45 protein-coding genes and 1 pseudogene are annotated in these 45932 nt (G+C 70.8%); 24 read left to right on the top strand and 22 right to left on the bottom strand.

Annotated elements, in window-relative coordinates; all coding sequences use genetic code 11:
• Window positions 1–31: 31 nt before the first annotated feature.
• A complete protein-coding gene (eccD, locus tag ACWDX9_RS23170; RefSeq protein WP_449957200.1) occupies window positions 32–1513 on the bottom strand; it encodes a type VII secretion integral membrane protein EccD in 1482 nt (493 codons plus the stop codon).
• 101 nt (window positions 1514–1614) lie between these two features.
• Between eccD and eccCa the strand changes: the two genes are divergently transcribed.
• Genes eccCa through ACWDX9_RS23155 form a run of 3 tightly spaced genes read left to right on the top strand, consistent with a single transcriptional unit; the run spans window position 1615 to window position 7027 of the window.
• On the top strand, window positions 1615–5604 hold the full coding sequence (gene eccCa / locus ACWDX9_RS23165) for a type VII secretion protein EccCa (RefSeq protein WP_449957198.1): 3990 nt from the start codon (window positions 1615–1617) through the stop codon (window positions 5602–5604).
• Complete coding sequence (locus tag ACWDX9_RS23160; RefSeq protein ID WP_449957196.1) at window positions 5601–5936, top strand: hypothetical protein; 336 nt, start codon at window positions 5601–5603, stop codon at window positions 5934–5936. The genes eccCa and ACWDX9_RS23160 overlap by 4 nt, the downstream gene beginning before the upstream one ends.
• Window positions 5933–7027: a transglycosylase SLT domain-containing protein gene (locus tag ACWDX9_RS23155; RefSeq protein ID WP_449957194.1), complete on the top strand. Its 1095-nt coding sequence runs from the start codon at window positions 5933–5935 to the stop codon at window positions 7025–7027. Before ACWDX9_RS23160 ends, ACWDX9_RS23155 begins: the two co-directional genes overlap by 4 nt.
• 57 nt (window positions 7028–7084) lie before the next feature.
• Here the strand turns inward: ACWDX9_RS23155 and ACWDX9_RS23150 are convergent, their stop codons facing one another.
• From ACWDX9_RS23150 to ACWDX9_RS23140, 3 genes are all read right to left on the bottom strand, one after another.
• A complete protein-coding gene (locus ACWDX9_RS23150) occupies window positions 7085–9244 on the bottom strand; it encodes a protein kinase domain-containing protein (protein WP_449957192.1) in 2160 nt (719 codons plus the stop codon).
• Between the two features lie 118 nt (window positions 9245–9362).
• The gene (locus ACWDX9_RS23145; RefSeq protein ID WP_449957190.1) at window positions 9363–10502 is read right to left on the bottom strand and encodes a S8 family serine peptidase; all 1140 of its coding nucleotides are present in this window, start codon (window positions 10500–10502) and stop codon (window positions 9363–9365) included.
• Between the two features lie 127 nt (window positions 10503–10629).
• Window positions 10630–10902 carry a WXG100 family type VII secretion target gene (locus ACWDX9_RS23140; RefSeq protein WP_026214895.1) on the bottom strand — a complete coding sequence of 91 codons (273 nt, stop codon included), beginning with the start codon at window positions 10900–10902 and terminating at the stop codon, window positions 10630–10632.
• Window positions 10903–11032: 130 nt separating this feature from the next.
• Between ACWDX9_RS23140 and ACWDX9_RS23135 the strand changes: the two genes are divergently transcribed.
• The 3 genes from ACWDX9_RS23135 to ACWDX9_RS23125 all read left to right on the top strand — a co-directional run bounded on the left by ACWDX9_RS23135 (window position 11033) and on the right by ACWDX9_RS23125 (window position 15031).
• Entirely contained in the window at window positions 11033–11752 is a 720-nt protein-coding gene (locus ACWDX9_RS23135; RefSeq protein ID WP_449957188.1) for an SDR family NAD(P)-dependent oxidoreductase, read from the top strand.
• A 24-nt stretch (window positions 11753–11776) separates the two neighbouring features.
• Window positions 11777–13528, top strand: a complete 1752-nt coding sequence (locus ACWDX9_RS23130; protein WP_449957186.1) for an acetyl/propionyl/methylcrotonyl-CoA carboxylase subunit alpha — start codon at window positions 11777–11779, stop codon at window positions 13526–13528.
• 120 nt (window positions 13529–13648) lie between these two features.
• Window positions 13649–15031 carry a hypothetical protein gene (locus tag ACWDX9_RS23125; protein WP_449957184.1) on the top strand — a complete coding sequence of 461 codons (1383 nt, stop codon included), beginning with the start codon at window positions 13649–13651 and terminating at the stop codon, window positions 15029–15031.
• A gap of 78 nt (window positions 15032–15109) precedes the next feature.
• Here ACWDX9_RS23125 and ACWDX9_RS23120 read toward each other — a convergent pair whose 3' ends face one another.
• The 3 genes from ACWDX9_RS23120 to ACWDX9_RS23110 all read right to left on the bottom strand — a co-directional run bounded on the left by ACWDX9_RS23120 (window position 15110) and on the right by ACWDX9_RS23110 (window position 16862).
• Window positions 15110–15676: a TOPRIM nucleotidyl transferase/hydrolase domain-containing protein gene (locus ACWDX9_RS23120; RefSeq protein ID WP_449957182.1), complete on the bottom strand. Its 567-nt coding sequence runs from the start codon at window positions 15674–15676 to the stop codon at window positions 15110–15112.
• 79 nt (window positions 15677–15755) lie between these two features.
• A complete protein-coding gene (locus ACWDX9_RS23115; RefSeq protein WP_364243235.1) occupies window positions 15756–16163 on the bottom strand; it encodes a RidA family protein in 408 nt (135 codons plus the stop codon).
• A 141-nt stretch (window positions 16164–16304) separates the two neighbouring features.
• Window positions 16305–16862 carry a DUF6939 family protein gene (locus ACWDX9_RS23110; RefSeq protein ID WP_449957180.1) on the bottom strand — a complete coding sequence of 186 codons (558 nt, stop codon included), beginning with the start codon at window positions 16860–16862 and terminating at the stop codon, window positions 16305–16307.
• 95 nt (window positions 16863–16957) lie between these two features.
• Between ACWDX9_RS23110 and ACWDX9_RS23105 the strand changes: the two genes are divergently transcribed.
• Genes ACWDX9_RS23105 through ACWDX9_RS23090 form a run of 4 tightly spaced genes read left to right on the top strand, consistent with a single transcriptional unit; the run spans window position 16958 to window position 18504 of the window.
• The gene (locus tag ACWDX9_RS23105) at window positions 16958–17476 is read left to right on the top strand and encodes an AAA family ATPase (protein WP_449957178.1); all 519 of its coding nucleotides are present in this window, start codon (window positions 16958–16960) and stop codon (window positions 17474–17476) included.
• Window positions 17477–17486: 10 nt separating this feature from the next.
• A complete protein-coding gene (locus ACWDX9_RS23100) occupies window positions 17487–17813 on the top strand; it encodes a histidine phosphatase family protein (RefSeq protein ID WP_449957176.1) in 327 nt (108 codons plus the stop codon).
• Window positions 17806–17961, top strand: a complete 156-nt coding sequence (locus tag ACWDX9_RS23095) for a hypothetical protein (RefSeq protein ID WP_449957174.1) — start codon at window positions 17806–17808, stop codon at window positions 17959–17961. Before ACWDX9_RS23100 ends, ACWDX9_RS23095 begins: the two co-directional genes overlap by 8 nt.
• Window positions 17962–18504 (top strand): GNAT family N-acetyltransferase, encoded by a 543-nt coding sequence (locus ACWDX9_RS23090; RefSeq protein WP_449957172.1) that lies wholly within the window; start codon window positions 17962–17964, stop codon window positions 18502–18504.
• On the opposite strand, the gene ACWDX9_RS23085 is transcribed toward ACWDX9_RS23090, so the two are convergent.
• From ACWDX9_RS23085 to ACWDX9_RS23060, 6 genes are all read right to left on the bottom strand, one after another.
• Window positions 18473–19591: an NAD(P)/FAD-dependent oxidoreductase gene (locus ACWDX9_RS23085; RefSeq protein ID WP_449957170.1), complete on the bottom strand. Its 1119-nt coding sequence runs from the start codon at window positions 19589–19591 to the stop codon at window positions 18473–18475. The two genes, ACWDX9_RS23090 and ACWDX9_RS23085, sit on opposite strands and share 32 nt — an antisense overlap.
• Before the next feature lie 66 nt (window positions 19592–19657).
• Entirely contained in the window at window positions 19658–20542 is an 885-nt protein-coding gene (gene sigJ, locus ACWDX9_RS23080; RefSeq protein ID WP_449957168.1) for an RNA polymerase sigma factor SigJ, read from the bottom strand.
• Window positions 20543–20557: 15 nt separating this feature from the next.
• On the bottom strand, window positions 20558–20875 hold the full coding sequence (gene gvpO / locus ACWDX9_RS23075; protein ID WP_449957166.1) for a gas vesicle protein GvpO: 318 nt from the start codon (window positions 20873–20875) through the stop codon (window positions 20558–20560).
• Window positions 20876–20969: 94 nt separating this feature from the next.
• The gene (locus tag ACWDX9_RS23070; protein ID WP_364243256.1) at window positions 20970–21974 is read right to left on the bottom strand and encodes a LacI family DNA-binding transcriptional regulator; all 1005 of its coding nucleotides are present in this window, start codon (window positions 21972–21974) and stop codon (window positions 20970–20972) included.
• Window positions 21971–24730, bottom strand: coding sequence for a glycoside hydrolase family 3 C-terminal domain-containing protein (locus tag ACWDX9_RS23065; protein WP_449957204.1), 2760 nt, complete (start codon window positions 24728–24730; stop codon window positions 21971–21973). Before ACWDX9_RS23065 ends, ACWDX9_RS23070 begins: the two co-directional genes overlap by 4 nt.
• Before the next feature lie 104 nt (window positions 24731–24834).
• Complete coding sequence (locus ACWDX9_RS23060; protein WP_449957164.1) at window positions 24835–26034, bottom strand: ROK family protein; 1200 nt, start codon at window positions 26032–26034, stop codon at window positions 24835–24837.
• Window positions 26035–26244: 210 nt separating this feature from the next.
• On the opposite strand from ACWDX9_RS23060, the gene ACWDX9_RS23055 reads away from it, so the two are divergent.
• From ACWDX9_RS23055 to ACWDX9_RS23040, 4 genes are read left to right on the top strand one after another with little or no spacing between them, the layout of a single operon-like run.
• Entirely contained in the window at window positions 26245–27882 is a 1638-nt protein-coding gene (locus ACWDX9_RS23055; RefSeq protein ID WP_449957162.1) for an extracellular solute-binding protein, read from the top strand.
• Window positions 27883–27919: 37 nt separating this feature from the next.
• Window positions 27920–28891: an ABC transporter permease gene (locus ACWDX9_RS23050; RefSeq protein ID WP_449957160.1), complete on the top strand. Its 972-nt coding sequence runs from the start codon at window positions 27920–27922 to the stop codon at window positions 28889–28891.
• Window positions 28888–29799 carry a carbohydrate ABC transporter permease gene (locus ACWDX9_RS23045; RefSeq protein WP_449957158.1) on the top strand — a complete coding sequence of 304 codons (912 nt, stop codon included), beginning with the start codon at window positions 28888–28890 and terminating at the stop codon, window positions 29797–29799. Before ACWDX9_RS23050 ends, ACWDX9_RS23045 begins: the two co-directional genes overlap by 4 nt.
• Window positions 29800–29839: 40 nt before the next feature.
• A complete protein-coding gene (locus ACWDX9_RS23040; protein WP_449957156.1) occupies window positions 29840–30520 on the top strand; it encodes an NAD(P)H-binding protein in 681 nt (226 codons plus the stop codon).
• A gap of 40 nt (window positions 30521–30560) precedes the next feature.
• Here the strand turns inward: ACWDX9_RS23040 and ACWDX9_RS23035 are convergent.
• Window positions 30561–30673: pseudogene (locus ACWDX9_RS23035) on the bottom strand (transposase); the annotation flags it as partial.
• 22 nt (window positions 30674–30695) lie between these two features.
• Between ACWDX9_RS23035 and ACWDX9_RS23030 the strand changes: the two are divergent.
• A complete protein-coding gene (locus tag ACWDX9_RS23030) occupies window positions 30696–31214 on the top strand; it encodes a DUF402 domain-containing protein (protein WP_449957154.1) in 519 nt (172 codons plus the stop codon).
• 18 nt (window positions 31215–31232) lie between these two features.
• Here ACWDX9_RS23030 and ACWDX9_RS23025 read toward each other — a convergent pair whose 3' ends face one another.
• The 4 genes from ACWDX9_RS23025 to ACWDX9_RS23010 form a co-directional block, all read right to left on the bottom strand.
• Entirely contained in the window at window positions 31233–32195 is a 963-nt protein-coding gene (locus ACWDX9_RS23025) for a quinone oxidoreductase family protein (RefSeq protein WP_449957152.1), read from the bottom strand.
• Between the two features lie 44 nt (window positions 32196–32239).
• Window positions 32240–33070: a helix-turn-helix transcriptional regulator gene (locus ACWDX9_RS23020; protein WP_449957150.1), complete on the bottom strand. Its 831-nt coding sequence runs from the start codon at window positions 33068–33070 to the stop codon at window positions 32240–32242.
• Window positions 33071–33106: 36 nt separating this feature from the next.
• The gene (locus tag ACWDX9_RS23015) at window positions 33107–33439 is read right to left on the bottom strand and encodes a YciI family protein (protein WP_449957148.1); all 333 of its coding nucleotides are present in this window, start codon (window positions 33437–33439) and stop codon (window positions 33107–33109) included.
• A 71-nt stretch (window positions 33440–33510) separates the two neighbouring features.
• Complete coding sequence (locus tag ACWDX9_RS23010; RefSeq protein WP_449957146.1) at window positions 33511–34224, bottom strand: helix-turn-helix domain-containing protein; 714 nt, start codon at window positions 34222–34224, stop codon at window positions 33511–33513.
• Between the two features lie 219 nt (window positions 34225–34443).
• Between ACWDX9_RS23010 and ACWDX9_RS23005 the strand changes: the two genes are divergently transcribed.
• The 3 genes from ACWDX9_RS23005 (at window position 34444) to ACWDX9_RS22995 (ending at window position 37853) form a co-directional block, all read left to right on the top strand.
• The gene (locus ACWDX9_RS23005) at window positions 34444–34593 is read left to right on the top strand and encodes a hypothetical protein (RefSeq protein ID WP_449957144.1); all 150 of its coding nucleotides are present in this window, start codon (window positions 34444–34446) and stop codon (window positions 34591–34593) included.
• Complete coding sequence (locus ACWDX9_RS23000) at window positions 34590–34790, top strand: hypothetical protein (RefSeq protein ID WP_449957142.1); 201 nt, start codon at window positions 34590–34592, stop codon at window positions 34788–34790. The genes ACWDX9_RS23005 and ACWDX9_RS23000 overlap by 4 nt, the downstream gene beginning before the upstream one ends.
• A 252-nt stretch (window positions 34791–35042) precedes the next feature.
• Window positions 35043–37853 carry a BTAD domain-containing putative transcriptional regulator gene (locus ACWDX9_RS22995; protein ID WP_449957140.1) on the top strand — a complete coding sequence of 937 codons (2811 nt, stop codon included), beginning with the start codon at window positions 35043–35045 and terminating at the stop codon, window positions 37851–37853.
• Between the two features lie 16 nt (window positions 37854–37869).
• Here ACWDX9_RS22995 and ACWDX9_RS22990 read toward each other — a convergent pair whose 3' ends face one another.
• Window positions 37870–38718, bottom strand: coding sequence for an ABC transporter permease (locus ACWDX9_RS22990; RefSeq protein ID WP_449957138.1), 849 nt, complete (start codon window positions 38716–38718; stop codon window positions 37870–37872).
• Window positions 38715–39722 (bottom strand): ATP-binding cassette domain-containing protein, encoded by a 1008-nt coding sequence (locus ACWDX9_RS22985; RefSeq protein WP_449957136.1) that lies wholly within the window; start codon window positions 39720–39722, stop codon window positions 38715–38717. The genes ACWDX9_RS22990 and ACWDX9_RS22985 overlap by 4 nt, the downstream gene beginning before the upstream one ends.
• A gap of 64 nt (window positions 39723–39786) precedes the next feature.
• On the opposite strand from ACWDX9_RS22985, the gene ACWDX9_RS22980 reads away from it, so the two are divergent.
• From ACWDX9_RS22980 to ACWDX9_RS22970, 3 genes are all read left to right on the top strand, one after another.
• The gene (locus ACWDX9_RS22980; protein WP_449957134.1) at window positions 39787–40395 is read left to right on the top strand and encodes a TetR/AcrR family transcriptional regulator; all 609 of its coding nucleotides are present in this window, start codon (window positions 39787–39789) and stop codon (window positions 40393–40395) included.
• 133 nt (window positions 40396–40528) lie between these two features.
• Window positions 40529–40984: an RNA polymerase sigma factor gene (locus tag ACWDX9_RS22975; RefSeq protein WP_449957202.1), complete on the top strand. Its 456-nt coding sequence runs from the start codon at window positions 40529–40531 to the stop codon at window positions 40982–40984.
• An 11-nt stretch (window positions 40985–40995) separates the two neighbouring features.
• Window positions 40996–41919 (top strand): hypothetical protein, encoded by a 924-nt coding sequence (locus ACWDX9_RS22970; protein ID WP_449957132.1) that lies wholly within the window; start codon window positions 40996–40998, stop codon window positions 41917–41919.
• A 116-nt stretch (window positions 41920–42035) separates the two neighbouring features.
• Here ACWDX9_RS22970 and ACWDX9_RS22965 read toward each other — a convergent pair whose 3' ends face one another.
• Together ACWDX9_RS22965 and ACWDX9_RS22960 are read right to left on the bottom strand one after the other, a co-directional pair.
• On the bottom strand, window positions 42036–43298 hold the full coding sequence (locus ACWDX9_RS22965; protein WP_449957131.1) for a hypothetical protein: 1263 nt from the start codon (window positions 43296–43298) through the stop codon (window positions 42036–42038).
• Between the two features lie 26 nt (window positions 43299–43324).
• On the bottom strand, window positions 43325–43795 hold the full coding sequence (locus tag ACWDX9_RS22960; RefSeq protein ID WP_449957129.1) for a SigE family RNA polymerase sigma factor: 471 nt from the start codon (window positions 43793–43795) through the stop codon (window positions 43325–43327).
• Window positions 43796–44134: 339 nt separating this feature from the next.
• Between ACWDX9_RS22960 and ACWDX9_RS22955 the strand changes: the two genes are divergently transcribed.
• The 3 genes from ACWDX9_RS22955 to ACWDX9_RS22945 all read left to right on the top strand — a co-directional run bounded on the left by ACWDX9_RS22955 (window position 44135) and on the right by ACWDX9_RS22945 (window position 45743).
• Window positions 44135–44548 (top strand): hypothetical protein, encoded by a 414-nt coding sequence (locus tag ACWDX9_RS22955; protein ID WP_449957127.1) that lies wholly within the window; start codon window positions 44135–44137, stop codon window positions 44546–44548.
• Between the two features lie 147 nt (window positions 44549–44695).
• Window positions 44696–45169 carry a nuclear transport factor 2 family protein gene (locus ACWDX9_RS22950; RefSeq protein WP_449957125.1) on the top strand — a complete coding sequence of 158 codons (474 nt, stop codon included), beginning with the start codon at window positions 44696–44698 and terminating at the stop codon, window positions 45167–45169.
• Window positions 45170–45194: 25 nt separating this feature from the next.
• The gene (locus ACWDX9_RS22945; RefSeq protein ID WP_449957123.1) at window positions 45195–45743 is read left to right on the top strand and encodes a TetR/AcrR family transcriptional regulator; all 549 of its coding nucleotides are present in this window, start codon (window positions 45195–45197) and stop codon (window positions 45741–45743) included.
• Window positions 45744–45932 lie beyond the last annotated feature (189 nt).

Raw genomic sequence — 45932 nt, 5'->3', positions numbered from 1 at the left:
GCCCGCGGCGGCCCGCGGCGGCCCGCGGCGGTCAGCCCGCCAGGCCGCGGATCCACGTGTAGACGTCGAGGACGCCGAGCGCCAGCGGGAAGAGCGCGATCAGCAGGATGACGTCCACGATCTCGCCCGCGCGCCCCCAGAACGGCGAGAGCCGCCCGGACGGCAGCCACAGGCCGAGCCCGACGACCAGCATCGCCAGCCAGAGCACGCCCATCACGACGGCCGCGGCGGCCACCGTGCCCGCGCCCGCGCTCAGCTCGATCCCCACCGCGATCAGCCCGGCCAGGCCGGTGCCCAGCAGCCAGAGCCGCTGGCCGAGGCCGTGGAAGACGCGCGCGCGCAGCAGCAGCACCAGCGAGAGCACGACGGTCATCGAGACCGCCATCCAGGTCGGCGTGGTGACCAGGAAGGCGATCGCGCCGATGGCGGTGAGCACGATGCCGACGACCATGCCGGTCGCGTACCGGCGGGCCTGCGCGGTGCGGGCCAGGACACCCTCGCTGTCCAGCCGCTGGTTGTCGGCCCGCAGCTCCTCGGCGTTGGTGGGCAGGGCCGGCAGCGGCACCCTGGCGATCCTGAACGACAGCGTGGGGATCAGCGGGCTGAACGCGATCAGGATCGTCACCGTCATCGCCGCCACGCCGGCCGCGGGCAGGGCGAACACCATGACCGTGGCGGCCGCCAGTGCCCCTGCCACGGTCGCGATGGCCGTACCGAGGAAACCCGCGACTCCGTCGGCCACCACGGTGCCGCCGACGGTGGCCACCAGTGCGGTGCAGGTCAGCGCGGCCAGCAGGTGCGGGGCGCCGAGCCCGGCCAGGGTGGAGCCGCTGACCAGGCCGTACAGGCCGGCCAGGAACGCGTACGGCAGCGCCGCGTAGCCGATCAGAGCGCCCGCGGAGGAGTCGCCGACGGCCCTGGACAGGGCCGCGCTGACGCCGATCAGCAGCAGCGCGAGCATGCCCGCGACCACCGTCACGCCCAGCGGCGCGCTCCCGGACAGCATCAGCGCGGGAGCGCCGAGCGCGAGCATGATGGCGGCGGCGCCCGCGCCCATGGCCCGGGTGTGGCGGGCCTCCCACTTGCCCGAGCTGTCCTTGACGCCCGTGGCGACCACGTCGGCCACGTCGTCGAAGAGCGCGGGCGGCAGCGTGAGCTCGCGCGGCCGCAGGTAGAGCAGTTCGCCGTCCAGCACGCCCAGGGACGCGAGCGTCTGCCCGAGGTCGAACGGCGCGCCTCCGAGCCGCTGGAGCACCCAGCCGGGCGGCCCGGCCGCGTCGCCGCCGACCTCGCCGACCGCGCGCAGCAGGCCGGGCAGCACGTGCGGGAGCGGGATGTCGGCAGGCAGCGCCAGATCGACGCGGCGGCGCGGGGCCACGATCGTGACGTGGCACAACGGCGCCACCGGCGCGCGCATCTGCGGCTGAGCGCCTGGGTGCGTCGGCGGCAGCCCGGGCGGCCCGGGCGGCATCGGCCGCATGGGCTGCATCGGCTGGTGGGCGAGCGAGGTCACGGCCACTCCAGGTCTGGCTGACGAAATCCGACATGCCGAACATATAGGGATGGCACGTCTGGTAAGAAAGTGTTCCATGTGACAGGAGGGTTGTCCCGTCAGTGAGCATTGTTGTTGTTCGGCGTCCCGAACGCCGTCCCAGCCCCCAGCCACCGCGTGGGGAGATCCTGCTGGAGTCCCCGCCGGAGATCCCCGAGGTGCAGCCCGCCGGTATGACCGGCGTCCTCATGTACGTCCCCATGCTGGCAGGCGGGGCGGCCATGGGGCTGATGTTCACCGCGGGCGGCAACGCCAACCCCATCATGTACGTGGCCAGCGGCCTGTTCGCGGTCTCGATGCTGGGCATGACGGTCGGCCAGTTCGGCCGCAACGCGGGCGAGCGCAAGAACCGCCTCAACGGCCTGCGCCGCGACTACTTCCGCTACCTCTCCCAGATCCGCAAGAGGGTCCGCAAGGCCGCCGTCCAGCAGCGCGAGGCACTGGAGTGGAGCGGCCCAGCCCCCGAAGCGCTCTGGTGGGTGGCCATGGGGCCGCGCCTGTGGGAGCGCAGGCCCCGCGACGACGACTTCGGCACGGTACGCCTCGGCACCGGCGTGCAGAAGCTGGCCGTGCAGCTCATCCCGCCCGACTCCAAGCCGGTCGAGGACCTCGACGCGCTGACGGCAGGCGCGCTGCGCAGGTTCGTACGGGCCCACTCCACGGTGTCCGAGCTGCCCGTGGCGGTGGCGCTCAACTCTTTCGCCCGGATCCACCTCAGCGGGGATCCGCGGGCCGTACGCGGCCTCGTACGGGCGATCATCGCCCAGCTCGTCACCTTCCACTCCCCCGACGACATGCGGGTCCTGGTGTGCGCCGGCAAGGAGTCGATGCCCCACTGGGACTGGGTCAAGTGGCTCCCGCACGCGCTGCACCCCGAGGAGATGGACGCGGCCGGTCAGGTGCGGCTGATGGGTGAGAACATGTCCCAGCTCGACCAGCTCGTGGGCGACGAGCTGAAGGAGCGGGCCAGGTTCCGTCCGGGCACGGCGTCGGACGCGCTGCCGTACCACGTGGTGATCGTGGACGGCGGGCACGTGCCGCACGACTCCCAGCTCGGCAGCGACGCCATCCAGGGCGTCACGGTGATCGACCTGTCGGAGGTGACGGGGCCGGTCGAGGAGGCCAGCATGTTGCGGCTGGAGATCCAGCCCGACGGGTTCCACATGGTGAAGATCGACCACGCGGGCAAGCGGTCCACGACCCGGCTGGGCGACCCCGACAAGCTGGACTACGCGCGCGCGGAGGGCCTGGCCAGGCAGCTCGCGCCGCTGCGGGCCTCGGCGGGCTCCGGCGGCGAGTCGCAGGACCTGCTCGGCACCAACACCACGCTGACCGAGCTGCTCGGCGTGGGCGACCCGGGCCGGCTCTCGCCCGCGGTCACCTGGCAGCCCAGGGCGGGCCGCAACCGGCTGCGCGTGCCCATCGGCATGGGCGGCGACGGCCGGGTGGTCGAGCTGGACATCAAGGAGTCCGCGCAGGGCGGGATGGGCCCGCACGGCCTGGTCATCGGCGCGACCGGCTCCGGCAAGTCGGAGCTGCTGCGCACGCTCGTACTGGGCCTGGCGATCACCCACTCCTCCGAGATCCTCAACTTCGTCCTGGTCGACTTCAAGGGTGGCGCGACGTTCCTCGGCCTGGAGGGGCTCTCGCACGTCTCCGCCGTCATCACCAACCTGGAGGACGAGCTCCCCCTGGTCGACCGCATGCACGACGCGCTGCACGGCGAGATGGTGCGCCGGCAGGAGCTGCTGCGCGCGGCGGGCAACTACGCCTCGCTGCGCGACTACGAGCGGGCCCGCGAGCAGGGCGCCGACCTGCGGCCGATGCCGACGCTGTTCATCGTGCTGGACGAGTTCAGCGAGCTGCTGTCGGCCAAGCCCGAGTTCATCGACCTGTTCGTGATGATCGGCCGGCTGGGCCGCTCGCTCGGCGTGCACCTGCTGCTGGCCTCCCAGCGGCTGGAGGAGGGGCGGCTGCGCGGTCTGGACACCCACCTGTCCTACCGGATCGGCCTGCGGACGTTCTCCGCCATGGAGAGCCGGGTCGTGCTGGGCGTGGCGGACGCGTACGAGCTGCCGTCGGCGCCGGGCAACGGCTACCTGAAGTTCGACACGACCGGTATGACCAGGTTCAAGGCCGCCTACGTCTCCGGCGCCCACCACGACGACCCGGCGCAGGCGGTCGCCCCCGACGGCACGGCGGCGATCCGCGAGGTCGTCGAGTACGGCCCCACCTACATGCCGCTGCCCGAGATCACCAGGCCCGTCCAGGTGGCGACGCAGCCGGAGCAGGAAGAGCCCGCGGGCGGCAACCAGCGCAGCCTGCTCGACGTCGTGGTCGGCCGGCTGGCCGGGCACGGCCCCGGCGCGCACCGCATCTGGCTGCCGCCGCTGGCCGAGCCGCCTACCCTGGCGCACCTGCTGCCCCCGCTCTCCGTCACCCCCGAGTTCGGCCTGACGACCGCGGGCTGGCAGGGCCGGGGACAGCTGCACGCCGTCATCGGCATCATCGACAAGCCGTTCGAGCAGCGCCGTGACCCGTTCTGGCTGGACGTCTCCGGCGCCGCCGGACATGTCGGGGTGGCGGGCGGCACCCAGAGCGGCAAGAGCACCGTCGTGCGTACGCTCGTGGCCAGCATGGCGCTCATGCACACGCCGCGCGAGGTCCAGTTCTACTGCCTCGACTTCGGCGGTGGCGCGCTCGCCTCGCTCGAAGGGCTCCCGCACGTCGGCGGCGTGGCCACCCGCCTCGACGGCGACCGGGTACGCCGTACGGTGGCCGAGATCGGCGCCATCCTGGAGCAGCGCGAGCGCGACTTCGGCGAGCACGGCATCGAGTCGATGGCCTCCTACCGGCAGCTGTGCGCGGAGGGCGCGATCGAGAGCGACGGCTGGGGCGACGTGTTCCTGGTCGTGGACGGCTGGCTGACGCTCAGGCAGGAGTTCGACTCGCTGGAGCCGACCATCACCGACATCGCGGCGCGCGGGCTCGGCTACGGCATCCACCTCGTCGCCGCGACCAACAAGTGGTCGGAGTTCCGGCCGAGCATCCGTGACCTGCTCGGCACCAAGATCGAGCTCAAGCTCGGCGACGCCTACGAGTCGGAGGTCAGCAGGAAGAAGGCGCTGGCCGTGCCGGAGGCGGCGCCGGGCCGGGGGTTGACCAAGGACGGGTTCCACTTCCTGACCGCGCTGCCCAGGATCGACGGGGTGCAGAACTCCACGGACCTGGCGGCCGGGGCCCGCTCGCTGGTGCAGGCCGTACGGGACTCCTGGCAGGGCACGCCCGCGCCGCGGGTCAGGCTGCTGCCCGCCGTCCTGCCCGTCTCCGCGCTGCCGGACGACCGGGAGCGGATCCCGATCGGCATCGACGAGGCGGCGCTGGCGCCCGTCTCCCTCGACTTCGACGCCGACCCGCACTTCGTGATCTTCGGCGAGAACGAGAGCGGCAAGTCGAACCTGCTGCGGCTCATCTCCGAGGGGCTGGTGGCACGCAAGCAGCCGAGCGAAGCCATGATGATCGTGATCGACTACCGCAGGGCGCTGCTCGACTCGGCGGTGACCCCGCACCGCATCGGCTACGCCGCCTCCAGCGCGGCCGCCGCCGACCTGATCAACGACGCCAAGAGCGCCCTGCTGAGCCGCCTGCCCCCGGCCAACCTGACGCCCGAGCAGCTGCGCGACCGCAGCTGGTGGCAGGGCTCCGACCTGTACATCGTCGTCGACGACTACGACCTGGTCGCGACCTCGTCCAACCCGCTGCACCCGCTGGTGGACCTGCTGCCGCAGGCCCGCGACATCGGCCTGCACGTCGTGCTGGCCCGCCAGATGGGCGGCGCTGGCCGTGCCATGTTCGACCCGGTCATCCAGCGCATGAAGGACATGGCCACACCGGCGCTGCTCATGTCCGGCAACAAGGACGAGGGCTACCTGTTCGGCAACGTACGGCCTCAGACACTGCCGCCGGGCCGCGGCTTCCTGGTCGACCGGCGGTACGGCGCGCGCCTGACGCAGACGGCATACCTGGACGCGGACAAGACACGGGGAGAATGATGGCCGATCTGGAGATCTACCTCTCGGCGCTGGACAAGTGCCGCACAGCCATCCACAAGGCCGCCGGCCAGTACGAGGAGACGCTGAACGAACGCAACCCCGGCAAACTCACCTACGACGACCGCGGTGAGCCGCACAACAACCGCACCGCCGTCGCCGCCACCGCCTTCGGCCATCTGGACGACTCCGGCACGCTGGCCACGGCCGCGAACGGCGTCTGGGCCGCCGTGATCGGCGAGATGGACCAGGCCCGCAGGAAGCTCGGCGGGGTCGAGCGGGGTCTGAGCAACGTGGAGGAGAACATCCGCAAGGCGCACAGGGCGACCTCATGAGCGTCGCCCACCTGCCCGGAGGCGACGCGCTCGACACCATGCTGAACAAGGTGACCGGCGACCCCGGCGCCATCGACAAGATCGCCACCGCCTGGCGCAGCGTGTCGGGCGACGTCAACGAGTTCGACGGCGCGCTGGGGGCCGCGGTCCAGGCGGTGGACGACGCCTGGAAGGGCCGCTCCTCCGACCAGTTCGCCACTTATATGCGCAAGTACGGCACCGCGGCCGAGGACCTGAAGCTGGCGCTGTCCAACTCCGCGTCCTCGCTCGAGGCCGCCGCCTCGGCGCTGCGTACCTCGCACACCGAGATCAGCTCCATCTGCCGGGACCTGACCACCAGCGCCGCCACCTACAAGACCACCTACTACCGCGAGCACCCCGACGCCAAGGAGGCGGACGTGGAGCCCGGGTTGAGGAAGCTGGTCGAGCAGGCCAAGACCGAGGCCCAGCCGTGGGTGGACTCGGCGAACAAGGCGGTCAGCAAGGCCAAGAAGGACATCAACGGGTTCCTGGACGATCGCTCGCTCACTTTCCACGCGATCCCGGATGTCTCCACGCAGGAGTTCACACCGGCGCCCGGGCGGAAGATCGAATGGGAGCCGGATCCCGAGTACCAGCCGCGCACCACCCTGCAAGGGGCCGGCGGGAACGGGCCCGGCGGCGGCGGCCCGTCCGGTTTCGGGGGCTACGGCCCCAGCGGCCCCCCGCCCGCCGGTGGCGGTCCCGCGCCGACGGGCAAGGTCAAGGAGTGGATCGAGCAGGCCATCGCGATCCTGGAGAAGAACGGCGTGCCGGCCTCGAAGATGAACGCCAGCGACATCTGGATGATCATCCAGCACGAGTCCGGCGGGAATCCCAACGCGATCAACAACTGGGACTCCAACGCGGCCAAGGGCACGCCGTCCAAGGGCCTCATGCAGACCATCGACCCGACGTTCAGCTCGTACTCGCTGGCCGGGCACAAGAACATCTACGACCCGGTCGACAACATCATCGCGGGCGTGCGGTACGCGATCTCGCGCTACGGCTCGGTGTCGAACGTGCCCGGCGTGGTCAACTCCAAGCGCGGCCTGGACTACGTCGGCTACTGAACGACAGATGGGCCCGGATCCCAGCGATCCGGGCCCATCTGTCTTCAGAACGGGCGCTCAGGCTCCGCAGCTGCCCCAGGCCGCGCTGGTGCTCGTGCCGCCGGCGCTGCCGGAGAAGCGCACGCACTTGCCCCTGGCGGGCAGCTTGACCGGGCCGGCGTAGTACTCGAAGCTGCCGGAGTCCGTCTGGCTGCCGCCACCCTGGACCTCCAGGGTCGCGCTGACCGGCGTCTTCTTTCCGATGTCAGTGGTCTTGATGGTGACCACGCAGTTCTGGCCGGTGCTGTTGTTCCAGAGCTGGTACGTCACCCCGCCGCCGAACGGGCTGGACCGCTGGACCGAGAAGCCGGAGCCGCACACCTGGGTGGGCGAGTACGGGTTCGTGGTCTTGGTCGGGGTCGGCGTCGGCTTGGCCGTCGTCTTCGTGGGGGTGGGCGTGGGCTTGGCCGTCGTCTTGGTGGGCGTCGGCGTCGGCTTGGCCGTGGTCTTGGTCGGCGTGGGCTTGGCCGTCGTCTTCGTCGGGGTCGGGGTGGGCTCCGGCTCCCTCGTCGGCTCCTTGGTCGGAGTCGGGGTGGGCTCCGGCTCCTTCGTGGGCTCCTCGGTCGGCGTGGGCGTCGGCGTGGGCGTCCTGTCCACCGTCTTCGTGACGGTCGCCGTCGGCTTCGCGTGCCGCGTCTTGCCGGCCGTCGGCGTCGACTCGGCCGTGTTGTTCACGGCCGGCTGCGTGGCGGTGGGAACCGGCTGCGTCGGGACCGGCTGGGTCGGGATCGCGGTCGGGGTCGTGGGCACGGTGGTCAGCTCGGGCACCTGGGGCGCGGTCGAGGTCGAGGACCACTCGGTGGGCAGCGTCAGCGGCCCGACGCCCGAGTCGTCCGGGGCGGCCGTGGCACCCCACGGCACGGTGGCCTCGGGCTGCGTCTGCTGCGGATCGGCGCCGCCGCCGAGGGGGTCCGTGCCCTGCGGGCCGGTGGTCGCCGGGGCGCTGGCGGGCACCGGGATCTCGTCCGCGTTGGCCTGCGCCATGGAGGCCGGGTTGACCTGCTGCAGCTTCACGTACCTGTTCGCGCCCCACAGGCCCAGGGCCGAGATGAGCGCGACCACGGCGACCCCGGCGACCAGCCCCAGCGGGAAGCCCCGGCGCGGCCGGGCGGCGGCACCGGAGGGCACGGCCTCGAGCCTGATGTGCTGCGGCTGCTGGTCCGGCTCCGGCGGGCCCCACATCGGCGTCTCGGACTGGTGCTGATGCGGCACCGGCAGGCCCTGCATGGGCGGACCCTGCATCGGGGGACCCTGCATGGGCGGGCCCGGCACGAACGGCGGACCCTGGACGGGCGGCGGGCCGTCCTGCAGCATCGGCGGGCCGGCGACCAGCGTGTCCTGCGGCGGCACGGGGCCGCCCTGGCCGGGCACGCCGGGGATCGGGATGCCCTGGATCGGCACGCCCTCGATGGCGGTCTGCTGGGCCGCGGGCGGCTTGGCGTTGCCGCCGAGCAGCTGCATGAGCGCGCTGTACGTGGTCGGCCGCTTGCCGACCTCCTTGGACAGCGCCGCCAGCACCACCCTGCGCACCGGCTCGGCCTCGATGTCCACCTCGGGCTCGCCCGTCAGCACCGCGTCCCGGTCGGCGAACGGCGCCTTGCCCGTGGCCGCGAACGCGATGGTCGCCGCCCAGGCGAACACGTCCGCGTAGGGGCCGTACTGCAGGCCGAGCAGCTGTTCTGGGGCCTGGTAGGCGATCTCGCCCACCGGCTCGCCGATCCCGGCGTCGGTGACCCGCGGGCCCTCGGGGCCGAGGATCACGTTGTGGGGTGTGAGCGACTTGTGCGAACGGCCGGCGAGGTGGATGGCCGACAGGGCGGTCAGCACCCCGACCGCGACCCGCTCGAGCGCGTCCCCGGTCAGTGGCCCGTCGTCGGCCACCGCCTGGGCAAGGCTCTTGCCTTCGACGTGCTCTCTGACGACGTACGGGCGGTCCTCGTGCATTCCGGCGTCCAGGACCCTGGCCACGTACGAGCTGGAGACCTGTTTGGCTGCCAGGTGCTTGACCGGCGCGTCGGCGTCGGCGTCCGGCTCCGCCGGGAGCAGCTTCACCGCGACGATGGGGGCGTCCTCGGACTCGCGGCCAAGGAACACCTCGCCCCGCGGCCCCTCTCCCAGCCGGCCAACAATGCTGAGATCGCCGATCCGCTCTGGATCACTAGGGCGCAAAGCGTGCATGACTAAACCTTTCACGGCAAAGCATGATCTGGACACATTGAACCAGATCTTTCACTTCAGCATCAGAAGTTTCGGGCCGTACCCGACAATTCACCGTTTTGTTTCCTTGCAGCCCGAGTCACTCCGGGCGGCCGGGCCGCCAGCCCCTGCGCCGGCCCATCGGGATCACGACGCAGGCGATCGCCACCAGCAGCGCCAGCCCGAGCGCGGACCCGGCGACGATCAGGGCCAGGTCGATCGCGTCGTGGTCCACGGGCGGGACCTTGGCCACGGCCTCCGCGGCGAGCGGGCTGGGCGGAGGGGGCGCTACCACGGGGGCGCCGGCGGGCTCGTACGGGAGGATCGCGCTGAGCGCGAGCATCGGGTTGACCATGCCCGCGCCCTTGCCGCCGCCCGTGGCGCCGTCGGCGGTGGCGATGATGCGCTGGCGTACCTGGGCCTGGTCCAGCTTCGGGAAGCGGGCCCGGACGAGCGCGGCCACCCCGGCGACGTAGGGGGCGGCGTAGCTGGTGCCGTTGAGGTCCTTGAAGTAGGAGCGGCCGGGCCAGGTGGACGTGATGCCCTGGCCGGGGCCGAGCACGGCGACGGGGGTCTTGACGTTGGAGAAGTTGGACAGGATGCCGTTCGGGCCCGCCGCGCCGACCGCGAGCACCCCCTCGTAGGCGGCCGGATAGGCCGGTACGGGGGTGCCGTCCTCCTTCGTGACGTTGCCGGCCGCGGCCACGATCACCGCGTCCTTGGCGAGCGCGTACTGCACCACCTCGCGCAGCGAGGGCAGGTCGCTCGTCGAGACCGACACGTTGATGACCTTGGCGCCCTCGTCAGCCGCCGCCTTGATGGCCTTGACCAGCAGTTCGGGGTCGCCGTTCCGCTCGGAGGCGGTCTGCTTGTACGACAGCAGCCGCGCGCCCGGCGCCATGCCGTAGAAGAGCACGCCCTGCATGTACTGGGCGCCGATGATGCCCGCCACCGCGGTCCCGTGGCCCACGCAGTCGCGGTAGCCGGTGCCGGTGAGGTCGGCCCGGCCCGCCAGGCGGATCTGCGGATGCTGCAGGTCGACACCGCTGTCGACGATGGCCACTTTCACGCCCGCGCCGGTGGACAGCGACCAGACGCGTTTGGGGTCGAGCCGTTTCTGCGCCCAGGATTCGCCCACTTGCATGGTGCCCCTGGGCGGCCGGCACTCGTCCCTCAGGACCGCGGGCGCCAGCGGGACCTGCAGGGCGAGCACGCTCGCCACCAAGGCGCGACCAATCATGGGGAAAAAGCGTAGCTTGCCGGATTCGGGCGGCGGCGGGGCCTGCCCGAATCAGCCCGGAATCAGCTTCGGTCCGGCTTTGATGGAAGGAAGCCCCGGCTTCCTGGCCAGGGCCTCGATCCGTTGCTCATTTCGTTGCGGACTCGATGTTCTGGCGGTAGGTGCCGATGACGCGCGAAGCCTCCTGCAACTCCTCGGTCATGCGCTGGAAGGCCGTGCGGTAGTTCTGCCACGCCTGTTGGAAACGCTGGGCGCCCGGCCCCGTCCACGCCGTGCCGACCTTGGCGGCCTCGCGGTCGAGCGCGGTCATGGTGGTGCGGACCGCCTCCGACTGCTGCGTGAACTGACTGGCCATCTGCTGCATTTCCGCGGGGTCGCCGCCGAGCATGCTCTGGCTCATGCATACCTCCTGGAACATGGGGAAAGCGCCCTCAACTTAAGGGGTGACCACCTACCGTCGCCTGAGTTATACCGAGCGGCTATGGTCTACCCGAGGACTGTTCGGATTCGTCTCGGGGAGCGCTCGGGTCATGCGCGAGGTTGTGGTGACCGGCGGAGGCACCGGCATCGGATACGCCGTCGCGGCCGCGTTCGTCTCGCTCGGCGACCGCGTGACCATCACCGGCCGCCGCGAGCACGTGCTGAAGGAGGCCGCGGCGCGGCTCGGGGCGGCGCACGTGGCGTTCGACGCCTCCAGCCCCGTCGCCGTGAAAGAGGCGCTCGACAGCCTGCCGCCGCACGTGGACGTGCTGGTCAACAACGCCGGCGGCAACACCAACCTCGACCGCAGGCAGCCCGGCGAGCTGACGGACGTGGCCGAGGCCTGGTGGGCCAACCTCAACGCCAACCTCATGTCCGCCGTCCTCGTCACGACCGCGCTGACGCCGCGCCTGAGGGAGGGCGGCCGGATCGTCTCGATCGGCTCCATCGCCGCGCGCGGCACGGGTTCCGGCTCGTACGGCGCCGCCAAGGCCGCCCTGGAGTCCTGGACCGCCGACCTGGCCGCCGAGCTCGGCCCCCGGCGCGTCACCGCGAACGTGGTCGCCCCCGGCCTCGTCCTGGACACCGAGTTCTTCCGCGGCAGGCTGACCGAGGACGGCATCAGGGCACGCGTGGAGAACACGCGGAACGGGCGTCCCGGCACCCCCTCTGACGTCGCCGATACCGTTCTGTTCCTGGCCTCCGCGGGAGCCAGGCATGTGACCGGGCAGGTGCTCCATGTGAACGGCGGCGCGTACCTGGGCCGCTGAACCTCTCAGGAAGGACTTAGGTCGGTGCGGAAGGTTCTGATCGCCAATCGCGGCGAGATCGCGGTACGGGTGGCCCGCGCGTGCCAGGACGCCGGGATCGGAAGTGTGGCCGTCTACGCCGACCAGGACCTCGACGCCCTGCACGCCAAGGTCGCCGACGAGGCGTACGCGCTGGGCGGTCAATCCCCCGCGGAGACCTACCTCGACATCGCCAAGCTGCTCGACGTCGCGCGGCGCTCCGGCGCCGACGCCGTACATCCCGGATACGGCTTCCTGGCCGAGAACGCGGCCTTCGCGCAGGCCGTCATCGACGCGGGCCTGATCTGGATCGGCCCGCCGCCGGAGGCCATCGCCGCGCTCGGCGACAAGGTGCGGGCCAGGCACATCGCGCAGAAGGTCGGCGCGCCGCTGGTCGCGGGCACCAAGGACCCCGTCTCCGGGGCGGCCGAGGTCGTGGCGTTCGCGGAGGAGCACGGGCTGCCGATCGCGATCAAGGCGGCGTACGGCGGCGGCGGGCGCGGCATCAAGGTGGCGCGCAACCTGGAGGAGGTCGCCGAGCTGTACGAGTCGGCCGTGCGCGAGGCCGTCGCGGCGTTCGGACGGGGCGAGTGCTTCGTGGAGCGCTACCTCGACCGGCCGCGCCACGTCGAGACGCAGTGCCTGGCCGACGCGCACGGCAACGTGGTCGTGGTCAGCACGCGCGACTGCTCGCTCCAGCGCCGCCACCAGAAGCTGGTGGAGGAGGCGCCGGCGCCGTTCCTGTCGCGGGAGCAGCTCGAGATCCTCTACTCCGGCTCCAAGGCCATCCTTAAGGAGGCGGGCTACGTCGGGGCCGGCACGTGCGAGTTCCTCGTGGGGCAGGACGGGACGATCTCGTTCCTCGAGGTGAACACCCGGCTGCAGGTCGAGCACCCGGTCACCGAGGAGGTGTCGGGGATCGACCTGGTGCGGGAGATGTTCAGGATCGCCGACGGGGAGGCGCTGGAGTACGGCGACCCGGAGCTGCGCGGGCACTCGATCGAGTTCCGGATCAACGCGGAGGACGCCGGGCGCAACTTCCTGCCCGCTCCCGGCACGCTGACCGTCATGCGCCCGCCCGCCGGGCCCGGGGTACGCCTCGACGCCGGCTACGAGGCGGGGATGACGGTGCCGCAGACGTTCGACTCGCTGGTGGCCAAGCTGATCGTCACGGGCCGGACGCGGCAGGAGGCGCTGGAGCGGTCGCGGCGGGCGCTGGCCGAGTTCGAGATCTCGGGGATGCCCACCGTGCTGCCCTTCCACCGGGCCGTCGTGTCCGATCAGGCGTTCGTCTCCTCACCGTTCTCTGTGCACACGCGGTGGATCGAGACGGAATGGGAGAACACGGTCGCGCCGTACGAGGACGAGATCGCCTCGGGCCCGGACGCCACCGCCGCCGCGCGCGAGACGGTGACGGTCGAGGTCGGGGGCAAACGCCTCGAAGTGGTGCTGCCCGCCGGGTTCGGCGCGTCCGCGCCGGCGCCCGCGAAGGCGCCGCGACGCGGTGCCGCCCGCGCCGGGAAGGCGTCGGCGGCGGGCGGCGACGCGCTGGTCAGCCCCATGCAGGGGACGATCGTCAAGGTCGTGGCCACGGACGGGGACGTGGTGAACGAGGGCGACACGGTCGTGGTGCTGGAGGCCATGAAGATGGAGCAGCCGCTGGCCGCCCACAAGTCGGGCACGATCACGGGGCTCACGGCCGCGGTCGGGCAGACGGTCACGTCGGGCGCCGCGATCTGTGAGATCAAGGACACCTGACGGAGTTCCGGCATCTTCGCCACGGTGTGCGCTCGCGCGCTCGCGGACAGGTAACGTGCGACAGTGAGGAACTTTGCCGACCGCTCGTTCGTCCTCATGGGCGAAGGAGGCTTGCTGCCAATGACCCACTCGCTGCGCCGAGCAGGGGCCGCGCTTGCGGCTCTGATCGCCGGTCTAATCGTCGTGCTTGCGCTGTCCCCTGCCGCCAACGCGGCGGCACCCCCTGATGCTCAGTCGGTGGTGTCCTACTGGAAGGACAAGAAGGACCCGCTTTTCGTGGAGTCCGGTTCACCGCTGTCGTCGGACCAGCAGGATGAGATCCGTGACGCGCTGAAGGGGGCCAAGAGCAAGATCTATACTGTGGCGCTCCCCGACGGCACGCTGGACAACTCCACGATTGCGTCGTACATGAGCTCGCTCAACTCCGAGCTCACGAAGGCCGGCCGCAACCGCGCCACGTTCGCCGTGCTCGACGGCGAGACGTTGTTCGCGGCCTCGAGCGCCATCCGCCAGCAGGGTGTCGCGGGCAGGCTGGCCAACCTCGCGGTGAGCGCCAACTCCGGCAACGTCGTGGACGGCATGAAGGACTTCGTCAACCGCGTCGACCTCGCCGTCGACGGCAAGCGCTCCGCGCTCGACACCGGCAGCCAGGCCAACCCCGGCGCCGGCGGCACCGCCGCGCTGATCGCCCTGGGCGGCCTGGTCGTGGTCGGCGGTGGCGGCTACTTCCTCTACTCCAGCAACCGCAAGAAGAAGAAGGCCATCCAGGACGCCAAGGACCTGGCGGCCGTCAAGCAGACCGTGGACGAGGACGTCACCAAGCTGGGCGAGGAGATCACCTCCCTCGACACGGACGTGACGCTCGCCGGCCAGGGCGGCAAGCACATCGAGGAGTGGCAGCAGGCGCTCGACTCCTACGAGAAGGCCAAGACCCAGCTGGCCAACGTCCAGCGCGCCGAGCAGGTCCGCGAGGTCACCCAGACCCTCGAGGACGGCCGCTACGCGCTGGCCGTGGTGAAGGCCAAGGTCCACAACGACCCGGTCCCCGAGCGGCGGGCCCCCTGCTTCTTCAACCCGCAGCACGGCCCGTCCGCCCGCGACGTCCGCTGGGCCCCGCCCGGTGGCGCCGTCCGTGACGTGCCCGCCTGCAAGATGGACGCCGAGGCCGTGGAGCGCGGCTTCGACCCGCAGATGCGCGAGGTCATGGTCGACGGCCAGCGCCGCCCCTACTACGACGCGGGGCCCGCGTACCAGCCGTACGCGTACGGCTACTACGGCGGCTTCGGCGACATCATGACCGGTATGTTCATCGGCACCATGATGGGCAGCCTGCTCAGCGGCGGCTTCGGCTACGGCGGCTACGGCGCCGGCTATGCCGAGGGCTACGCCGACGGCGGCGGAGGCGACTTCGGCGGTGGCGGCGGAGACGGCGGCGGCTGGGGCGACTTCGGCGGTGGCGGAGGCGACTTCGGCGGCGGCGACTTCGGCGGGGGCGACTGGTAACCCCCAGCCCCTACGGAAATCACGACGAGCGCTCCCCCTGGGCCCACAAGCCCACGGGGAGCGCTCGCGCGTTAGGCCTCACTCGGCGATGTGGGCCAGCAGCCTGTCCAGCGGTCGCGGCACGCGATCGAGATCGAGGGCCGCGACGAGCAGGCCGGCATAGCGGATTTTGCGGCCGCCGCCTGACCCCATGAACCGGCGCAGCTGATCGTGGGTGGCCCTCCCGCGCCACGCGGGTTGCTTCTGGAGCGAGCGGAACGAGCTGAGCTCGCCCTCGGCATCAACGACCTGCTCGACCATGGCGGTGCCGAGGGCGCGGATCAGCTCGTCCTCCAGGTCGGCGACGCACACGAAGAATCCGAGCGCCTCCAGATCGCTGCGACTGAGGTCGGATCCGAGGCCGGCGCGCTCGAGGCTCCTCCGGAAGTCGCCCTCCTCCCCGACGTCGCACAGACCGGCCAGCCGGAGATCGCGACCGTTAGGGCCGAACTTGCCGAGATACGTCCCGATGTTCGTGGCACCGCCCATCGCCACCAGGGAGATACCTTCGGCCGCCAGGTTCCGGCCACGGCGCTCGGCCAGCGCTTCGACGGCCGACTTGTCACTGACTCCCTCGACCAGGACCACGGTTTGCGTGTCGCTCACGAGCCCAGCCTCGCACCGAACCCTGGAGCGGTTCATCCCCTTTTATGCGCTGGAAGATCACGAACCGCCGAGCATCGGTTCAGTTGAGAACCGCGGTGGCTTCGATCTCGACCAGATGGTCGGGGATGTCCAGTGCCGCAACGCCCAGCAGTGTGGCCGGTGGGACCGGAGTGACCCCCAGCTTCGCACCTGCACGGGAGATGCCCTCCAGGAGCGCGGGCATCTTGTCGGGGGTCCAGTCGACGACGTAGACGGTCAGTTTCGCCACGTCGTCGAAGGAGCCGCCCACCTCGGCCAGGGCGGTGGCGATGTTGAGGTAGCACTGCTCGACCTGCGCGGCGAGGTCGCCTTCGCCGACCGTGACCCCCTGGGCGTCCCAGGAGACCTGTCCGGCGAGGAAGACGAGCTTCGTCCCTGATGCGATCGACACCTGCCGGTAGACATCGATTTTGGGCAATCCGTCGGGGTTCACGAGAGTGATGGCCATGCCGCCTGCCTCCTTGTCCGGGCGTCCGCCGAACCAGGACGCCTTTGATCTCTTGTAGTTACTCAGAAACCATAAGAGAGCGTGCTCTGACATGGAAGAACGCACTTTTTAGTGACTGGGGAACCTGATGGTGACTGCGGGTCAGTCTTCCTCGGGCCATTTCTCCTGGATGTGCAGGCAGATGAGCGCGGCGTGGGAGAGCGGGGTGGCGGGGTCGTCGATGTCGCCATTGGTGGTGTAGTCGAGGAGGACGACCTCACGGTCGGCGGCGAGCAGGCGCAGGCGCTCCACGAGATCGCCGGTCTTGTGCTCCAGGACCCAGCGGTAGGCCGGGAGGTAGATGCGGCGCCGCGCGGCCTGGTAGGTCAGCAGCCGGTCCCCGTGGAGCCCGTCGCGGTGGCCGCGCACCGGCCCGTGCTTGCGTACGGTGCGTTTGAGACCGGCCATGGTGGTGATCGCGAGCTTGGCCGGGTCGACGTCGGCGGTCTCGAAGACCTTGAGCGCCTGCCAGATCCCCTCGACGCTCTGGCTGGTGACGCCCGGGCTCTGCGGGACGGGGATGCCGCCGTGCGGGTAGAACGGGCTCAGCCGCACCCATGGCTCGTCCGCCTTGGAGGTCACGTCGATGACCTCGGCGCCGGGGAAGGCCTTGGCGAGCGATGCGGCCGAACGGCGGCGGCCGGCAACCTGGATCGACACGAACGGCACCCCTTCGCGAGAGCGGACGGGTTCAGCTTGGACTACGGGAGTGACAATTTCCGCGCTCGCCAGGTGGGCTTCCTAGCATGGGGTGCATGCTCATCGTCATCGGCGGCCTCCCCGCGACAGGCAAGACGACGCTCGCCCGGCTCCTCGCCGCCCGCATCGGCGCGGTGCACGTGCGGATCGACACCATCGAGCAGGCGATCGTCCGCTCCGGCCTGGCCCGCCACCCCGTCGGCCCCGCCGGATACGTCGTCGGTTACGCGCTGGCCGAGGAGCACCTGCGGCAGGGGCTGACGGTGATCGCGGAGTCGGTGAACCCGCTGGGCGTCACCCGCGACGCCTGGCGGGAGGTCGGGGTCAAGGCGGGCGTTCCGGTGGCCGAGGTGGAGGTGGTCTGCTCCGATCCCGCCGAGCATCGGCACCGCGTGACCTCGCGTTCGATCGACATCCCCGACCTGCGGCCGCCTGACTGGCGGGAGGTCGTCGAGCGCGAGTACGAGCCGTGGCAGCGCGAACGCGTCCTCGTCGACACGGCCGGACAGGCCCCCGAGGAGTCGCTCGACGCTCTTCTCCGGAGTCTTGAGCGCGCTGGGGGCTCCGGCTCGTAGGGTCGGGCGCATGGGGGTCCGCGTGTTGTGCCTGCGCCATGCCGAGTCGGAGAACGTCGTCGCCGGGGTGGCCGGGGCGCTGCCGCCGGCGGAGCTGACCTTGAAGGGGCGGGCGCAGGCGGCGGAGGCGGGCGAGCGGCTTCGGGGAGAAGGCGTCACCCGGATCTACGCCAGTACGGCGGTGCGCGCCCGGCAGACCGCCGAGATCATCGCGCGGGCGCTGGGGCTGCGGGAGGAGGTGGTGGCCGGCCATCCCCCCGGGCGAGACAGCCGCCCACCCGGGTCAGCCGGCCGCCTGCGGCAGCGGGACCGTCGCTCTGGTCGGGCATGTGGGTAGTCTCACCGCCGGGCTCAGCGTGCTGTGCCGCGGGCTGGGCGAGCGGGTCTGGGGAGCGCCGCTCCCGCACGCGGTGCCGTTCCCGGTCGAGTGGGACGGCCGGTCCTGGCGGTGCGCGTCGTGGCCGGCCTTACGACAAGATCGATAAGTGACCTACCTCGCCCAGGGCGCCCGCGTCGGCATCCGCCGCATCGGCCACCGCGACCGTACGGAATTCGTGGCCCTGAACCGGGAGAGCGCCGACCTGCTCGCCCGCTGGATGCCCGGCGCCCCCATCACCACCGACGAGGCCTTCGACGGTTACATGGCGCGCTTCGACGACCCGGCGAACGAGGGGTTCGTCATCTGCCGGGTCGACACCGGCGCGATCGTCGGCCGGGCCAACCTGAACAACATCATCCGGGGCACCCGCCAGGACGGCACCCTGGGCTACTGCGCCTACTCGTCCACGACCGGCCGGGGCTACATGACCGAGGGGCTGCGGCTGCTCGTCCGGTACGCGTTCGGCGAGCTGGGGCTGCACCGCGTCGAAGCCAACATCCAGCCGTCCAACACCCCCTCCCTGAACCTGATCAGGCGGGCCGGCTTCCGGCGAGAGGGGTATTCGCCGGGCTTCCAGTTCATCGACGGGGCGTGGCGGGATCACGAGCGATGGGCCGTCACGGCCGGTACGGGCCCGGGTGGCGCATAGCCCAGACGGTGCCGCGGGCGATGGTCTCCTTGAAGGCCGCGGAGGTCCGGCCGGTGAGGACGGCGTCCAGCGGGCTGTCGTCGGGACGGGTGAACTGGGTGACGCCGTCGTGCCGGCCCAGGCTGATGTTCTGCCAGACGTACCGGAATCTGGCCCGCCGCGGCGCCCGCCCGCTCAGCAGGTCGGCCACCGCGTCGCCCGCGCAGATCCCCATGGGGAGGCCGGTCTGGCAGGCCATCCGGGCGACCTGCCCGCTCCGGTCCAGGGTGCGGGCGGCGTCGCCGATGCCGAACACCTCCGGATGCGACACCGACCGCAGTGACCGGTCCACGAGCATGCGTCCGTGCCGGTCCGTGGCCAGCCCGGCCTCCGCGGCCAGGCCGGGGACGCGGAAACCGGCGGCCCAGACCACGGTCTCGGCGGGCAGCTCGTCCCCGTTCGCCAGCAGCAGGCCGTTCGGACCGAGTTTGGCGACCGGCGTGCGCTCGCGGACGGCGATGCCCATGCGGCGGAAGGCCCGGTGGAGGTGGCGGCGGGCACGCGCGGACAGGCCCTCCCCGATCAGGCCGCCCGACAGCAGCGAGACGCGCAGCCCGGGGCGGGTGAAGGCGAACTCGGTCGCGGCCTCGATCCCGGTCAGCCCGCCGCCGATCACAGTCACCTCGCCGGTCCCGGCGAGGCGGGTGCCCAGGCGGACGGCCTCGTCGGCGGTGGCCAGCGTGTACGCGTGCTCGCGCAGCCCGGGCACCGAGTCCAGCTCCGCCGCGCTCCCGAGGGCGTAGACGAGCACGTCGTAGGAGAGTTCGTACGGAGGCGCGTCCAGGCGTACCGTCCTCGAACCCGGATCGACCCCGGTCACCCGGGCGACCACCAGCTCGATGCCGGTGCCGTCGAGCAGGCCGGCCAGCGGCAGGTCGGGCAGCCGCTGCCCGGCGGCGAGCTGGTGGAGCCGGATGCGCTCCACGAACCGGTCGGCCGCGTTGACCAGCGTCACCTGGGCGTCTGAGCCCCGCAGGCGTCGTGCGGCGCGCTTGGCCGCTCCCAGTCCGGCATATCCGGCTCCCAGTACCACGATGCGATCTGTCATGGTTCCTGAACTGGCGAGCCCGCCCATCCGTGACAGGACCGGCGTGTGATCGTGCTCACACCCGGATCAGGCGAGCTGTGCCCCGGCGAAGGCGAGTTTGGCCGGGTTGACGGTGGTCCGGACGACGGCGACGTGGTCGCCGTCCAGCTCCATGGTCATGATCGCCAGCAGGTCGCCGCCGGGGCCGCGGATCAGCGCCGCGGGCTCCCCGTTGACCTCCAGGAACTCCGCCACCACCCCGGCCGCCTCCGGCCGCGTGACCAGCCCTCCCAGGTAGCGCGTCACCTTCGCCGGCCCGTGTACCGGCCGCCGGGCCGCGGTCACGGAGCCGCCTCCGTCGGTCCAGGCGACCACGTCGTCGGCGAGCAGCCGTTCCAGGGCGGCGACGTCGCCGTGCACGGCGGCCTCCAGGAATCGCCGCACGATGCGCCGGTGCTGCTCCTGATCGCTCTCGAAGCGCTTGCGCGGCTCCCCCACGTGCGCCCGCGCCCGCCGGTGGAGCTGACGGGAGTGCGCCTCCTCGATGCCCACCACGTCGGCGATCTCCGCGTGGCTGTGCCCGAACGCCTCCCGCAGCACGAACACCGCCCGCTCCACCGGCGTCAGCCGCTCCAGCAGGATGAGCACGCCCATCGACACGGACTCGCGCTGCTCGACGGTCTCCAGCGGCCCCAGCGCTCCGTCGGCGGTGAGCACCGGCTCGGGCAGCCACGGGCCCGCGTAGCTCTCCCGCTGCCGCCGCGCGGAGGTGAGCCGGCTGAGGCAGAGGTTGGTGATCACCCTGGTCAGCCAGGCGGCCGGGACCTCGACCGGCCCGGTGACCCGGCTCCATCGCAGGTACGTCTCCTGCACCATGTCCTCGGCCTCGGCGGCGGAGCCGAGCAGCCGGTACGCCAGCCCGAACAGCCGAGCCCGCTGCCCCTCGAACACCTCCGCGCCAGGGTCGTCCACGCACCCGATGCTAGGTCACCCTCCTGTTGGTGACCCATCCGCGTCGCAGCGCCGGTAGCGCCGCAGCCTCCGGTACGACAGCAGGCCGCCCTCCGCGTCGATCCGGGCCTCGTACTGGGCGAGGATGTCGTCAGAAGAGGGGATGCGACGGTCTTCGACGACCTCGACGCCGATCTTCCAGCCGCCCTCGACCGGTTCGACCGCCGTGACCCCTTCGGCCTCCTTCGCGGTCACCTCAATGATGTGGCGGAGCCCGACCCCACCGGCCGTCACGGCCGTCAGCCCCGCCGAGCCCGAGTCGGCGGCCCCCGGGGGCATGCGCGGCTCAGTCATGCGTTCTCTCCCCTCGCCTCGGCCAGCCTGCCCGCAGAAGGGGGCGCGGAACTCCAGGAGGCGAAAAAGCGGACAGGCTTGACGCCGCTTTGGGTCAGGTGCTGGCGCGCACGGCCAGGAGCGGGGTGAGGAGGGTGGAGTCGGGCACCGCGCGGCCTTCGAGCTTGTCCATGACCAGGCGGACCGCCTCCCTGCCCACCTCTTCGGCCGGGATCAGCACGGAGGAGAGCGGCGGGCTGGCCCGCTCGGCCACGTCGTCGGGGCAGATCGCCACCACCGCCACGTCGTGCGGCACCCGGCGGTCGAGCTGCCGCAGCGCCGCCAGCACGTGGCCGACCGCGGCCTCGTTGTGCACGACCAGCCCGGACAGGCCGGGGCGGTCGAGGAGCAGGCCGCGTACGGTCTCGTACACCTCGTCGAACGTGTCCTCGCACGGCAGCGCGACGCCCTGCAGACCGTGGGCGGCCACCGCCTCCACGAACCCCTCGCGCGTCCGCCGGGCGAACCCCGTCCCCCGCTCGTACACCACGGAAGGCGCCCCGAGCAGCGCGATCTCCTCGTGGCCGCGTTCGGCGAGGTGGTCCACGCACCGCGCGCCCGCGGCGGCGAAGTCGAGGTCGACGCACGTCAGCCCGGCGGGCTCGGCGGGGAAGCCGATGAGGACGCTCGGCTCGGCCAGCTCGCGCAGCAGCGGCACCCTGCGGTCGTCCAGCTCGACGTCCATGAGCACCAGTGCGTCCACCAGCGCGCTCGCGGCCACCCGCCGGATGCCCTCGGTGCCCTCGTCGGCGGTCAGCAGCAGCACGTCGTGGTCGAACCGGCGCGCGGCCGTCACCACGGCGCTGGCGAAGCGCATCAGGACGGGCACGTGCATGCCCGCCCGCAGCGGCAGCACCAGCGCGATCACGTTGGAGCGCTTGCTGGCCAGCGCGCGGGCGCCGGCGTTGGGGTGGTAGCCGAGCGCGCTGATGCTGTCGAGCACCCGGCGCCTGGTGTCGGCCGAGATCGTCCGCTTGCCGCTGAGCACGTAGGAGACCGTGCTGACGGCCACGCCCGCGTGCTTGGCGACCTGGGAGATCGTGACCGTGCGCCCGCTCAAGCCCGGGCTCCGAAGTCGAGCCGGGCCAGCGTGACGCCGTCGTCCTCGAACACGGCATAAAGGTCGTGCACGCCGTCCGCGGTCGCGAGCGAGGCCGTGATGGCGTGGTAGGCGTAGCGGGCGGTCCTGGGGACGGGGAAGGTGGCGAGGGCCTCCCCGTAGAGGGGGTCGCCGCGGCGGATGGTGATCATGCCGCCTTCCGCGCTGCCCGCCGTCGCCACGCACGTCGTGGCCCCGCTGAGATCGACCTGCCGGAAGAGGATCCAGGCGCCCTCCGCGTCGGACCTGACGGCGTCGCCGTCCACCTTGGTCTCGTCCACGAACGTGATCGCGTCGTACTCGTCGTGCGCCGCCGCGCGCAGCAGCCCCGACTGGGGCGGCACGCTCTCGCCGTCCACCTCGAAGCGGGCGCTCAGGCGCAGGTCGGTGGCGCTGCGGCCGACCATGAGCTGGTGCGGCGCGCTCTCCACGACGAACCTGCTCCTGGTCACGTCCCAGAACGCCAGCTCCGGCACCGGCAGGGTCAGGGTGACGGCGCGGCTCTCGCCGGGCGCCAGGCGGACCTTCTCGAAGCCGCGCAGGCGGCGCAGCGGCTGCTTGACGCGGGAGCGCTGCTGGTGGGTGTAGAACTGGACGACCTCCACGCCGGGCCGCGGGCCGGTGTTCGTCACGGTGACGCGGGCGCGCACCAGGTCGCCGTCCAGTTGTACGCGCAGGTCGGCGTACTCGAACGTCGTGTAGCTCAGGCCGTGGCCGAACGGGTGCAGCGGGACGCCGCGGAAGTACAGGTACGTGGCGTCGGAGGCGATGATGTCGTAGTCGAGCAGGTCGGGCAGCTCCTGCTCGGAGCGGTACCACGTCTGGGTGAGGCGGCCCTCGGGGTCGGCGTCGCCGAAGAGCACCTCGGCCAGGGCATGGCCGTACTCCTGGCCGCCGTGGGCCGACCAGAGCACGGCCGGGATCTCGTCGTCGGTCCAGGTGAGCGGGTAGCCGCTGGTGATGACCATGACGGTACGGGGGTTCGCCTTGCGCACGGCCCGCACCACGGCGTCCTGCCCGGGGGCCAGGGCCAGCGTCATGCGGTCCTCGGTCTCGCGGCCGTTCACGAGGGGATGGTCGCCGACCACCACGACCGCCACGTCGGCCGCCGCGGCCAGGCGGGCGGCCTGGTCGGTGCCGCTCCTGACCACGTCCATGGCCAGCCAGACCGCCTGGTCGGCGTCGTCGACCAGGCGCAGCACGCCGTCGTCGCCGGCGCCGACGTAGCAGCCGGTCGAGATGTGGCGCAGGGCGAGCGTGCCGCGCGGCCGCTCCTCCATCCGGAACGTCTGGCGCACCTCCCACCCGTTGGGGCCCGGCTGGTCGTTCACCAGCGTGACGCCGTCCACCGACACGAACCGGCCGGTCGCCACGGCCCGCAGCGCGTAGGCCCCGCCACCCCAGTCGAACAGGTCGAACGCGCCGGTTTCCGAGCTCACGCGCAGCGGCCCGCCCGCGGGATCGGCGGCCACCGGCCCGGCCTCGGCGGTCAGCGTCACGCGGTCCACGGCCTCGCAGAACACCGTCTCGCACCGCTCGCCCAGCCCCTGGCGGGCGGTGACCGCGTACGGGAGGGTGCCGCTGTACCAGTCCTCCAGGAGCGCGTCGCCGAGCTGCCCGATCACCGCGACCTTGGTCACGCCGTCGAGCGGCAGCAGCCCGTCGTTCTTCAGCAGCACGAACGAGCGCCGCGCCGCCTCCCTGGCCAGCGCCTGGTGTTCGGGGCAGTTGACCACGTTGTCGCTGATGTCGTCGTACGGCGTCGCCGGGTCGAACTCCCCCAGCCGGAACCTGATCGACAACGCGTGCCGCACGGCCCGGTCCACGTCCTCCTCGGCCAGCAGGCCCTGGGAGAGCGCCTCGCGCAGGTGGCCGAGCGTGGCCTCGCAGCGGTCGTCGTCCTGGGTGAAGCTGTCGAGCCCCGCCTTGATCGCGTGCGCGTACGCCTCGGGCAGCGTGTCGTGGTAACCCTGGAGCGCGGTGAGGTTGCCCGGCGCGTACGCGTCGCTGACCACCAGCAGGTCGTCGGGCGCCCACGCGCGCAGCGCCTCGCCGATCAGCGGGCTGAGGTGCGCGGGGCGGCCGTTGACCAGGTTGTACGACGGCATGACCGCCACCGCCACGCCCTCCTCGATGGCGGGCCGGAAGGCGGGCAGCTCGTACTCGCGCAGCACCCGCGGCGGCAGGTTGCTGGAGGTCGTGCAGCGGTCGGTCTCGTTGTTGTAGGCCAGGAAGTGCTTGAGCGTGGGGGCGGTCTTGAGGACTTCGGGAGCGCTCCCACGAAGTCCACGCGCATAGGCCGTGGCCATCACGCCGGTCAGCCACGGATCCTCGGAGTAACCCTCCTCGTTGCGTCCCCAGCGGGGGTCACGCAGCGGGTTCACCACCGGGGCCCACACGTTGCGCCCCGCGCCCGCCGGGTCCTTGTGGTGGAAGGCCAGCACCTCGTCGCTGGTGGCCTCGCCCACCCTGCGCACGAGGTCGGGATCCCACGTCGAGGCCAGCCCCACGGCCTGCGGGAACACGGTGGCCGGTCCCAGCCAGGCCAGCCCGTGCAGCGCCTCGGTGCCGGTGCGGAACGCGCCGAGGCCCAGCCGCTCGACCGGCGCCTGGTACTGGTGCAGCAGCCCCACCTTCTCCTCAAGGGTGAGCCGGCGCACCAGGTCGTCGATCCGGTCGGGAATCGGGATCGCTGGGTCGCGGAAGGGTTCTTGCATGGTCATCCCTATGAAAGTGTCGAAGCGCTTCGACGACCGGCCTGGGGAAGTTACACGGACATTTCGGTGGGTTGACTGAAGAGTGCACTCCCCGGTGACCGAGGTCAAGGGACTCGGGGCAATCTCCCCGAATCAATGGAGTCGAGCACCCTCGCGGCACCGCCCAGCGCGGCCGCGTCGTGGCCCAGCGTCGAGGCGACGACCTGGCAACCGCCCGACCCGGAGGCGATCACGCGGTCGTCCATCTCGTCCTGGACGGCGAGCAGCAGCCACGGCGCCAGCGGGACGTAGTAGCCGCCGAGGATCACCACCTCGGGGTTGAGCAGGTTCGCCAGGATCGACACGCCCTTGCCCAGGCTCCGGCCCACCGACTCCAGCGTGGCCAGGGTGGCCGGGTCGCCGGCGCGGGCGAGGCGTACGGACTCCTCGATCTCCACCTGGATCTCGGCGGGAGAGGGGTCCTTGCCCAGCACGGCGCCGATCCCGGCCATGACCTCCAGGCAGCCGCGCCGCCCGCAGTGGCACTCGGGACCGTCGGGATCGAGCTGGACGTGGCCGATCTCGCCGCTGTAGCCGAGGCGGCCGCGGCGCAGCCGCCCGTCGAGGATGATCCCCGCGCCGACGCCGATCTCGCCGGTGAGGTAGACGAGGTCGGAGGCCCCCGCGTGCGCGCCGAAGCGCTGCTCGGCCAGGGCGGCGAGGTTGGCGTCGTTGTCGACCTGGATCGGGAAGCCGGGGTCGCGCAGCGCCTTGGTCAGGTCTCCGCCGATGTCGGCGTCGCGCCAGCCGAGGTTGGGTGCGATGCGCACGGTCCCCTGCACGTCGACCAGCCCCGGCACGGCCACGGCCAGGCCCAGGACCTGGCGCTCCTCCCTGGCCATGCGGTTGACCACCCGCCGGATGATCGCGCCGACGCCCGCGACCCCCTGGTTGACGGACTCGCCGCCGCCGAACGAGCGCCGCCACGTCAGCAGCCGCTCCCCCGCCAGGTCGGTGGCCACGGCGGACACGTGGTCGACGTTGATCTCGACCCCGATGGCGGCGTACGGCGAGCCGTCCAGCACCAGCATCGTGGCCGGCCGCCCGACCCGGTTCTCCGTCAGCCCCGTCTCACGGACCAGCCGCCGGTCGATGAGGTCCGCGACGAGACTGGAGACCGTCGCCTTGTTGAGCCCGGTGGAGGCCGCGATGTCGGCCCGCGAGCAGGGCGCGTGCTCCCGGACGAACCGCAGCACGACCGCGAGGTTGGTGGCCCGTACGTCGGCGAAGTCGGCCGGCTGAGGGCCGGTCGTAGAAGTGATCAAAATCAGCCCCGTTCCCGCCAAGAGATGACCCCAGCATGCCGCATCCCGGGCTCCCTTCACCAACAGGAGTCGATGCCGCGCGGCTTCTCATCGGCACCAACCTGTGACGTCGCGATCCCTTGTGGCCACGGTCACAGTCTACTAATTTGTTTGGTCGTAATACCAACTAATTTTCATAAGGCCATCCCCACTTGGAGAAGGGAGCGGGCCATGGCAACCAACACGTCCCGCCGCGGATTCCTCGGCCTGGTCGGTGCGAGTGTTCTGGTGGCCGGCTGCGCCGAGAAGAAGCAGCTGTCCAAGGGTACGGCCGTGGCGGCCGACAAGCTCAAGAGCCTGGTGCCCACGCGGATCCCGTTCGATATTCCCGGGCTCAAGCCGGACCTGCCGGGCAACGAGTTCGTCGCGCCCGGTTTCCTGACCCGCCCGGCCGACATGGTGCAGGCCGTCACCACCAAGCCGCTGACCAGCGGCAAAGAGGTGACCGCGATGACGCCGCTGTGGGGGACCGTGCCGCCCGGGCCGGGCAGCAACTCCTACTACGACTACATGACCGAGCGCCTCGGCGGCGTCGTGCGCTTCAACATCTCGGACGGCAACACGTATGGGCAGAAGCTCAGCACCGTCCTGGCCAGCGGCGACGTGCCCGAGATGGTCTGCGTCCCCCAATGGGAGCTCATCAAGATCGCCCACTTCACCGAGGCGGCCAACAAGCTCTTCGCCGACCTGGGCCCTTACCTGGCCGGCGACAAGGCCAAGGAGTTCCCTCTGCTGGCCAACTACGACACGGCGGCCTGGCAGTACAGCGTCTTCGGCGGCATGCTCCAGGGCATCCCCTGGCAGAACGACCCGTTCCCGCAGGCCACGTTCGTCCGCGGGGACATCCTGAAGGACCTGGGCCTGGAGCATCCCAAGAGCGCCGACGACCTGATGACGCTCGGCAAGGCGATCACGGACCCGAAGAAGAAGCGCTGGGCGTTCGGCGGCATGGACAAGGAGGTCCAGCGCGCCTTCGGCGCTCCGCGCGAGTGGCGCAAGAAGAGCGACGGCACCCTCGAGTACAAGTACGAGACCGCCGAGTGGGCCGCGCACGTCGAGTTCATGGCGAAGCTCTTCTCGAACGGATACGTCCACCCGGACGTCGTGGCCAACAAGAACGCCGACAACAAGGCCATCTTCGGCAGCGGCCAGATGATCATCTACTGGGACGGCCTCGGCGCCTGGCACGAGAACCTCGACCGCTTCCTGCCGGACAACTCCAAGTTCAAGATGGAGATCGTCAACCCGTATCCGCAGCACGCGGGCGGCACCCCCATCGTGTGGCGCAACGAGCCCGCCAGCATGTTCGCCTTCATCAAGAAGGGCCTCGGGGACGCGCGCACGCGCGAGCTGCTCGCCCTGGCCAACTGGACCTCGGCGCCGTTCGGGACGCAGGAGTACGAACTGGTCTCCAACGGCGTCGAAGGCAAGCACTACACGGTCGAGAACGGCGTCATCAAGACGACGGCGCTCGGGCGCAAGGAGGTCGCGCCCACGTACCTGTTCCTGTCGGGGCGGCCCAACGCCAACGCGACGAGCCAGTACAGGGACCTCGTGCAGTCGCTCTACGACTGGGAGTCGAACGCCGCGAAGCTCCTGTCCAACGACCCGTTCGTGGGTCTCCGGGTGGAGACGCCGTCGAAGATGGCCGGGCTCGTCACGCCCATCGAGGACAAGATGCAGGAGATCTTCCGGGGCAAGCGGCCGGTCTCCGAGTGGTCGAGCGTCGTCAAGGAGTGGCAGGACCAGGGCGGGAACGAGGCCCGGGAGTTCTACATGAAGGTCGCGCGGGAGAACGGCAGGCTGTGAGACCCGTGAGAACCCGCGCAACGGTAAGAGGCTGTTCATGGGTGTGATCACGGCCGGACGGACGGCTCCGCAGCCCAGCAGGACCGCCCCGCAGGAGCTCACCTGGAGGGCCAAGCTCCGCCGGGACTGGCCTCTGCTCGTGATGAACCTGCCGATGCTCCTGCTCGTCGTCGCCTTCTGGTGGATCCCGGCCCTCGGCAACGTCATCGCGTTCCAGGACTACAACCCGTACACCGACGGGATCGCCGGGTCCCCGATCATCGGCTTCACCAACTTCGGGCTGCTCCTCCAGGACCCCCAGTTCCTGCGCGCCATCGCGAACACCCTGTCCATCACGGCCTTCCAGCTCGTCTTCTACTTCCCCGTGCCGATCATGCTGGCGCTGCTGCTCAACAGCATCGTCTCGGCCCGGCTGAGGGCGTTCGTGCAGGGCGTGGTCTACATGCCGTTCTTCTTCTCCTGGGTGCTGGTCATCGCCATCTTCCAGCAGATGTTCGGCGGGGCGGGGCTGCTGGCCCAGATCCTGCGGGAGCGCGGCCATGAGGCTGTCGACTGGATGACGAACTCGGACACGTTCATCCTGCTGATCACGTCCCAGACCGTCTGGAAGGACGCCGGCTGGGGGGCGATCATCTTCCTCGCCGCACTCAGCACCATCGACCCCAACCTGTACGAGGCCGCCGCCGTGGACGGGGCCCGCCGCTGGCGTCGCATGTGGCACATCACGCTGCCCGGGCTGCGTCCGGTGATCGTGCTCCTGCTGATCCTGCGGCTCGGGGACGCGCTGAACGTGGGGTTCGAGCAGTTCATGCTGCAGCGCAGCGCCGTCGGCAGCGCGGCGTCCGAGGTCTTCGACACGTTCGTGTACTGGTCGGGCCTGCGTACCGGGGACCTGGGGTACGGGGCGGCGGCCGGGCTGTTCAAGGGCCTGGTCGGGCTGCTGCTCATCGTGGCGGCCAACCGGGTCGCGCACGCGTTCGGCGAGCGAGGGGTGTATTCGCGATCATGACCGTACTCACCTCGCGGAAGCCCTCCCGGCTCGCGCCGTGGGAGGAACGCCCTTCGCCGTTCGGCCAGCTCGGCAAGGGCACGCTGATCACGCTGGTCGTCGTGGTGGTGCTCGGCCCTCTCTACACCATCGTCCTGACCAGCCTCAGCTCGGCCGCCACGGTCAACCGCGTGGGCGGGCTGGTGCTGGTGCCGGAAGGGATCACGTTCGAGGCGTACGAGCAGATCTTCTCCGACACGGTCGTCAGCAGGGCCGTCCTGGTCAGCACGGGCGTCACGGTGGTCGGGACGCTCCTCAGCGCCGGCGTGAGCATCCTGGGCGCGTACTCGCTGTCGCGCCCGGGCTCGTTCCTGCACCGCCCGCTGCTGTTCAGCGTGCTGCTGATGTTCGTCTTCTTCCCCGGCATCATCCCGGTCTACCTGATGGTCAGCGGCCTGGGCCTGAAGGACAGCTACTGGTCGCTGATCCTCCCGACGGCCGTCTCGGCGTTCAACGTGGTGGTGCTGCGCTCGTTCTTCATGAGCATCCCGGGAGAGGTCCTGGACAGCGCCCGCATCGACGGGGCGGGCGAGTTCCGCATCCTGTGGCGCATCGTCCTGCCCATGTCGAAGGCGGTCACGGCCGTGGTGGCGATGTTCTACGCGGTCGGCTACTGGAACGCCTGGTTCAACGCGATGCTCTACATCGACGACACCAGGAAGTGGCCGCTGGCGTTGATCCTGCGCCAGTATGTGGTGGACTCCAACCCGCTGCCCAGCGCCACGGCAGGCGTGACCGGCGACGCCCCGCCGACACTCGCCATCAAAATGGCCATCGTGGTCATCGCGGTGATCCCCGCCTTGATCATCTACCCCTTCGTCCAACGCCACTTCACCAAGGGCGTGATCGTGGGCGCCATCAAGGGCTGACGAGCAAGGCCTTCCATGCGGCCCTCGCTAGCGCTCGGACGTGTCCATCGGGGTCTCGCGGCTTCGCCACGAGACCCCGGGCGAGAGCGCCGGGATCCCCAGCCTCATCGGCGTTGCACGAGACACCGCAGTCGAAAACTTCGTCTACATCTCCTCCGCCAGCGCCCACGCCGACAGCCCCGTCGAGTTCTTCCGGCTCAAGTTCGAGGCCGAGCGCTTACTGCGCACCAGCGGCCTGCCGTACTCGATCCTGCGGCCCACCCACCTGATGGACACCTGGGTGGAGATGCTCACCGAGTCGATCACCAAGCAGGGGAAGACCACCGTATTCGGCTCGGGCACCAACCCGGTCTCATGGGTGGCCGGCAAGGACGTCGCCAAGGTCGCCGCCGCGCTCGCCATGCGCCCCGGCGAAGGCTGGTCCGCCGACCTCGGCGGGCCCGAGGCGCTACCGCTCACGAAGGTCAACGAGCTCATCGCGGCCTCGCTGGGCCTGAAGATCAAGGGTGAGAACAGGATGCCAGTCGGGATGCTCCGCGTGATGAGGCCGCTGACCAGGCCGTTCAACGCGGTCCTCGCCCGGCGGATGCAGATGGGGGCACTGCTGGACACCCAGTCGCAGATCGTCGACTCCAGCACGGCTTGGGCCCGGTTCGGCGAGCCGATGTCCCTGTCGACGTGGCTGGAGATCAACCACCCGAGCGGCTGGGAAGGAGTCTGACGTTCGGCAGCCCTCGGCGCGTTCCCCGTTCACCCGCCGCGTGCCGCTCGGAGTCCGTCTTCCACGGCCCGTAGCGTTCCGGCAGATCACGCCACCGCACCCCGGTCCGCACTCGGTGCAGGATCCCGTGATCACCTGCCGGTGATCCCACCACGGACGCGGTCATACTGCGTTCGTGACCCTTGAAGAGGTACGTGTCCACCACCGCAGTGGGCAATGGTGCTCCGGTGTCCGAACAGGCGACAACCTCGTGGCCTATGACGTTGAGATCCTTCCCCCGTGGCGGGTTCCCGGCCGGCCCACGACCGATCGCTGCTTCGTGATCGCCGACGAAGGGATACAGATCCGAAGGCCGGTCACCTTCGTCGACGCACTCGAAGGCGGTTGGTACATCGACCTGGTCGAACTGGAGGAAGCGGGCCCGAAGCGGCTGGTGGTCCACGACCTCTACGTGGACATCGTCGTGCCCCCGGTCAGCCGGCGCTACGAGGTCCTGGACCTCGACGAGCTTGCCGACGCGCTGGAGGACGACGCCATCGACGCCGCCACCGCAATCAGAGTTTTGCGCAACGCTCAGCGCTTCATCGACAAGCACCTGCGCGACCTGAGCCAGGACCCGCCGAGCTCGTGGCCGGACTTCCCACCGGCAGCCATTCTGGACCTGGCTGAGCTGCCGCCCTTCGACGTCGCATGAGACGGCTCCGCCCAACTCCTAGATTCGTTCGACTTCGAGTACGAGCTTGCCGGTGGTCCGGCCGGACTCGATGCGGCGGTGGGCCTGCGCTGCCTGATCCAGCCGTAGCGACTCGACCTGCACCCGAAGCTCCCCACCGGCGGCCGCGGCCACAGCCCGGCGCAGCGCCCGGCCTGCTTCCGCGGGGAAAGCGGCGGAGAAGGCCGCCAGGTTGAACCCGGAGACCGTCTTGTTGGTGAACCACAGTTCGTTGGCCGAGATCCCCACGTCCTCGGCGCCGGAGGCGTTGCCCATCACCACCATCCGGCCCATCGGCGCGAGCAGGTCCAGGCTGCCGCGCCGGGCCGGACCGCCGACCATGTCCACCACGACGTCGAACCGACCGGCCTCGGCCACCTGGTCGCGCAGGACGACCTCGTCGTAGCCGAACGCCCTGGCGGTCTCGATCTTGGCGGGGCTGCCCACGGTGCCCACCACGCGGCCCGCGCCCAGCAAGCGGGCGGCCTGGCCGAGCTGGCTGCCCACACCTCCGGCGGCGGCGTGCACGAGCACGCTTTCCCCGGGTTCGATGCGGGCCACCCGGTCGAGCACGAGGAACGCGGTGGTGCTGTTGGAGGGCAGCGCCGCCGCGATGCCCAGCCCCAGGTCGTGGCCGTCCAACGGGGCCACCAGGTCCGCGGAGGTGACCACCGTCTCCGCATAACCGCCGCTGTCGACGATCGTCAGGGCGGCGACCGACTGGCCCACGCGCAGCCCCTCGACGCCGGGGCCGAGCGCCCGGATGCGGCCGGACACCTCGATGCCGGGTACGAAGGGCAGCGGCACGTCCACCACGCCCTGCCGGTAGAGGATCTCGGCGAAGTTCGCGCCCGCGTAGGCCACGTCGATGGAGACCTGCCCGGGCCCGGGCTCGGGAAGCCTGACCTCGTCGAGGCGGAGGACGTCCGCGCTGCCGAATTCGGGGATCGTGATTGCCTTCATGCCGTCCATCGTGCTGGGACGGCTCTCAGCAAGGCAGTGTCAGCTCATCCTGGGTGTGCCACCACCAGGCTCTCCACCTTCGCCTTGGTGTCGGTGTCGGGATGCGGCGTGTGCAGCACCACGTTGAGGTCCGTACGATCCGGCAGCCGGAACAGCGAGTACTCGAAGACGAGGTCCCCGGCTTCGGGGTGCGTGATCGCCTTGATCCCCTGGGAGCGGGAGCGGACATCCGGCCGGGCCCACAACTCCGCGAACTCCGCGCTGGCGCCGCACAGCTCTTCGGCGATCTGCCCGAAGAGCGGGTCGTCGTGATAGCGGGCCGCGCTGGCACGGAAGTCGGCCACCATGTCCGGGGCGAACTCGTGCCATTCGGTGAACCTGCCGCGGTAGATCGGATGGGTGAAGAACGCCACCATGCAGTTGCGGACCTCGCCGTCGAATCCGAACACCCACCTGGCCGCGTCGTTCATCGCCACCAGGTTGTAGTGCCGATCCAGCACATGCGCCGGGTTGGGCATCCAGGCGTCCAGCACCGCGCGCAGCTGCTCGCTCACCGGCGCGCCCGGCCGGCCCGCGGGGTCCGGCGGGTTCAGCCCGGCGAGCACGTACAGGTGGGCCCGTTCCGCCTCGTCGAGCTGCAGCGCGCGGGCGACCGCGTCCAGCACGGCGTCGGAGACCTTGATGTCGCGTCCCTGCTCCAGCCAGGTGTACCAGGACACTCCCACCCCGGCGAGCACCGCCACCTCTTCCCGGCGCAGTCCCGGAGTGCGGCGGCGCCCTCCGGCGGGCATTCCGGCGTCGGCGGGGGTGAGAGCCTCCCGCTTGCCACGCAGGAACTCTTTGAGCTGGTCACGGCGACCTTGACTGGCAGTCACCAACACACCATAGGCGACCATAGACCACCACCCCTCCTACTCGACGACGGGGCGCACGTCCACGCTGCCGTAGCGGGCGGTGGGGATCTTCTCCGCCCATGAGGTGGCGGCGTTGATGTCCGCGACGTCGACGATGTACAGGCCGGCGACGACGGCGCCGGACGTCGGCGCGACCCCGTCGTCCACGACCGTGGCGCCGTCGCGCACGCTCACCGTCCGGCCGCTGCTGGCCTCGTGGAAGCCGGCCTCGTACGCGAGGACGCCGGCCTCTCGCACCTCCTTGTCATAGGCGAACCAGTCCGGCACCTCTCCCTGGGCCGGGCCCGTCGCCGCGGGGTCGTACTGGTAGACGAGGGCGAACTTGGGCATGGTCCTGCTCCTGTGCTCATCGAGGTGGGTGGGTCTGCCGCCTGCGGCGTCGCCCTCACGCTACGAGAGATTCACCGGCCGGACTTGTACAGAAGCGACAGGGGCTCGTCCGGGTCCGGACGCTGCAGCTCGGTCGCCGTACGGCCCATGAAACGGGTGAGCGAGCGGGCGAGGTGCGGCTGGTCGTAGTAGCCGAGCCGGTGCACCACGTCCAGCGGCGCGACACCCTCGCCGAGGAGCATGGCCGCCTCCCGGGCGCGCTCGATCTGCCGGATCGCCCCCTGCGTCAGCCCGGTGGCGGCGACCACCCGGCGCTGCACCGAGCGGGCGCTCAGCCGCGGGGCGTCGTCGCCCGCGACGACGTCGGTCACCAGCGGGTCGCGCACCAGGATGCCGGAACGCACGAGCCGCTCCACGAAGACCTCGGCGTTGTCGAAGCCCGGCAGCTCCCACTCCTCCCCCTGCAGCACGAACGTGTCCGAGGTCACGTGCGGGGACAGCACGGCCGAGTCGACCAGGCCCTGGACCGGCAGGTGCGGCATGGCCGCGCCGTGGGCGAAGATGATCCCGAACGCGGATCCGTCCGGGCTCATGTCCACCGTGGTCGGCCTGGTCTCCGGCCCGCGGATCGCGACGTGCGCGCGCCCGCAGTGCTCCCAGATCACCAGCTCCCAGTTGGAGTTGGCGACCGAGTGCATCCGTTTCGCCGTGGAGACGCCCTCGCTGCGGTAGACCCGCTCGATGTAGGGCGAGTCCGACGTCCGGTCCTCGTTCTCCATCACCATCGCATCTCCCCACGTCAGGTCATCATTCTCGCCAGATCGCCGGAGAACGCGCCACTCAGGCGGCGGGGAGGGGGTCCTGGCCGAGCAGGCGGTGGCCGTTCTCGGCGGAGGCGCGTACGGCGGCGAAGCCGTAGGCGGTCATCGCGGACTCGTACTCGGCCAGGGCTCGATCGGCACGCCGGTACGGAGCGCCAGGGCGAAGACCGTGGAGGTGTCCCAGTGGTCGAAGATCGCCCGCACCCGGGGGTGCCAGTCCGCGATCGCCCGCAGGGCGCGGACGAGCTCACCGGCACCCCCGGCCTGACCCGCCGCTTCGAGCTGGGCCTGGCCGGGATCCTCAACGAACTCGACCGCGAACGCCGCAAATGACCGCGAACGACGAAGACCTGGCCGCTGTCGGCCAGGTCGTCATCAGGTCTGAACTACGCCTCGCTCAACGGCGACGGCGGCTGCGACGGCGGTTGGAACGGCTGCTGCTGTCGCTGTTGATCCTCTTCTTCGGCCCCAGTGGATTGGGCCCGGGAGGCTCCATGGCCACGGGCAAGATCCTCGCAGCTGACATGTAACTCGGGAAGATCATGATTCGCTCCTTTCGGGAATGTGATGGAGCGGTCGAGGGACTGGAGCGCACATCCCCGACCGACTATTCGGACATACCCCTCATAAAGCCACATTACCCCGCAAACCATTCCCCAGCTCTGGCGCGTCCGAAACATGAGCCTTGAGAGCCGTTGGGGCGTTCAGCCCGCTGCAATCCGATTGCATGGCCGGTTAAAAATACTCCCAAATGTCAGAGTCGGCGGAGGGGGATGCGACGGATGCGGTTCGCGGTGCTGGGGCCTGTGCGCCTCTGGCGAGGAGACGTCGAGCTGAACTCCGGTCCTCCGCAGCAACGAGCCCTGCTCGCCCTCCTGCTGGCGTACGCGGGACGGCCCGTGAGCCTGGACGAGATGGTCGACGTCCTCTGGGGGCAGGACCCGCCGTCCAGCTCGATCAACGTCGTCCACAGGTACGTGGGCAACCTGCGCCGGTTGCTGGAACCGGGGCTGCCGCCCAGGGCGGAGGGCGGCTGGCTGCTCCGGGGCGCGGGCGGGTACCGCCTGAAGGCCGACGCCGGCACGCTCGACCTGCTGCGCTTCCGCCACCTGGCCGGACAGGCCCGCTCGGCCGCCCCGGCGGAGGCGGTGGAGCTCTACGCGGAGGCGCTGGCCGTATGGCAGGGGGAGGCGGCGGCGGGCGTTCCGGCCGAGGTGCGGTCCCTGCCCGTGTTCGCCGCTCTGGAGCAGGAGCGGATCATGGTCGCGCTGGAGGCGGCCGACGTGGCGCTGGAGCACGGCGGGATGGTCGGACTGCTGCCCGCGCTGAGGGCGGCGGCCACCCGGCATCCGCTGGACGAGCGGCTCCAGGCCAGGCTGGTGCTCGCCCTGGCCACCACCGGCCGCCAGGCCGAGGCGCTGGACACCTGGCAGGCGGTCCGGGACGAGCTCGCCGAGGAGCTGGGCGTCGAACCGGGTCAGGAGTTGCGCGCCGCCCAGCAGCGCGTACTGACCGAGCCCGCCGACGGGCTCGCGACGGACGCGGCGGACACGGTGGTGCGGCCCGCTCAGCTCCCCGCCGATCTCGCCGTCTTCGCGGGCAGGCGGGCCGACCTGGCCAAGGCCCTCGCCCTGCTCGACGGGGACGCGCTGAGAACGGTCGTGATCAGCGCCATCGGCGGCATGGCGGGGGTCGGCAAGACGACGCTGGCGGTTCACTGGGCGCACCAGGTGGCCCACCGCTTCCCGGACGGCCAGCTGTACGTGAACCTGCGCGGCTTCGACCGCCAGGGCTCCGCCATGGACCCCGCCGAGGCCCTGAGGAGCTTCCTGGAGGCGCTCGGCGTGCCGCCGCACCGGATCCCGGTCGCGGTGGACGTGCAGGTCGGGCTGTACCGGAGCCTGCTGGCCAAGCGCCGGGTGCTGATCCTGCTGGACAACGCCCGCGACGCCGAGCAGGTACGCCCGCTGCTGCCCAGCAGCCCCGGCTGCCTGGTGCTGATCACCAGCAGGGACCGGTTGCCGGGCCTGCTGGCGACGGAGGGGGCGCTGCCGATGACGCTGGACCTGTTCCCGGCCGAGGACGCCCGGGAGTCGCTGGCCCGGCGGCTCGGCGAGGAGCGGGTCGCGCGGGAGCCGCAGGCGGTGGACGAGATCGTCGAACGGTGCGGCGGCCTGCCGCTGGCCCTGGCCGTGGTGGCCGCCCGCGCCGCCGCCAACCCGGCCTTCCCGCTGTCCGCGATCGCCGCCGAGCTGCGCGGGACGCCCGCGACGCTGGACGCCTTCGCGGACGGCGATCCGGCCGTCGACGTGCGGGCGGTGTTCTCGTGGTCGTACCGGTCGCTCAGCGCGGAAGCGGCCCGCCTGTTCCGCCTGCTGGCGCTGCATCCGGGGCCTGATATCAGCGCCGGGGCGGCCGCCGCCCTCGCGGGTGAGCCCGTACGGCGTGCGCTGAACGAGCTGACCAGGGCCAGCCTGCTCACCGAGCACGCCCCCGGCCGGTACGCCGCGCACGATCTGCTGCGCGCGTACGCGACCGAGCTCGTGGCGGACTCCGAGGACGATCGGGACGCGGCCGTAGGACGGCTGCTCGACCACTACACGCAGCAGGCGCACGGGGCCTGCAGGAAGTTCGCGCCGTTCTGGGTGCGGCCGGAGCTGGGCCGGCCCGTGCCGGAGTTCGATGACGACCGGCAGGCGCTGGCCTGGTTCACGGCCGAGCACCCCGTGCTGATGTCCGTGGTGGAGCTGGCGGCCCAGGGCGGGTTCGACACGCACAGCTGGCAACTGGCCTGGGCGCTGGAGCGCTTCCTCGACCAGCAGGGCCACTGGCGCGACTGCGCGACCGTACAGCGCCACGGGCTCGCCGCCGCCCAACGGCTGGGGCACCGGGCCGCGCAGGCGCACCTGCATCGGGCGCTGGCCCGCGCCTCCGCGCGGCTCGGGGACTATCACGTGGCCTGGCCCGGCATCCGGCGTTCGCTGGAGCTGCACGAGGAGCTGGGCGACCTGGCCGGGCTGGCCACCGCCCACCGCAGCCACGCGTGGCTGCTCGACCAGGTCGGCCGGTACGAGGAGTCGATCAAACAAGCCGAACGGGCCCTCGCCCTGTACGCGGCCACCGGCAACCCGGCCGGCGAGGCCAGCATGCTGCACGCGCTCGCCTGGACCCACATCAGGCTGGACCAGGACTGCCGGGCCGCCACGTACCTCCAGGACGCCTTGATCAAGCTGAACGGCCTGAGCAACCGCTACGGCGACGCGGGTGTCCTGGACGGCCTCGGCTACGCCCTGCACCGGATGGGCGACTACGAGCGGGCCATCGTCTACTACCGGCACGCCCTGACCCTCTACCGGGACGTCGGCGACCGCTACAACGAGATCGGCACCCTGCGCCACCTCGGCGACAGCCACCGCGAGGCCGGCGACCATGACGCGGCCCGGGACTCCTGGCAACAGGCCCTGGACCTGGTCGACGAGGTCGTCGATCCGTCCACGGCCGACGAGATCCGCTACAAGCTCCTCTGCCTCGACATGCCCGACCTGGTGGGCGCCGAGAGACGCGTCAGACGCTCCTGCCGCGGCGGCCCCTGACCACGCCCCCGGCGCGTCAGCCCCGCTTGTTGTAGAGGTGGAGGGCGAGCGGCCCGCACACCGCAGCGATGGCAGCGGTCGCGATGAGCGACCAGACGAGAGATCCCCCGGTGCCGGCGGCGTTGTTCATCAGGCCCCTGGCCGCGGCGGCGACGTGGCTGAGCGGGTTGACCTCGACGAAGGCCTGGAGCCAGCCGGGCATGGTGCCGGGCTGGACGAAGATGTTGCTGGCGAACGACAGCGGCATCAGCACGACGTTGGCGATGCTGATGACGACGGCCGGATCGGGCACGAGCAGGGCGACCGTGGCCCACAGCAAGGACAGGGAGAGCCCGAAGGCGACGATCAGGGCTATGGCGGCGAGCACTCCAGGTGCGCCACCTTCCGGCCGGTAGCCCATGATCAGCCCGAGGACCACCACGATGCCGGAGGCGAACAGGTAGCGGGCGGCATCGCTGAGCAGGCCACCGAGCACGAAGGCGCCGCGCCAGACGGACAGCGAACGGAAGCGGTCGAAGGCTCCGGTGGTCACGTCCTTGGCGAGCCGGGCACCGCCGTACATGGTGACGATGGCGATGCTCATGCTCAGCGTGCCGGGCAGGAGGAAGGTGAGGTAGTCGCCGGTCGAGCCGCTGACGGCGCCGCCGAACAGGTAGGTGAACAGCACGGTGAACAGGATCGGGATGGCGATCGAGTCCACCAGCTGTTTGGGGTCGTGCTTGATCTTGAGCATGGCTCGCCGGCCGAAGGTCGCGGAGGCGGCCAGCGCCCCGGCGCGGCGGTGTTGCCGGCCGGTGGCGAGCAGGATGTCGATCGGGGAGGTCTGCGCCGCGGCGGGGCGCGTGACGGCGGCCGGGGTGCTCATGCGTCCACGTCCTGGTGGTCGGTGGTGGCTGTGTGGCCGGTCAGGGCGAGGAAGGCCTCGTCCAGGCTGGGCTGTCCGAGAGCGACCTCGGCGACGCCCACCCGGGCGTCGGCGAGCTGGGTCATGGCGTGCCCGACCAGCCGGCTCACGTCCGTCGCGTCGGCCGGGGTGGCGAGCAGCATGGACAGGGAGAGCGGGTCGGCGGCCAGACGGACCGTCCCGTTCAGGGCGGCGGCCAGGATCTGCCGCGCTCGCGGACGCTGCTCGCCGTCGAGGAGCCGGACGCGCAGGGTGCCCGAGCCGACTCGGGATTTGAGCTGGGCGCTGGTGCCCTCGGCCACGATCCGGCCGCGGTCGATGACCACGATCTGCTCGGCGAGCTGGTCGGCCTCCTCGAGGTATTGGGTGGTGAGCAGCACCGTGGTGCCGGCCGCGGCGATCTGGCGGACCAGCTCCCAGACCTGGGTACGGCTGCGCGGGTCGAGCCCGGTGGTCGGCTCGTCGAGGAACAGCAGGTCAGGGGTCACGATCAGGCTGGCCGCGATGTCCAGCCGGCGGCGCGTCCCGCCGGAGTATCCGCCCACCGGGCGGCCGGCCGCGCCGGTCAGGTCGAAGGCGGCCAGCAGGTCGTCGGCTCGCTGCCTGCCGGCAGCGCGGGGCAGGCCGTGGAGACGGGCGAGGACGGTCAGGTTCTCGTACCCGGTCAGGTCCTCGTCCAGGGCGGCGAACTGGCCGGTCACGGCGACCCGGGCGCGGATCGCGCCCCGCTCGCCGATCACGTCGTGGCCGAGGACGCGGGCGGTGCCGCCGTCGGGCCGGGTCAAGGTGGCCAGGATGCGGATCGTGGTGGTCTTGCCCGCCCCGTTGGGGCCCAGGAACCCGAACACCTGACCGCGCCGGACCGTGAGGTCGATCCCGTCCAGTGCCCGGTTCTCGCCGTAGACCTTGACCAGGCCGTACGCCTCGATCGCCGGCTGCTCCCCAGCCGCGCTGTTCTTTGACATGCCGTAAGACTTATTTATCTCTTACAGATTGTCAAGGTTATGCCGAGCGGATATCATCGCTGCGATGGCCGACACACTCGACCCCGCCAGGCCCGCCCGCCGTCGCCGGTCCGACGCCCGGCGCAGCATCGACGCGATCCTCAACGCGGCCCGCGTCGCGCTCGGCGAGCGACCCGACGCCAGCATGGAAGAGATCGCCACCGCGGCGAACGTCAGCCGCCAGACCGTCTACGCGCACTTCCCCTCACGCGACGCCCTCATCGACGCCCTCATCGAGACAGCGGCCGCCGAATACTCCGCCCTGCTCGACGCCGCCGGCCTCGAGACCGCGCCGCCCGCCGACGCGCTGGCCCAGTTCCTCGACGCCGGCTGGCGGTTCCTGAGCCGCCACCCCCTCCTGCTCGACCCCACCACGACCTCGGTCCACCGGCCCAAGAGCAACGACCCCCACGACGTCGTGCCACCGCGCCTCGAACGGCTCATCCGGCGAGGCCAGGGCACCGGCGACCTCGACCCGTCGCCCCCGGCCGCCTGGCTCGCCGCCGCCGTCATCGGACTCCAGCACGCCGCAGCGGCGGAACTCGCCGACGGCCGCCTCACCGCCGACGAGGCGGCGGCCCTGTGCCTGGAGAGCACGCTGCGCCTCTGCGCCCGGCCGCCTGCGAGCGGCTAGGACGCGTGCGGTAGGTCGGTTCCGTACGGCGGACGGGTCGTAGAACGGACCTCCGGCCGGCAAGCCGTGTGACCATTCCCGCCCCGGTCGCGTCTGCATGTGACGTGACAATCGAAACCGTTCGGGGGGCGACATCATCGAGGAGCTGTACCGCGAGCACTGGCCGCTCGTGTGCGGGTTCCTCCTGCGCAGGACCCGTGATCCGCATCTCGCCGAGGACCTGGCGCAGGAGACGTTCATCAAGGCGACCAGGGCACTGCTCGGCTGGCGCGGGGAGAACTCGGCGGCCTGGCTCCTCACGATCGCGCGCAACACCCTGCTGGATCACGTCCGCAGGAGCCGCCGCGAGCCGGCCCTCCCCAACCCCGACGAACTGGGCGTACCACCGCTGCACGTGGAATCGCTCGACGTGCGCGACGCGCTCGAACGGCTGCCCGAGCAGCAGTGCCGGCTGCTCAAACTGGTCTACTTCGAAGGCTTCTCCATGGTGGAAGTCGCCGCGATGACCGGCAGGTCCCACAACTCGATCAAGACCGCGGTGTGGCGGGCGAGGGCCGCCTTCGCCGACCTTTACCAGGAGAACCCATGAACATGCCCGAGATGCCTGAGATGCCAGACCTGCCGGACTTCGACCCCAAGCGCACCCGGCGTGCGGTCCGGCGGGGACTGTTCAGGACGGTCGCCATCGTCCTGGCCGTGCTGGCGCTGCTCGCGGTGGCCGCGACCGAGGGCTCGTCCCTGGTGCAGACCCGCGGCGACCGGGAACGCCGCATGCAGGCCGTGCTCGGCACCGCCTTCCAGATCTACAACCCGGCCTATACGGTGACGATCGGCTCCTGCTGCCAGACCACGCCCGTCTCGATGTCGTTCGAGGTGGCCGCGCGTCCCCTGGGGCCGGTCGGGGCCTGGCCGGTCGGGAGCGAGTCGTACACGCTCAGCCAGGACTTCTTCGGCCGCGTGGGCCGCCTGCCGCTGGGCCACACCGCCAACACCAGGCTTTCCCAGTCCCTGTTCGACCTCGGCACCACGCTGACGACCAAGGACGAGGTGCGCGCGGTGCTCGCCCGGCTGCCCGCCGACCTCAGCGCGCTGGCGGTGGTGGAGTTCGAGCAGCCGCTCGGCGAGGCCGAGCTGAAGGCGTTCGTCAAGCAGTACCGGACCTGCGCCGAACGGGTCGCGTACGAGCGCAGACCCGGCTCCCTCCCGATCACCTGGGGCTTCGACTACTGGGCCGACGGGATGGAGCTCGGCAAGGGCGGCGACATGACCGATGACGCGTGCGGCGGCGGCCTGCCGCGGTTCCGCAAATGGACCGGCCTGCTGCGTGACCACGACAACGCCAACCTGCGCTCCTTCGACCTGTCCCTGGACCGGCTGCGCAAGGCGGCCGAGGCCGGGCTCGCCTACGGCTATGTGGACCAGCTCAGCTCGGTCCGCGAGCTGCGGGAGCTGATCAAGGACCCGAAGGTGCGCACGATCCGCCTGGCCGGCGTGACGTTCGACCTGGACCGGGCCCGCCCCTAACCTGGGGCGGGGATGGCGGCTTCGCAGCGGGGCCCCGTCAGCTCTCCCCGAGAAGCTGTGATGGCGGCTACGCCGGACGGCCAGGAGTTCCAGGCCGTCCAGCCCTGGCGGGAACGCTATTGCTCGGGCGGGACGGCTGCCAAGTTCAGCACCCAGTACTTGGCCGGCTTCTGCTCCTTGGTGACGCCCCAGTAGACGATCGTGCTGGCCTCCGACGAGGTGCCGACGCCGCTCCAGTCGCCGACTCTCGTGATCGCGGCCTGCTTGCCGGTGGTCAGGTCGTACACGGTGTCCCCGGAGTGCAGGAAGCGGTCGAGAATGGGGTAAGGGGAGAGCCCGTTCATGAACCCGGCCGCTGGCAGCCTGCGGAACCCGCTTCCGTCGGGGCGCTGGATGATGCCCCTGTCATCCAGGCGGCCGTGGCACCAGGTCGGCCCGCATCGCAGGCCCGTCGTGCCCGGTTTGACGGTGATCTTGGTCTCCGTGCCCTCGGCCAGGTTGACGATCTTCGTCTGGTTGGTCTCCAGGGTGCCGGGCCCGTCACCGATGTCGCTGGCCCAGGGCCAGTGGATCAGGTGCAGGTTCTCGTCGCTCAGCAGCTCGATGGTGCTGCCCAGGAGCGGTTTCCGGTGCACCCCGCCCTTCACGGCCGACCAGACGACCTGATCTCCGTCGAGTCCGATGGTGTTGATGGCGTACTCGGTCGTCGTGTAGATCTTCTGCGCCTTCCCGCCGGACAGAGGGACCCACCAGATCTCCGCGACCCTGTTCTGGTTCTTGTCCGTGCCGGTCGCGAACCAGGCGACGTTCGTGCCGTCGGTCGTGGCGCTCTGCGGGTAGTACTTCTTCAAGCCCTTGGTCGCCGGCACCTTCGTGACCAGCCGCGCCTTGCCGGTTTTGGTGTCATAAATCTCGATCTTTCCGGCCTTTTCGAACGAGGACTCCGCTATCAGCAGCACCTCGGTGGCGTTGATCCCGGTGACCGGGCGGTAGCGCCAGCCGTCGGCGTTCCTGGCGGGCATCTGGAAGAGCGCCTTCGGCCACAGCCTCCCGACCGGCATCCCCGCGGGACCCCTGGGCGTCGCCGTCACGGTCCTGGTGGTCACCGTGATCGTGGGTTCCGCGACCGCCCCGCGATCTTCCTCAGCTGCGGGTTGGGCAGCCGTCTCGATGCCTTCGCCGCCTCCGCGGACGAAGATCCCCTTGGTGGCGGCCGTACCCGCCCCCACCACGACCACCACCGCGGCCACCGCCAGCAACTGCGCGCGCCGCCTGGTCCTCCGGCTCCTGCGCTCGCCGACCCCGGCCAGCAGGTCGGGCTCCGGAGCCCGCTCGGCTGCCTGCCGCAGCGCCCCCACCAGATCACCTTCCGTCCTCATGCCGGCCCTCCGCTCGTCTCCCGATCTCATGTGCGTCCCCTTTCGAGCACAGCGGGCCTGATCCTGAGCGTGGCGAGCGCCCGGAACGCCTGGCTGCGCACTGTTCCCCGAGAGATGCCGAGGATCGCGGCGATCTCGTCATCCGGCAGGTCCTCGTAGTACCGCAGGACCAGCACGGCCCGCTGCCTCCTGGGCAGCGTGGCGAGCTCCTTCCAGAGCTCGCCGAAGGTGTGGGTGTCGTGGTAGGCCCCTTCCGGGACCTCGTCGATTACGTGCTCCTTGCGCCGCCTGCGCCACCAACTGATGTGCTGGCGGGCCATGGTCGTGCGCACGTACGCCTCGGGGCTGTCCTTGTTGCGTACGCGGCTCCAGGTGTCGCCCACCTTGAGCAGAGCCTCCTGGACGAGATCGGCGGCGTCCTCGGCATTGCCGGTGAGCACGTAGCCGTAGCGGAGCAGGGCTGATCCCCTGGTCCGGACGAAGTCTTCAAACTCCACACCACCGGGACGCATGAGCCGCTCGCTCTGTTGCAAAGATCCTCACCCGAAATGATCGCGCACCTGTTCCAGTCCGCGCGGCATGGTGGAAGGGGGGCGGAACGGCGCGACTCGCAGCCTTTCCAGGTCAGTTCGCCTTCGACATAGGCGAACCGGCCGAGGTGGCGGACATGCAAGCCAGCCAGCCGGGGCCAGCGGTCGCGGGACCATCGCGCGTAGGCATGCGCCATCATTTTCAGGCCCCAGTGCTACGATCTCCACCATAACTTGTACATGCATGTTCGAGTTGTCGGGAGACTGCCCGATCCTGGATGGAGGCGTGCCGTCGTGGTGCTGAGCATGGATGCCAAGCTGGTTCTGCTGGCGGCGGGACTGATCTTTCTGCTGGCGTTGCTGCTGGGCGTATGGAAATACCGCCAGATGGCCACCTCGGCGGACCACGTGGCCCACCCCTATGTGGACGTCGCACATCGAGCCGCCTTGCTCTATTCGTTCGCGACGCTGCTGCTCGCGGCGTTCGTCACGCTGAGCGGCTGGCCGTCGTTGGTCAACCTGGCGGCGGCGGGAGTCATGATCTTTTTCTTCGTGGCCGCGATCGGGACCTATATTCACCACGGCTGGCGCCGTGACACCGACAATCAGTTTCGCCATCCCGTACGCGGCACGAGCGCGTTCGTGGTCTCTCTGATCGTCGGTGAGGTCGGCGGCTTCGCCGTACTGCTGGCCGGATTCGTTCGGGCACAGCTTTTGTGAGTTGGGCGCCACTCCATCAGAGCGGGGGGCTCACAGCCCAAGACCTTGGGTCGAAACTGCGGCGGATGCCCCCGTCAGGCACCAGGGCTCCGACGCGCCTGCTGCGTCCTGGTAGGTTATAGGTCAATCACTAACCTAGGAGTCGATATGACAGCCGAGGAAGACGACGCCAACCGCCGCGCCGCTGCCCAGCACACCGTGGCCGAGCACCTGCGCCTTACCGCCGCAGGACGCACGGACGAGTGGGTGACGCTGTTCGCCCCGGACGCGGTGCTCGAGTTCCCGTTCGCGCCGGCCGGCGTGCCCCGACGGGTAACGGGGCGGGACGCACTGCTCGCGCACATGAGGAGCTTTCCCGAGACCTTTGACATCGAGTTCGTCGACCTGGTGTTCCACGAGACGGTCGATCCGAGTCTCGTGATCGCCGAGTTCCGCTCGACGGGCACCGCACGGCCGACCGGCAAGCCGTACGAGCAGAGGTGCATCTCCGTCGTCCGGACCGACGACGACGCGCTCATCACCCACTACCTGGACTACTGGAACCCGCTGGTAGCGATCGAGGCACTCACACCCCCCGACGTGCCGTCCGACCCTGACCTCAGCGTGACTTTTGGAGGCTGAGAAGAGCCGTGTTTAACTGATGCCCATGCCCGCCGCCGGCACCAGCACCAAGAGCGACGAACGACGTCCGGCCATCATGGCCGCCGCGATCGATTGCTTCGCCCAGAAGGGCTTCTACGGTACGACGACGCACGAGATAGCCAACCGGGTCGGCATCTCTCAGCCGTATCTCTATCGCCTGTACCCGAACAAGGAAGCGCTGTTCGCGGCGGCGGTCGACCACGTGTCCGTCGTGATGACCGAAACGCTGGTCGCGCACTCGTCGGCGTCGGGTGGGGCCGGGCCGGCGCCCGAGGCGGCGTTGGACGCGGCGCGCGGCGCCTACGCCGCGCTCGTCGCGGACCGGACCATCCTGCGTTTCCTCATGCACGCGAACTGTGCCGCCGGCGAGCCGCTGGTTGGGCAGGCCGTGCGGCGGTGCTACGCCAAGCAGGTTGACACCGTTCGGCAGCTGCTGGGCGACGACGACGCCGTGCGGCACTGGTTCGGCGCCGGGATGCTCGACAACGTGGTCGCCGTGCTGGGTCTGGCCGACATCGACGAGCCGTGGGCGCACGTCCTCGCCGCTCGATGACCCGACACCCGGGGGTACGCCCGCGCTGACTGGCCCGGCGGTCCGGCCGTACCCTCATGCGAGCGGGGGTTGAGGGGGATCGAAAGGGGGCGGAGCCCCAATGCCGCTTAGTTAAGGGCTTTGGTGGTGATTGTGAGGGTGTAAGCGATCTTGCCTGGGGGCGGCGGGTCGCCGGGTTTCTTGCGGGCG

This window comes from Nonomuraea sp. NPDC003201 (genome assembly GCF_053590415.1).
Note: the sequence above shows the minus strand (reverse complement) of the source record. Positions and strands in the feature narration are given on the sequence as shown.

Coding starts and splice junctions, on each gene's coding strand:
- ACWDX9_RS23160 (WP_449957196.1), top strand. CDS start 5,601: ATGATGGCCGATCTGGAGATCTACCTCTCGGCGCTGGACAAGTGCCGC.
- ACWDX9_RS23155 (WP_449957194.1), top strand. CDS start 5,933: ATGAGCGTCGCCCACCTGCCCGGAGGCGACGCGCTCGACACCATGCTG.
- ACWDX9_RS23150 (WP_449957192.1), bottom strand. CDS start 9,244: ATGCACGCTTTGCGCCCTAGTGATCCAGAGCGGATCGGCGATCTCAGC.
- ACWDX9_RS23145 (WP_449957190.1), bottom strand. CDS start 10,502: ATGATTGGTCGCGCCTTGGTGGCGAGCGTGCTCGCCCTGCAGGTCCCG.
- ACWDX9_RS23140 (WP_026214895.1), bottom strand. CDS start 10,902: ATGAGCCAGAGCATGCTCGGCGGCGACCCCGCGGAAATGCAGCAGATG.
- ACWDX9_RS23135 (WP_449957188.1), top strand. CDS start 11,033: ATGCGCGAGGTTGTGGTGACCGGCGGAGGCACCGGCATCGGATACGCC.
- ACWDX9_RS23125 (WP_449957184.1), top strand. CDS start 13,649: ATGACCCACTCGCTGCGCCGAGCAGGGGCCGCGCTTGCGGCTCTGATC.
- ACWDX9_RS23115 (WP_364243235.1), bottom strand. CDS start 16,163: ATGGCCATCACTCTCGTGAACCCCGACGGATTGCCCAAAATCGATGTC.
- ACWDX9_RS23105 (WP_449957178.1), top strand. CDS start 16,958: ATGCTCATCGTCATCGGCGGCCTCCCCGCGACAGGCAAGACGACGCTC.
- ACWDX9_RS23100 (WP_449957176.1), top strand. CDS start 17,487: ATGGGGGTCCGCGTGTTGTGCCTGCGCCATGCCGAGTCGGAGAACGTC.
- ACWDX9_RS23085 (WP_449957170.1), bottom strand. CDS start 19,591: ATGACAGATCGCATCGTGGTACTGGGAGCCGGATATGCCGGACTGGGA.
- gvpO (WP_449957166.1), bottom strand. CDS start 20,875: ATGACTGAGCCGCGCATGCCCCCGGGGGCCGCCGACTCGGGCTCGGCG.
- ACWDX9_RS23065 (WP_449957204.1), bottom strand. CDS start 24,730: ATGCAAGAACCCTTCCGCGACCCAGCGATCCCGATTCCCGACCGGATC.
- ACWDX9_RS23055 (WP_449957162.1), top strand. CDS start 26,245: ATGGCAACCAACACGTCCCGCCGCGGATTCCTCGGCCTGGTCGGTGCG.
- ACWDX9_RS23050 (WP_449957160.1), top strand. CDS start 27,920: ATGGGTGTGATCACGGCCGGACGGACGGCTCCGCAGCCCAGCAGGACC.
- ACWDX9_RS23045 (WP_449957158.1), top strand. CDS start 28,888: ATGACCGTACTCACCTCGCGGAAGCCCTCCCGGCTCGCGCCGTGGGAG.
- ACWDX9_RS23025 (WP_449957152.1), bottom strand. CDS start 32,195: ATGAAGGCAATCACGATCCCCGAATTCGGCAGCGCGGACGTCCTCCGC.
- ACWDX9_RS23015 (WP_449957148.1), bottom strand. CDS start 33,439: ATGCCCAAGTTCGCCCTCGTCTACCAGTACGACCCCGCGGCGACGGGC.
- ACWDX9_RS23010 (WP_449957146.1), bottom strand. CDS start 34,224: ATGGTGATGGAGAACGAGGACCGGACGTCGGACTCGCCCTACATCGAG.
- ACWDX9_RS23000 (WP_449957142.1), top strand. CDS start 34,590: ATGACCGCGAACGACGAAGACCTGGCCGCTGTCGGCCAGGTCGTCATC.
- ACWDX9_RS22995 (WP_449957140.1), top strand. CDS start 35,043: ATGCGGTTCGCGGTGCTGGGGCCTGTGCGCCTCTGGCGAGGAGACGTC.
- ACWDX9_RS22990 (WP_449957138.1), bottom strand. CDS start 38,718: ATGAGCACCCCGGCCGCCGTCACGCGCCCCGCCGCGGCGCAGACCTCC.
- ACWDX9_RS22985 (WP_449957136.1), bottom strand. CDS start 39,722: ATGTCAAAGAACAGCGCGGCTGGGGAGCAGCCGGCGATCGAGGCGTAC.
- ACWDX9_RS22980 (WP_449957134.1), top strand. CDS start 39,787: ATGGCCGACACACTCGACCCCGCCAGGCCCGCCCGCCGTCGCCGGTCC.
- ACWDX9_RS22970 (WP_449957132.1), top strand. CDS start 40,996: ATGCCTGAGATGCCAGACCTGCCGGACTTCGACCCCAAGCGCACCCGG.
- ACWDX9_RS22965 (WP_449957131.1), bottom strand. CDS start 43,298: ATGAGGACGGAAGGTGATCTGGTGGGGGCGCTGCGGCAGGCAGCCGAG.
- ACWDX9_RS22955 (WP_449957127.1), top strand. CDS start 44,135: ATGGATGCCAAGCTGGTTCTGCTGGCGGCGGGACTGATCTTTCTGCTG.
- ACWDX9_RS22950 (WP_449957125.1), top strand. CDS start 44,696: ATGACAGCCGAGGAAGACGACGCCAACCGCCGCGCCGCTGCCCAGCAC.
- ACWDX9_RS22945 (WP_449957123.1), top strand. CDS start 45,195: ATGCCCGCCGCCGGCACCAGCACCAAGAGCGACGAACGACGTCCGGCC.